Consider the following 57,671-nt stretch of genomic DNA (forward strand, 5'->3'; position numbering starts at 1 on the left):
AGAAGTTCACTTGAGAGTTGAGTATCAGAAGTCGAAGTGAGCCGTGATAATGTGGTGTTCACTTGAGAGTTGGGATTAACGTAACTCTTAAGTGAACTTGAAATGATGTTAAGTCACTGAAAAGTAGTATTAATTAATTTTCAACTGTTGATGGTATTTATCAGAAGTTCACTTGAGAGTTGAGTATCAGAAGTCGAAGTGAGCCGTGATAATGTGGTGTTCACTTGAGAGTTGGGATTAACGTAACTCTTAAGTGAACTTGAAATGATGTTAAGTCACTGAAAAGTAGCATTAATTAATTTTCAACTGTTGATGGTATTTATCAGAAGTTCACTTGAGAGTTGAGTATCAATACTTCACTTGAGAGTTAAGTATCAGAACACAAACTGAATCGTTGTCACGGCCTCCCCTATTATCTTTTCAATATTGTTTGTAATTCATCTTGCATGTAAGTAAACTATGATTATGCAAAATTCTTACATGCGCACTTCTTTCTTCCATTTATGATAAAATCTTACATGAAGTGCTTGTAGTTACATCTTATAGATAGAATCGGTTATAGGAATGGGTTGATGGACACAGTTACTCAAGCAAAGAAAACGTCTGCATTGGCTGCAACAATGCTCGCAACCATCACAGATGAAGTAGTGAGCAGAAAGAAAGAGTTTGAAGCCAAAGATTATTATAAACGTTACTCTAAAAATTCATTAAAAGACTTACCACAACTTACGCGTGCCGTTGTTGAAACAACTATTTCAGACATGGAAGCTGATGGTTACGTTTTTAATAAAGTGAGCAGCGGTAACACTAACCCTTATTCATTGACCATTCGTGATATTGCAAATATATACGAGCGTCGTGGTGTACCTAAATATCGTAGTAAATATGATCCTGGTTTTGTTATTTTCGTCGCCAACCTAAAAGGTGGCGTGAGTAAAACTGTTTCTTTAGTCAATTTAGCTCATGGTTTACGTGCTCATGACCTATTGCTAAAAGAAGACCTTCGAATTTTAATATTAGATCTTGACCCTCAAGCCTCTGCAACCATGTTCAACAATGAGCAATTAGCCATTGCTGATGTTGAATGCTCTTCAGCTCAGGCCATTTTGCAGAATCTGTCGCTGGAAGAACTAAAAGAAAGTTTCATTAAAAAAACGGGTATGGATGGCGTTGATATTATTCCTGCCTCTATTGATGACGCTTTTATTGCTAGTGACTGGTTAGAGATTTGCAAGGAATACTGGCCTGAAAAGAATCCATATTCATTGATGCAAGAGCACCTTATAAACAAGGTAAAAGGTGAATACGACTTTATTTTGGTTGATACTGGACCTCACCTTGATGCGTTACTGCTTTCTTCTCTAGCATCAGCTGATCTGCTAATGACACCAATTCCGCCTGCTCAAGTTGATTTCCACTCAACTCTAAAATATTTGCAGCGCTTGCCTACATTACTACAACAGCTTGTAGATTCAGGTGTTGAACCTAAATATGTTGCGAATATTGGCTATATGACAAAGATCACTCCTACTAAAGTTGATCACAAAGCAGCTAAGACGATGGCGAAGAAAATATTCACCTCTAATATGTTGGATGTCTCATTGCCACGACTTGATGGTTTTGAACGTGTCGGAGAATCATTTAATACTGCTATTAGTGCTGATCCAAAGACCTATGATGGGAGCAAATCAGCTTTAGCTTCTGCTCGATTGGCTAGTTTTGAATTTGCCTACAGTACATTTGAACAAATTGATACATACCGTTCGTTACTAAAAAGTGAAGGATAATAACGAATATGAATAACTCTTTTAAACCTATTGGCCGCCGTGGTGAAGATTCAATGCCGCCGAATGCATTAAAAATAACGGCAATTCCGGCGCCTTTAGTTATAGATGAAAAACATTCAATTACTTGGGCTTATAATGAGTCGTTATCTGCAGATAAGCTCAAAAATATCTGTATCAAACATCCAGCGAATACTCGTGCAACAGAGGATTTAAATGAACGCAATCTAGCGGATATCAGAGGTTTAGATGTAGCACAACGTGAAGTGTGTTATGCCCAACTTGTCGATGGAAAGTTGTTAGTTCTTGAAGGTTGGCGTCGAACGAATAAAGCCATCCAACAAGGCTGTGGTTTGACATTCTTGGTTACAACCGATGATCACCCGTATGAAGTTTTCCATAAAGCAGTTAAGGAATTAAGTACAAAACGACCACACTCTGCTCGTGATTTGGGTATTTTCTACCGTGATTATATGGAGACACATGCTGTCGATTACGAAAAGTGTGCTCTTGTACATGACGTTTCTGAAAGCTCGGTACGTCGTTATGTAACCTTAGCAAGCTTAAGTGGATTATGGTTAGAGGTGTTTGATGATTTCTCAGAGCTAACTCATCGAAACTGCCGCCCATTACGAAATGTAGAGAAACTATTTGAGAAGAACAGCAAAGAGACATCTAGCTTTTACAAAAAAGATAAGAGCGAGCAACAAGAGATAACTGAAAACGCGGTCAAGAACGGGTTATCTGAGTTTATTGAGATGATTGCTGACGACGAAACTTTTGGCAACATGACGTTTGATGAAAAGCTCAAATTCATTAATGAAAGCTTCTTCCCTATTCAAAAGGTCAAGAAACAAAAAGAGCGTTTACTTGATCTGGATGAAGGCCAATATGTTGAGAAAGAAACGAAAGGCGATGTTCTTACACTTAAATTCAATAAGTGCCCTGCTGACTTATTAGATCAAATTAACTTATTGATAAGCAATTATAAGAACTAATAGTTTATAAACAACATAGTTCTATCTAACTTTTCTTGTATTTCCCTCTTCGATAATAAGCTAAGCACTCAATTTACCAATGAGTGCCTAGCCATGCCCAAACCTGTTTTAATAATCAGTTGTAGTGATGCCAAATTAGTTGGGCGTCATAAAGCGTTTGATCTTTATCAAGGTGCCATGTTTCAGCTGATAAAAGCGAATATGGCCAATCCGCTAAAACATTTTGAAATCTTTATCGTCAGCGCAAAACACGGTTTATTAAGTGCAGAATCAATGATTCAAGATTACGACGACGAAATGCCAAGAGATATCAATGTGTGGTCAGCTCAACATTGCAAGCTGGTATCTAAAACACTCAAGTCCGTTTCAAGCAAAGACACCGATCTCTACGTAGTGCTACCGAATAATTATCGTGATGCGTTAGAAGCGGCATTGCCTCATAAGTATCTAAATTGGTTTAATAAGACATACGTAAGCCGAAATAACCAAGGCATTGGAGTGATGCGTGGTAGGCTAAACAAAGTTATCCAAACAACGCTGAACTCAGAGCAAAAAGTAGAGCCAATTATCTATCGTTCGGGGATATGCAATTTATCAGAGTTAGGCTATTTGTCTGCTGGGCAAGCAATTGGTAGTAATCTGGCCTATGCGAACGTTAACTCTAACCTTCTAAAATGCATTATCGATGCGGCAAAAACAGGTACAAAGGTGTTTCTGGATAACGGCATCATTAGTGGTAAAGGCCGATTAAATACCAAAGAAGTTATTGAAAAATATATGGCGATAGCAAAGGCAGTACCGCCACGTTTTTCGAAAAATATAGCAATTGTCATCCCAGATAGTTTTCACAGTGCTGAAGAAGCTAAGTCAATTTTACTCGAGCACAACCGAAATCTTAATTATTTATCCAAACGCTTTGATCTAATACTTCCAGTGCATCGCTGCTCAATTGATGGAATCAACGAGCTTTTAGCTGAAGCACCGAGAAATATTAGGTTGGGAATCCCCTGTTTAGAAACCAAAGAATTTGACCTTTGCTTATCTCTCATCGACATTGAGCGTCTATTTTCGCTAAAAAACCCGACTGGTATGGCAATATTTCATAAGTGCCATTTCTTTGGTTTAAGTGACGCATCATCACGCAGAAAGTTACAAGACCGCTTAATGCTGGCTCAAATATATAACCTAAACGTATCAATGGACGCCACGAGAACGTGTGCTCTATTTGGAGCCAACAGTAGCAATCGAAAAGGCACCGTTCGAGCTAGAGAAGTAGTAAGAAAGCACACATCAGAGACGGTGACTAAACTCGATAAAGAAAAAATATTAAATAGTAAATCTTATAAAGAGCACTCTTTAAGGTGTGAATATAGCTGTAGCAATATTAATGCAGAACCATTGCTGTCGGATATTTATGACTTGATTAACGAATACGATATTGATCGCTTTTGGTGCCAATTCAATACTCTGCTCGCGAAGACTCCTTTTGTAATCCCTGATATAGAAAACTACCAAATCGAGGACAAGCTCAATATAGCGTGGGATTTGACGAGCCAACCCGCGGTTGAACATGCTCTATTTGAGAAGTTAAAAATTAAAAACTACGAAAATTTTGCGTTTCTTGTCGCAAGTGAAACCGCTTTAGCACCTGATTATATAAGGTTCAAAGCAATCTCTGGTTTGTTTAGTGATACACCAGTACCGGTTCAAATGCCTTTGCAACTTACATAGCTATAGGAAAATAGGTTCAAAATAAGGAGCTAGACATGACACAGACTGAATTCAGCTTTAAAACGACAGAACTACAAGATCTGATTAGCGACGCTGAGCAATATGCATTAGCAAATTTCAGCGATCCTAACGTCCATACACTACTGATTAGTGTCACTGGCAATCAAGCATCACTAGCATCTAGAACTGGCAGATTTTTAATGTCATCGGTTTTAAGTACAGCAAATATAAATATAAAGAAGTTAGCGATACCGTTTAGCTTACTTAAGAACAAATTGAATGGTGCTTTAGAAGTAACATTTCTAATCAAAAACAACGTGATCAACCTAATTTAAATAAATAGAGAACCTATATGCTGATTAACGATTTCGGACACTTACTTTATCCTGGCAACGAAGAAGAGCTAACCGATGCGCAACAGTTTTTGACTTCACATGCTGGAGAGTCTAAGGCCGTGAAAGAGAGTAATTTAGATAAAACTGCCATATTTATTGGTAATGGTACTTATCTTTTTAATGATGGGTCGACAGTGCAATTAGTGATGTGATCTTTTTTTCGATGTCAGAAAAAAACTAAAAATAATTAATATCAGAGTCTGATAACATTGTTTATGCCGAGAATTACTAGATTAAGGCTAGATAAATAGTTGTATTTATAAGGAGCTAAATGCATGAAAAGTTTAATTGCAGCACTGATATTGCCTCTAATACTGATTGGTTTTCTGACCAACTCCGTGGCAATGCGTTTTCTTGGAAAGATAGATGGCTCTGTAAGTTACCCACTACTCGCATTGCTATGCAATGTAGTATTTGCTCTTATTCTCTTTCATCGAATCAGCAAGAAATTATAAGAAGTGGTTAAGTATCTGATTAAGTAGAATATTGATGAAATTATATAGCTATAAAGAAGCTCAGTCCGCTGTGAAAAAGATCGGTATCAAAAGCAGATATCAATACAGAACTAAATACAGATTTGATGAAAGGCTTCCCTTACACCCTGATAAAGTATATTTAGGATCTGGTTGGGTATCTTGGGACGAGTTTACTGGTGGTCGATACTATCGCACTTATAAAGAGGCAAAAGCTGCCGCGCTAAAATTAAAGGTCACTTCAAGAGTAGAATATCTCGCTATATATAAAAGTGACCCATTATTACCATCCGCACCGCAAAATATTTACCCAAACGAGTTTAGTTCTTGGAGCAATTTCCTCGATATAGAAATTCAGACGTACTATACATACCATGAAGCGAAAGCTGTTCTAAAAAATGCAAATGTGAAGACAAGCTCTCAGTACGTTGTATATGCTTCAACTGACCCTCGGCTTCATTCTAAACCCCAAAACTATTATAAGGATGAATGGGTGTCGTGGTCTCATTTTCTAACTGATAATAAATCGAAATTTTACACGAACTTTAGTAAAGCTAGAGTAGCTGCGCGAAAATTAGTATCTCGGAATGAGTTGACTGGTGGCCGATATTATCGCACTTATAAAGAGGCAAAAGCTGCCGCGCTAAAATTGAAGGTTACTTCAAGAGTAGAATATCTGGGTGTATATAAAAGTGACCCATTATTACCATCCGCACCGCAAAATATTTACCCTAACGAGTTTAGTTCCTGGAGCAATTTCCTCGATATAGAAATTCCGACGTTCTATACATACCATGAAGCGAGAGATGTACTAAGAAATGCCAATTTGACGACAAGCTCTCAGTACGTTGTATATGCTTCAACTGACCCTCGGCTTCATTCTAAACCCCAATACTATTATAAGGATGAATGGGTGTCGTGGTCTCATTTTCTAACTGATAATAAATCGAAATTTTACACGAACTTTAGTAAAGCTAGAGTAGCTGCGCGAAAATTAGGTTGTCAGAGTATCAGAGATTATAAACAGAAATATAAGAACGATCCTTTTCTTCATTCTAATCCAGCCAAGTACTACCGAGATCAATGGCAGGGATGGGAAGACTTTCTATTATTATCATTGAATAAGCTTAAACGTTACACAACTCTTTCAGAGGCTCGTGAGGCTGCAAGAAAATTACATTGTAAGTCTAGTGCTGACTACATAAAGAGGTACCAATATGATCCGTTATTACCCTCGAACCCAAAAGCTATTTTTAGTCAAGATTGGTTAGGTTGGAAAGATTACTTAGGTATTGAAGATAAATATTATCCAACTCTGGCACTGGCTAGTAAGGCTGCACGAACATTGCGTTGTGGTAGTAAGGCTGACTACAAGAGACGTTGTAAACTAGATCCTATGCTCCACTTTTATCCTGACAACTACTACAAAGAGCAATGGTCTAGTTGGTATGATTTTCTTGGAACAAAGGAAAAAGAGTTTTATCCAACTCTGGCAGAGGCTAGTGAAGCTGCACGAGAATTGCGTTGTATCAGTGTGGCTGACTACCAAAAACGCCGTAAGATAGATCCTTTACTCCCGTTTGATCCAAGCAAAATGTATAGTGAGGAATGGCTTAATTGGAAAGATTATTTAGGTCTCGAAAGCAAATTTTATCCAACTCTGGCAGAGGCTAGTAAGGCTGCACGTGCATTGCGTTTTACCAGTGTGATTGACTACCGAAAACGCCGTAAGACAGATCCTTTACTACCTAGTGATCCACAGAGATGTTACCGTGAGGATTGGCTTAATTGGAAAGATTTTCTAGGAAATTAGCAACATCCTGAAAAAATAACTCACCGTTTCGTTACCTTGCATAATAACCATTAGCGAGAAAATACCTTTACATTTTAATTCGTAAAGGTATTGGCAATGAATCAAGCATCACTATTCGATTATTTAGCCCCTGCGCCAGCAATAGAAACAAAAGTCAAAAACGCAGAATTAAGCCCTGTTGCTCACGCGATCGCCTGCTTACAACTTTTAAAGAAAAACGAAATTACTCAAGATGAAATTGAAATTTTAGAAAGTTTCAATGGCTTTGGCGAAATCAGCGAAGCTTTTAATCCAGATCATAAAGACTACGGTTTACTACAATCAGGTTTTGTCTCTGATAAAGCCTTTCAAGCCGCGAGAGCTTCAACGCCTACGTCTTTTTATACTCCACAATTTATCATCGACTCTATGTACCGTTGTTTAGTCCGCTTAGGTTTTAATGAGGGTAATATCATAGAACCTTCATGCGGCACGGGTCGCTTTATCAAATCACTACCCGACACCATTAATGCTAAAGTGACGGCTGTTGAACTTGATGAAACGAGCGGCCGCTTAGCGCGATTACTAAACCCAAAAGCAAAAATTTTAATTAATCAACGTTTTGAAAATGTTAAGCTCGATAAAAATTTCTCACTAGCTATTACAAACGTACCTTTTTCAAGTAATAAAGCGATGACTAAGGAGTTACTTGGTACATCCAACTTACACAGTTACTTCATCGCTAAAGCCTTACACAGTGTACACAATGGCGGTTTTGTAGCTGTTGTCGTGTCAACGTGGTTCCTTGATTCCATAAGTAATAAGAATCGAAAAGCGATTTTTAAAGCGGGTGGTGAATTGGTAGCAGGTGCACGATTACCTAACAACGTATTTAAAGGCACGAGCACGTCTGCCGATGTTCTGATTTTTCAGAAAGTTGAGAAACCGATTAATAGAGCGTGGTTAGATGTAGCTGATTACCCCGATATGACGATTAATCCATGGATAGCGACACGGGTACTTGGTGAGTTGCACCCTCAAAAATCTAAGTATGATCGTGCGTCCTGCAATGTCCATTTCGCTAAAGATGATAGTTTGCTACCCAAGCACCTAAATTCATTACTCGATAGTCAGTCTCAAGCCCCAATTTTCTTTAATAGAACTGCGGCTTCTTTTAAGAACGTAAACCGAGTTAATAGCTACTCGATATCTGAAACATGTTTATCGCGTAGTGAGCTTGGCGTGATTAACAATCAATTAGTACAACGGTTAGATGATGCGGTAGATGCAGATGGTAGTCACATTCACATTATTACGAACGTAGATTGCAAAGTTAAAAAGCACAAAGACCGTCTCATTGCTTACGTTGCCGTAAAAGATGCGTTAAAAAATCTCATCGCGGCTGAGCAGCAAGACGCTGATACAATTGATAGTTGGCGGCATGACCTTAACGCAACGTATGACGCATTTGTTTGTCAGTTTGGACGCTTAACCTCAACGGCCAATCGTCGCGCTCTGGCTATCTGCTCTCATTATTTCCGAATTAGAGGATTAGAAACGACGAAGAACGGTGAAATATCAAAAGCGACTATTTTTAATCGGCGTGTTTTTCAACAGAAAATGCAGACGATTACTACTAGTGACCTGCATTTGGCCGTTAAAGAGTCATTAAATCAAACGGGTTATGTATCAATTAATCTAGTGTCACAGCTAATGAAAAAGCCGAACGGTGAAATAAAGCAATCATTAATTACGTCAAAATTAGCTTTCCCTAACCCGGCAATAAATTCCGATAACTGGCTATTTGGACCGATTTATCTGAGTGGAGATATACGCCAAAAGTTGGCTGATTGCAGAATGTCACCTTATAACACCTCAGCAAACGAAAAAGCGTTGAATGCCGTTCTCCCTGAGCCTATTAAATGGTACGAAATCTCGGCACCAATTAGCGCGTCATGGTTAAACTTGAAATATAAAGAACAATTTTTAAAAGACCTTTTAGATTGTGATATTGAAATTATTTATACAGATCAGAAATATCACATAGATAAGAGTATCCACTATATCATGCGTAGCTTAGCGTGCGACTTGTTAGGCACTAAGCGTATGCCTTTTGGAAAGTTGATAGAGAAAGTGATGAATAGCGCCCCTGTTGTTGTTAAAGATGAAATTGACGGCAAGCGATATATCAATCACAAGGAAACGTTATTAGCGATTGAGAAAGCCGAATTAATTAAACAGAAATGGCATGAATGGTTATTTTCATCTGTCACGAGGCGTGCTGCAATTGAGGTTGAATACAATGCAAATTTTAACTCCCATGTAAGCCCTACTTTTCAAGAAACTGAACTCATCGACAACGAAGGAATTGACTGTTCTAAAGACTTATATCTATCCCAGCGTCGCGCTGTGACACGCGCTGTATTATCAAAATCGTTACTGCTCGATCATGCGGTTGGTGCTGGAAAAACGTTAACTTATGGTGCTATCGCTAGCAAGCTTAAACAATTTAATCACGCTGAACGTTCAATGCTTATCGCACCTAATGAATTAGTCGAACAGCTAGGCGAGGAAATATCAACCGATTTTCCATTAGCAAACTTGCTTATTATCACGCCAGCCATGCTCAATAGCGAAAACCGCGCAGAGACATTATACAAGATAGCAATATCTGATTTTACACTCTGTGTGATTCCGTTATCTGCAATAAAATCAATTCCGCTATCGCGAGAGGATAATTTAAAGCTGATCAACAGTAAGATCGATGCACTTGAACAATCGATAACAAAACTTACAGATAAACACAGTGTTAAATCATTAGAAAGGCGTTTGCAGGGATATAGAGTAAAGCTACACGCTATTACCAACGAGACGGATATTGGTTTTTCATGGGATGAACTGAACATCAGCACATTGATCATTGATGAAATACAAAGTCTCAAAAATTTAGAATATAACACTTCGATGCGAAACGTGGCGGGCTTAAATCCCCCCGCAGGCAGTAAAATTGCGTTTGATGTGTATAGTAAAGCTCGTCAAGTATTAAACAACGGAGGGCGGTTAATTGGCGGCACAGGTACGACCGTTTTAAATTCGATTGTCGAAATCAATACTTGGTTACGTCTGTTTTCACCGGAGCTAGAGCAAAAATTAGGCTTACAATCGCTCGATCAGTTTTGCGCACTTTTTGCGTCTCCTACCACTGATTTTGAGTATGCCGCGAGCGGAAATGGCTTAAAACCCGTTACACGGCTAAGAAATTACACCAACTTACCTGAGTTAAGTGCCCTTTATCGTAGCTTCGCTGATGTGGTGACAACAGAAGATCTAGAACGATTTATCCCAAAACTACCTGATGGACGTCCATCTAGGCCACCACTGCGAGATAATCAGCAAACTAACGTCATTATAGAGCCAAATATCTATCAAGAACTTGCGTTTGAAAATATTGTTGAGAGATCTAAAAACCTGACCAAAGAACAAAATATGCTTTATCTTATTAATTTAGGTAGAAATGCATCGTTAGATATTAGGACACTGAACGCCAATTTACCTGATGTTAGCAACAATAAGATCAACTTTAGCGTCCAAAACATTTTAGCTAAATATGCCGAGTACGATCATGTTAAAGGCACACAACTTGTCTTTATCGACCGCTCAATTCCAATACGTCACCGTAAAAGTGCAGCTACACGCTTGTCCTTACTTGAAGCTCAATCCACACTGACTGATGCAGAACTGGAAGAAAAAGAGACACTTGAAAATCAACTAAATGCGCAATTTTCTGTATACGATTGTTTGACTGAACAGCTAGTTTACGCAGGTATACCGAGTGATCAAATAGCGGTAGTACACGATTTTAAAACACCGAGCGAGCAACTAGACCTAAAGGAAAAAATAAACGCTGGTTTGATAAGGGTTTTACTTGGGTCAACAGCAAAAATGGGCGCTGGCAAAAATTATAATAAGCGTTTAACGGCATTACATCACTTAGATTTACCTCTAAGAAATGGCGATTTAGAGCAGCGCAACGGGCGTATTTTACGGGCTGGTAATGAGCTATGGGCTAATGACCCTGAATTTTCTGTCGAACTATTCACCTACTTAACGGCTCGTAGCCTTGATACGTGGCAGCTTGGTTTATTAGAGCAGAAAGGTAAATTCATCAGTGCTTTTAAAAATGGCAAGACGGGGCGTACATTTGACGACAAGGATACTTCTAGCCTTTCTTATGCGGAACTTGCCGCTTTGACCAGTGGTAATCACGAATTACTTGAAGTTATGAAGTTTGAAAAGCAATTAAGTGAATTGAGTGTGATAAGAAGTCAATTTTATAAAGATAAGCAACAGCGTGAGTCACGTTTGATAGAGTGTAAATCTAAGCTAAAAAGATTAGCTACAAAAATCAATCGTCACTCACAAGATATTAATAACATAGACCTTAAAAGTGGCTTAAAAGACTTGCAAGGGAATGAACTATCAATTGACGACTTAGATTATGTGCTAAGAGGTTTATATAACTCCGTAGCTTTTTACAATGGAGAAATGCACTCAGCATTTCGCTTTAATGGTTATGAAACTGCTGTTAGATACAATATGGGAGTGACAGAGTTTTACATAACTAGTAATAATGAATACTTTGTATGTAAGAATCTAAAACGTGCTGAAAAGGTTATTAATGCGGTATCTGACACTATCTCTAGATTCACTGAGTTAAATACTGTATGGCTTCATCAGCAATCGCAGCTAGAAAAAGAAATCGGATTTCTAGAAACGGCTTTAAAACAAACATTCTCTAAAGAGAAAGAGTTCAATAGCTTATCTATAAAAGTTAGTGAACTAAAAGTTAAGGTTTCAGAGGCGTTAGATAAAGCCGCTTAACGACACATCATCTAAGCCAGTAGGAATAAACTGTTTACCTACTGGCTTTTAACCAATCTCAACCTTTCTAAATTGGTGTTTTTTTCGATGACGATAAAAATTGTCAGGCTGACAGAAATTATCGCCTGACAGTGACGACCTTTCGATGACGATAAAAATTGTCAGGCTGACAGAAATTATCGCCTGACAGTGACCACCTTTCGATGATGATAAAAATTGTCAGGCTGACAGAAATTATCGCCTAATAGTGAACGCCTTATAATTGCCCTTGCATTATCCACTTTAATAGCAAAATGAACTCAACTTAAACGATTTCATTTAAAAGGTGAAAGTAGATGCTTAGTCCATTATTCAATTTAATTGCTAATTCCAATTTAAAACAAATTAATCTAACTCTAACAGTCGATCCTACCTCTAATAAGCCTGTTGTCCTCATTCAAAGTCAGCTAGAAGTCAACACCCAAAACAAGCTGTTACACCCTGCAAATACGGGGCAAGTAGCAGACGTTTATAGCAAACTATCTACACCATTAGTCGTGCAATCTGAAAATTTTGATGAAATCGACATTGTACTGTCGCAAGAAATTATCCAGTTTGCGGAATCGTCAGGTGTTGCACTGAGCGATTCAAATATTGAAAAAGTATTGGCACAACTAAAAGCAAGTCAAACGGTAGCTGCTAAACCAGCAACTAAACAAGCAGAGAAAAAAACAAAGACACCAAAGACACCTAAGAAAAATGCAGCACCAGTTAATGTAGGTGTATCAGCCTCACCAAAGGTTACACCTGAGCCAACATCGACCGAAGTTAATCCTATTGCCGCAGCAGAGAAAGCGTTAAGTGTCGATGAAGATAATACCGATACTAATGCCGAGAGCAGTATTAATAATGGTGATGCAAATGAGGTTGATAGCGTTGAAACAAACGCAAATGTTATTGCCACTCAAGAAAACGAAAGTGACGTTGATGCTGATGCTGATGCTGATGCTGATGCTGATGCTGATGATGAATTTGAGGAATTATTTTTTGGTCAAGGTAAATAGGAGCGATAAACATGGCTAATCAACTTCAAAGAACGTTCAAAGTCGGTGCATGTGTAGTGCCTGATCCTGCCCCGTCACTAAGCTTGGAGATTGTATTCCAATTACTTTGTAATCAATTTCCATCACTACGTCATACCAACGGAATCTATGAGTCAGATGGACAACTAGATGTGAATACAGGTGTTGTCACTTACGTCATTCCTCTGATCCCACCGAAAACAAACGGTTAATATCCAAAGCATCCAAAGCAATTGGCACTTGTCGTTATTCGTGCCAATTGCAAACCCTCAAAAGGCATCACAATGACGAATAAAACCAAAGAGCGTGTATTAGCGGAGTTAGAGCAATGGTCGCAATCGAAACAGTCAACCCAAGTAGTACAGCAAGCAAATGTAATCCTAAAGGCTGGCAAGCTATTCTCCAAACTGGAAAAAATACAACCTGTGAAACAAACGCACCGACTAAGATAGAGAAATCTTATTTAAGACCTGCACTTTTTTCGTGCGTAGTACCTGCCGAAACCGAGGCTTTATTTCTACATGATAAAGACGTAGCCACTCTTAATATCAACGCAATGCTACCCCCCTACGCTAAGTCATTTCTGACATTTTTAATTAACGAGGCTATTGTGCCGTTGTCAGATATTTCTAACGCTATTGCTGGTGATAATGAAGCCTTTGAAAAGTGTATTAGCGGTTATCAGACACGTTTAGAAAACGAGTTAATGACAGAAAAAAAGAAAGTGATTACTGAACTGACAACGCTATTAACTCCGTTTGGCTATGGTGATGAAATTCAGTATTTAGCAAAATCAAATAGCAATCTAAATATGAACGTAGCATTTTGTAATGATGATGAAGATCGCTTTGGTGAGAATAGCGAGTGGCTTGGACTGAGACTTTATATTGATAACATGCCGACAGTGCTTGAAATTGATAATGACACTTTCTCAGACACTGAACTCTTAGCCTTTCACCCCATAATCGAAAAGTTGTCGATTAATGCAGTTTGCCAGCCTCCATCATGTCAAACAGAATCATTAACTGAGCGATACTATGATGAATCTGTCATTCTTGATTTTTCCCTACGACTCTCTAATCACCAGTTAGATGATGTTCTAGTCACAATTAATCAGGTGTATGAAGATAACGATTACGAAGAATTACCAGCAGAATTATTGGCATCAAAACTTAGTTGCTACAAAATATCGAATGACGAAATAACAGCTATTTGTTCGTTTGTTGAAGAATACAGCTATTCACCTTTAGATGATTATGTAAGAGCAGTCCGAGTAGAAGAGTTTTATCAAAAGTCACTAAAACTCGAAGATGCCTTTATTGAATTAGAAAAGTCGCAAATTAAACTGCTTGAGTTTCTAGCTAACGCTATAAAATCACCAACTTTTTCGGACTGTTTCTCGGAATTTTATACAGAGGGTTTAGAGAACGATTTAGATGGTCACGATCCTGCCATTTACCGATCAGTCGTCCTATCGAAACACACTTACCAGTACGAGCATTTTACGCATGAGGCTGAAATGTTGTGGCAAGATGAACAAAACGAAGCACTTGGACTTGCGCCAAACAAACAAGGTATTGAGTTTTTGAAGCGTCAACAAAAGAGCGAACTTTTATTGTTAGCCTTAAACCTCTTTACCGCTTAACCTTGCTAAATTGATTAATCGCTTATCCTAAAGCCTCAATCAAACAATGAGGCTAAATGAAATGGAAACTGCATTAAATTTATCAATAGCAACATCGCCTGTTATTACCACAGCAACAAATAACAGCAAATCTTTTATTCCTAAATCAGCTATCGTTTTACATTATAACGCAGCTAAAGATTGTACTGTGCCGACACTACATAGTGTAAAAAATGGCGAACTTGATATTGGCAAAGAAGTTTCTTTTAACGACCTGCTAGACTGTTTTCAGTCACATCATATTGCTGCCACAGATAACACGTTTAATAATAACGTAGCCTTGCTATCAGAGCGTGTACTATTAGACACCTCGGAGCATTTAGTCTTCTACACCAAATCAGAAAAGCGTAGATTATGGCAGGGTATGGGCGAGAAACAAGCCTACGAATTTTACTATCCAGCCACGCTGTTTGCTATTAACAAGCACAGCCGTCAATTATCAGTGTTTGCGCTCGCCTATAACCGCAGACCCAAAATCACTGACCGACTTTATGCGCTGCCTATCCCTAATATCTACGAATCAGGCTCGGTTTGCCAAGGTACAGCACAACTACCTATGACACTAACCTCAGCGAATTTAGCTGAAATCGCTGATTCGTTCTTCAATGGCGTTAAAACCCACCTAAATTGCAATAACACGTTCCGCAAGAAATATAATGCCCGTAATCAGCAAGTAGGTTACGAAAAATGGTTAAAACAACATTGCGGGACAAAACCGAAAATGAGCGAGCTTGAGTGTCGTGGCACGTTGAATACCGTACTAAAACGCTTGCTTGCTTAATAACAGCCTTATTTAAAATATTATCAATCCATAAAATTAGGTAGTCGCTCATGTTAACGTATCACGCAAACGAATCACTCATAATTGGAAAACCGTCAATCGCCTTGGTTGGGGCAGGTGGCACTGGTTCATTTATCTTTCGTGAGTTAATCGCTCTCGACAACTTATTGCGTCGAGTTGGTGGTCAGGGGTTTACATTAACGGTGTTCGATCCGTCAGAAGTTCGAGAGGCAAATATTGGACGTCAAGCTTTCTTTGAAGATGAAGTGGGTCTTAATAAAGCAAAAGCGTTAGTAACAGGGCAGCACATGCAAGGTCTTAATTTAGACTGGAAATACAAGTCTACTACTTTTAATTATTACACCGCACAAGAGTACGAGATTGTTATCACAGCCGTTGACGTACCCAAGGTAAGATATGAGTTAGGTCAACGCTGGTCAGATTCAACGTTAAGTAAAGAAACACTGTGGCTCGATGTAGGCAATGATGAAAATAGCGGCAATGTAATCTTAGGACATTTAAGTAAAAGAGCCGATAAAGACGCTCTTAGGCTACCGAACTGTTATGACTTATATGGCGAAATGTATAATGTTGAACACGATGATAAGAAAAGCTGTTCTCTCCAAGATGCGATTCTAAAGCAAAATTTTGGCGTAAATCAAATGGCGGCACGATTGGCGGTGCAACTGTTAACCAATTTATTTACCAAAGGTTTTATTAACAATCACGGTGCAATGTTCAACACTGAGACTATGACTACCACACCTCTTAATATCGATCCGAATGTTTGGGCGACATACGGTTATGAGTCGATATAAGTTGCCGCTTTGGTCAATAAGTCGTATTCAAATTCATTGATTGAGTCAAACTGCTGCATTGAATAATTGTTATTAAAGAGTATCTTTCTGTTGAGAGTGGTACTCGATAACTTTTGTTGAAAATAATACTTACCATTCAATCCTACCAATTCATCGGCAATCAGATTGCTGACAATTTCATGTAACACATCACTCACTGCCGCCCCTTGGTTATTTTCATTATCACGAATGATTACATGCGGTACGACTCCCTGAACAATATAAACCTCGCACAAGGTAGGACATAGCGGATTGTGTGGGGTTGCCACATCGTATCTAAAAATGGATTTCTCTATCATTATCTTCTGCTTTAACAGTAACTAACTTTCTTATTCTATTCTAAGTCAACGTTAAAAAGCACTTTGTATTTTTTTTCTTTAACTCAAAAAAAAAACTGCCAATTTTCGCCTGTCGAATGTTTTAGCATATAGCTATTAAGTCATGATGGATTTGTACCTATGAAAAGGAACTTAAAACCAATTTTGATCGCTATGACATTTTTATTGCCTATTAGTGCTAATGGCGCAATACAACACGGCAGCTATTTAGAGTTAGAGGCACTTAAGCGATTACATCTACAAGTAAATAATCTAATTCCCAAAGTTAAGGTTGCTCACACAACCTCAAATCATGCGCAGTTACGCACTAACTACAACCAAATCTTGACGGATATAAAGGCGTGGGAAAGCAATTTAGGTGCGTATATCGAAGCTTCATTAGTGAAGTTTAATGACACGCATTATCAGGAATCCTACACAACATTTAAACGTGCGGGTAAAGCACCGTACAAAAAAACAAAAGGCACATCTGAATCTGAGCGTGTTCAGTTAGAACGCATCAGAAACTTGATCGTTCGTATGAAGCCTCTTATCCGTGAAGCGGAATCCACGGCAAATTCAAAATCAAAATTATTTTTTCAGTACAAAGTGCTATGGGCTGATCATGCTCGGTGGGTTGGTTTGTTTGATACCCACTTAGGTAAACCATTTCAGCCAAATGATTTTGATGTTACAGATTTTGTAAATAAATAGGTGATGTATGAGCTGTGCTAATAATCAATCGACCGAATGTTTAGAGTCAACATTAGCAGCCGCAGGACTTGCTGATTATAGAGCCATTGCGCTTTCCCTCACCGTTGCGGTGTCAGTGGTGTTTGCACTGTTTGTGTACAAATTCATACAAGATGGTATTGCCAAAGAAAAGATCAATATTGCGTTAGCGGCAAAACAAGGCACGTTTGCCGTTGCCTTTGTTTTGATGTTTTTAATTTTGTTACCAATGGTTATTTAAGGAAAAGGAAGAACGGATGAAAGTATTTAAAAAAGTAGCAGCGTGTTGGTTAGGTATTTGTATTTCTACCAGTGCATTGGCAAATAAAGGACTACCTAATATTCAGGTCGCTGGTTTAGATCAGACAAGTGCAGACCCATTTCAATTTGGAAAGCAGTTGGGCGGGATGATCTTTACCCTCGTTATTACCTTTATTCTGGCGATCATGGCGTTTTCAACGATGCGCAACGCATGGGCGAAATACCACGAGACAGGCGACGATGGTAGTCGTGCCAATATGGGTGCGGTAGCGCAACAAATCTTAGCAGGGGTTGTTCTCATCATTTGCGGGATTTTTGTAGCTCGTTGGGGTTATGAATCTTTCGGCATCAGCTAACACATAAGGAGAAGAATCATGGCCGATAATCGCCAACAAACATTATTTAGCTGGTCTTCATTATCGGCTTTGAACAATCAACCGACGGTTTTATATGGCTTAACGTTGAATGAGCTGTTTATTTGTATAGGTGCAGGGTTAATCACTTCAATTGTCGTATTTGTATTTGCCGTTACCTTAATAGGTAATACAGACGCCGCTTTAATTATAAGTGGAGTCATGATTTTCCTTAGCTCTTATATTTACGTTCAATTTTTGGGTAGATACAAAAAAAAGTACGGAGCTCAAATGTACCAAATCCATCTACTTAAAAAGTTACAAAAGTATGGTGTTTGGAACTCTGGACTTGAGATAACAAGAAAGGAGTGGATCGGAACAAGGAGTAAACGATTTTGAACATTTTTTCTCGGACTAAGGCTAGACATCAGGTAGATGAAGCGCAAATAAAAGTCACTAATTGGAAGCTTGCTTGTGGAGCACTGTTTCTATTATGTGTGTTACAAGCCGTTGGCTTTATTGTCTATCCCAAGCTTATAAAAATACACCATCCACCTGACACGTCTAAATCGATGTTGACTGCACTCAATGAAATACCTCCAGCACAAGTGCAAGGCTTTTCGTTCATGATTTTGCAGCAGCTTAATAACTTAAAAGATGACGGTAAGTATACGGCCGAGAATCAACTTACACGATTGCGCTGTTTTATGACTGAAGATTATTTCTATTTGAAGTTGCGTACAGCGAGAAATGCATCGTTATCATTCAATGATCGTAATCGTGCGATGTCAGTGTATACGGCTATTCCACCAAATCCTTATGAACAGGTAACGATACTGACACCGACTAGTTGGAATGTGAAGCTGTACACAACAATCACTGAAAGTGCTGGTGGCGAACTTATTAAAGACAACGTGCCATTTTTATATAACTTGCAGGTTGTTGCTGATAACTCAGATCCATCTTGTAATGAGTATGGATTAAAACTTGCGGGAGAAAATGATGTTCCTCGCCGAATTAGAACTGAAATAAATTGAAGGGAAGCTAACGATGCAAAGGCTCATTAAATTCGTTTGGCTATTGATTGTCATTCCATCAATGACGATGGCCACTGAATATATCAAAACTGATGGCAAGCCTGTTGCGGTTGATTTGCAAGTAGGCAAAGAGCGAGTAATAGATTTTGGTAATAATATTGTATTTAAAAAAGAGGAAGTGGGGCCTCATTTAAGTAATGTATTCTCTCACCAGGGCAAACTGTTCTTAACGGCGAAAGAAGCATTTCCGATCAAACGCATGAAAGTTCGATATGTTGACTCCGGTGAAACTATCATTTTGGATGTATCTGCGACTCAACGAAAGGTGCAACGCGGTGATGCAATTCTGGTAGGTAGTGGCAAATTTTCTGAAAAAAGTGAGTCACCACGACAGCAAGAACAAGCAACACAATCTTTCGTAACGCAAGCCAAGCCATTAGGTCCTATTGATTTACTTCGCTTTGCGGCACAGGACTCATACGCACCGTCGCGTTTGAAATCAACTGACCATCGATTTTCTATTACCAAAGTAAATACCAAACTTGACCTTTCAGAGTTATTCATTGGTCAAAGCTATGCACTTTATGACGCGCGAATGATTAAAGGTTGGTTTGTTAAAGGTAATTATTTAACAGTAATTGCGGTTCGTAATAGAAGCACTATCCCTCGACAGCTCAACTTATTCGATCTGAACGTCGATGCAATATCTGCTTCGGCGCAACACATAGCATTATCGCAGCGCGATGTTGCAGGTGATTCGACGCGAATTTATGTCATCACGAAACAGCCATTTGAAAAAGCGCTTGGTGCTGCTCCGTTGATTGTAGGAGGTTGAAGTGAGTCGATTAAAAACATCACGAGTTGTAAAAATAGCATTCACATCAGTAATCGTTTTAACGTTACTTTTTATTATCATTTTTATCAAAAAAACATTCTTTAGTGAGGCGCCAGTTACACCTGAAAAAATTGTCGAAACCCACACTAACGAGGGTACGAATAACGAAGTAGCGACGGTTGTAGTCGATAAAACAGCAGTGGAAATCGGTGAAGCATTAGATACGCCAGAAGAAAAACTGCGAAGTATGGCGGCACGTATAAATCTAATAACAGAAGATAATAAAAATATTAGAGAGACTCTCAATGCGACACATCAACAAAATGACCTGTTACGCGAGCAAATAAAATTACTAAAAGAAAACAAGCAAACCAGTGAACTCGAAACCCATGCGACCAAAGTAGCTGAAACGGCAAGCTCTGTTTTAACTAGTGCCATAGACACGGCTAAAAACATGCCAAATGAAATTCGTAAAGCGACACGTCAAGAACCTGTTTATGAAGATAGTTATTTAGATAACGGTGAACAATTACCCATAGGTACACCATCTCTACAACCGCAACTCGTCGATATTGATGATTACGTTAAACCTATTTATACCGCACCATCTGAAAGTAACGATGAATGGATTCAACCGATTGACGTAAGAATTGAAAAGGGTCGCGATGGAAAAAAACACTATGTCTATCCAAAGTTAACCAATGATGTCAGCAACGAACAAGAAAATGTGAATCCTAGCGATGTAAATGGCGAGGTTAAACCTAAACCAATACCTTTTGGCACAATCAATGACGGAGCAACATTACTGCGTACACGAACAATGACTGCCATGATTGGTCGGTTGCCCCGCAAAGGAAAAATTGTTGATGCGTATAAGTTCAAGCTTAAGGTGAGTCGCGAAAACCTTGCTTCGAATTATCAAACCATTCCGAATCTGGATGGTGTGATTGTTCAAGGAACAACATCAGGCGATCGTGTCCTGAAATGTGTACGAGGTACAGTTACTAAAATCACGTTTACGTTCACTGACGGTAGAACAACAACACACGGCGGCCAAGATACGCAAGAAGAAGGATTGGGTTACTTGTCAGATGCGCAAGGCGTGCCTTGTATCAGTGGTAAGTATATTTCAAACGATGAGCAGTATGTTGCTTCTAATGTGTTGCTTGATGGTTTTTCAGCAGCAGCCAAAGCGTTTGGTGATTCAGAAAAAACGCGAATCATTTCGGGTGACGAAGTCACAGAGGTTGTTACAGGTAGCAGTGAAAAAGTAGCGTTGAGTGAGATGTTTGGTGCTGGCTCCGAGTCAGGTGCCAATATTATGAAAGAGTTCATGTCCGATTCGTTTTCAGCAATTTATGTACCTAACAATACTGTCGTTGATGTCCACATAGAGCAAGATATTCCAATCGATTACCATCCTGATGGCCGTAAAATTTCATATGGAGATGAATTTAATGCACATTTTAACTCGACTATGCGTCTCTAGTACTTTGTTGATTGCTGCGTCAGGCTGTTCGACCAGCAAAGAAACGATCATTCCAAAAAATGGTGTTCCCGTTCAAGATGTGTATTTTGATACGGTCAATGCAGAGGGGGAAATCAAACCTGTCGGCACAGAAAGTTATGTGCTCAAACGTCGTGCGACGATGCCAGAGCTTGATAAAAACCCTTACGTCGTTAGAAATACATTGTCGCCTGTCTATAAAAAGTTGGATAACCCAACGTTGTATATTTTCTCGTTTCCTTACTTGAGTGATAACGGTCGAGTACCAGTACCGGCTTATATCTCTGAGTTTAAGATGTTTGAACGTGACGAATATGCAATGCCGGGAGAATTAAATCTTGATATGGGAGGCAAGTAATGGGCATGTTAGATTGGCTAGGTTTAAATACCACGAATAGCAAAAGAGAGCATGAATCACGCAATGAATGTCATGCTCCAGATCGCTGGCAAATCGTTACTGATGCGACCATGAGAAAGCATTATCGACGTAATCCCCATTCTTTCGCTGATTTATTGTCGATAGGCGAGTACTTGCCTGACTCCCAAACTTATGAAATGCGCGATTTGCGAAGTCATGCAGTTGTGTTGGAAATCACATCGATTCCGACTGAGGGGCGTTCTGATGATGAATTGGTTGAACTGCGTGAAGCAGTGATCAACGCATTTTCTAATACGTTCTCGATGCCAACATTAACCCCTTTTATCATGCAGACTTATGCGTATAAAGAAGACAACTTAACCGAGTTCTTTAAAGAGACTGAATCATTTATTAGTCCTGATATAAGAGATACTGTTTATACGCAGAAATATCTAACAATGATGAAAAAACATATGAAAGGTATCAGCAAACCTGGCGGTATCTTTTATGATGAAATGGTCACGAAATCGCAATACCGCGGTCAACAAAAAAAAGTCAAGATCATCCTTTATCGTCATGTTTTAGCATCTGAAAAAAATGTAGATTCGGCTGAGGAAATCAATAACTTAACGAATAACTTTATCAGTCAAATACAATCGACAGGTGTTGTTGTTAACCGTGTTAATGGGGAAGCATTTCAAAGTTGGTTGTTATCGTGGTTCAATCCCAAACCAGCCATTACTAACGGCGATATCAGTCAACTACATGAATTAGCACAATACCCACAAGAAGATAAGAAACCGCTAAACTATTCCATCGCAGAGAATGTCGTTTACAGCCAACCAATATCTGATCCCGATGAAAAGTGTTGGTATTTTGACGGTGTGCCTCATCAATATATTCGCGTTGCGACCTTACAAAAGCAACCTTATGTTGGCCAAATTACAGGTGAAATAAGTAAAGGTGTTGGTAAAGCTTTGCAATCAACCGCCTTAATTGATTCTTTGCCCGATGGGGCGATGTGGCACCAAACCATCATCCTTTGTGATCAACGTGATGTAGATAACAAAATTGTGGGCTTAAAAGGGGTGGGTAAAAGTGAAACAGAAGAATCAATTGCTGCCGAACAAGCCATTGATAGCCTTATTGATTCACGTACTGTTGGCACACAACATTATCTCGCCTCGATGGGGATGTTTGTAAGAGCTGACATTACCGCCGAACCGTCAGAATATAAGGCAAGCCTGAAACGTAACCGTGACAAGGTCACGCAATTACTGCTATCGAATGGTTTAAGACCAATGACGATTGAATCCGATGCCGTACAGGTTGAAAGTTATATTCCGCACCTACCAATGAATTATGCCGTAAAAGATGATCCTTACGGTATCTACATGGGGTTGTACTTTGATGCAGACATTATCAATTTGCTGCCTATTTGGGGGCGTGAAGTCGGTACGGGGAACGCGGGCATGATCAACGCTAATCGCGGTGGTGAGCCTCAAACTTTTGATATGTTTGGTAAAGATAAGGTACGTTCGAGCCATGGTGTATTAATTGGACCGCAGGGCTCTGGTAAGTCCGCGACGTTGGTATCAATAGCAGAAGCTGTCATGGCTGTCTATCGTCCACGTTTAACCATTTTAGAAAAGGGTAATTCGTTTCGACTACTGGGTGACTACTTTAAACGTTATGGTTTAACGGTACAGCGCATTGCGCTGGGCTCAAAACGTCAACGTGCTTACTTTTGTCCTTATCTCGAATCGCACTTAATTTTTGATGAACGTTACAATGAGCAAGAAGTTGATTGGGATGAGCTCGATGAGTTTGATGATATAGACGAAGAAGAAAATGCAGAAGACGATGATGATAGCGCGAAACGTGAGCCACTTACTGAAATGCTAACGGCTACCATCATCATGGTCACTGGTGGTAATCCTGAACAAGCGAAACAATTAACTGAAACACATAAAGCGATGTTTAGCTCAGCAATTACGCTTGCAGCGGAACGGTCACAGAAATTACAGCAGCAAACAATAACATCAGATGTGTGTGATGCGTTAAGTGAAGTTATTGAGAATTCGCAAGTGCAGGAAAGCGTTAAAGCTGAAATGCGAAATTATCTAGAAGCACTCAACGGTTGGACCAAAGGTGATCGTGGTCGTCTATTCAATCAGCGAGGCAAAACGTTTGATGATGATGTGGATGTCACGATTTTGGATATTGGCCAATATGATGCTGAAGCAAAAGCTGCAGAGCTCAGTGTTATCTATATCGCGCTTTCGACTCACCTATTTAATATTGGTGAAAAGTATCAGAATTCAGGTCGCGATACTGTGTATTTACAAGATGAAACCCATGTCTTTACTGATAAACCACTGCTTGCGCCATACATGGCCACAGCGGTAAAACTGATGCGTAAAATCGGTCTAAAAGCGCTCTATGCCACCCAAAACGTGAGTGACTTTAAAAATGGTGCTGAAAAGATCCTTAAACTTGTTGAGTGGTGGATTTTACTGAATCCGTCAGAGGTCGAAGTAGAAGAAGCAGGGGTTTATCGCACGTTAAGCAACGCTCAAAAGAGTATGATTTTAAGCACAACAAAACAAAAAGCGGCCTATACCGAAGGGATCGTGATGGGAAATAAAAAAGTGGTAGGCGAAATGCTGACACGCTTTGTACCACCTTCCGAGCAGTTAGCACGTGCAATGACAGAGCCCGAAGAAAAGGCTGAGCGTAAGCAACTACGTGATCAATACGGCTTTAACGACGACATAGAAGCGTCTGAATTCATTGCTTACAAACTCGACGTTGCGAGGAATATTGTCAATAGAGATGATGATTCAGCGATCCGAGAAATTAAAGATCGAAACGCAAAATTACTTGCTTCTTTGGCTGATAAAAAGGCGGCGTAATGAATTCAGCATTATTACGAACTTTACTCTTTTCAGTGTCGGCATTTTCAACATCAGTCTATTCAGCGTCAACGATAGAAATCTTTGCGGCCAATGAGCTTTTGTCTGAACAAGGGCAGCAATATTTTGATATTGACGAACTCAAGCAAGCGACGAAAGCTAAAGTTGAAGTGTATAACGTTCAGGCATTGGAAAACGCAGAGCGTCGCGTTAGTCACGATTTACCTTCGGATCCAAAGGATGCAGAAAAGCTGGCACGTAAGCGTATGGCGAGTAAAGAGTACCGTGAGGATTTTCTAGCGATCGAAAAAGCAATTCCAGGTGTACTTAAAGTTGCAACCTATCAAATCGAAAAGATACCGGCTTATGTCTTTGATCATGAGTTCATTGTTTATGGTACAACGCCAATTGATGCGTTAAACCAGTATAAGAAATATAAAAGGACAAAACGGTGAAAAAAATCAAACTATCATTAATAGCTCTTTTTATTTCTAATCTGGCATTTGCTGAATCACCACCGCCACTTGATTCTGGTGTTGATGATAACGGTGTTCCAACAGCGCCTTCTGATTCAACACTTTCAATCTTTGAGTTATATCAAGACAGCATGGCCAACAGTTTCGCCTGTACCAATTATTCAGTTGATGGCATTTGTTACTGGTTGAAATGTACGTGGCTTGGATGCTCTGTAAAAACTTCAATGATAGTCAGTCACTATAATCCTGATGTGACGATAGAAGTCATTCAAACGGAAAATGAGTTACCTTTAAGTCCAGTTTCTGAGTTTTTTCATGACTTAGGAAAAAATATCACAGAGGCGATTATACCTGAATCGTCTGTGTTTGGTTTAGGCCAAGGATTGCGAAGTGCTGGCGGTGGTACGCGTAATAAAGGTGTTCCAAAACAATTCCATGATGCAATTGCGATGGGCAATCCAGCATTGCCATTATATGAGAGTACGGTCGGTAGCATCATGGGGACCGTTGGTTGGTGTGACAGTGATGTATCACCTTATCAACCATATTTTGTGTCAACGGGATCACCTGAGTGGCGTACTGGTTATCTGGAAGGTGTATTAGCATTGGTTGAGATGGCCAGCTTAACTAATGCTATTGGCGGAGGGTTATCAGGTTATCCTAAGTGGGGTGACTTATACCCACGTATTGGTACAGCTTATCAAGTTGATAATAGTAAAAGTGCAGGGACGGTTGCTAGTCGAGTCGCTAACATAATCTCGTCACCAAAGCTGTCTCTTCATATCTCCAAAAAATTACCAATGACGTCTGGATCTAATAGAACATTCAATATGTTACCCGGTCGAGAAATTAGACATAATGATAAAGAGACAGCCTATTTTCAGCAAAATTTCCCCAAAGATGGCGACAAAAAATGCCGAGTTTTCCCACAACAACAACTAAAACGCATTCATAGCGACAGTCAAAGTTATGTAGAGACTTTATGGCGGAGGTATCAATGTTGTGAACCGAAAGGACAAACATATTTAGGTGCTACCCATTTTTGATTTTTATTTGACCTCAAAAAAAAACTGCAAAATTGGTATTTAAAAAACTGCGATTATAGAGCAAATAATACTTGAGAAAGGATTTACTCATGTTCTTTAATCGCTCATATCAAAAACTCTCAATAGCTATCCTCGCAGCACTCACATCTACCTACACTCACTCTGACAACTTAGCACGAGAAAAACTTGACTTAGTGATCGGTGGCGCAGAATTACGACCATTATCAACGCCTGCTGGCGAGCTGAATTTCGGACTATCTAATTCGTTTGATGATTTTCTGAGATGTGGTGATGTAGATTTAGAAGATGTTATTAAAGCGTCTTTTAGTGATGCTAAAGGGCAAGTAAACCGTTTGCAATCGACCGTTGTAAGCGCTATTGCAGCAAATGCGAGTCTTACTAATGCTGCTGGCACGATTTTAAGACGAACATATCCAGATGAATACGACGCTGTTATTAATGGTATAGCTAATGTAAAAGCCGACTGGGGTACAACACTGACTCAATGTGGAAAAGCGCAAGAGTTGATGTGGGATACCGTGGTTGGTGGTGAAGGCAAAAAAGAAGCGCAAGGCTATGGGTGGGTCAACTTCAATGCGAACGCGAAAGCGGGTAACGCTATTTGGACGGAAGACTACACAAAAACAGTCGGTACGAACAGCGGTATTCCCGTTGGCTTAGAAGATAAAGGTGGGGCTGGGCAAAATCCTGTAAAAGTACCTGGTGACATCATCGAAACGTCCTATGGCTTATTCAATGCCAAATCAAATGATCCAGACTCTCTTGGTATGAAATTCTACTTCGCCAATAAAACAGAAGCCACCAAATTTGTTGAAGAACTGGTCGGTAAATCAGAGCTGAGGTTTTGTGATGATTGCGAATCAGATTTTTCAGCGGGTAAAGGAATTCGACCGAGCTTAATGAAAGAGAAAAAAAGAGTCAAAGAAGAGCTTAAAGATGTGGTTAACAACGATGCTCAATACTTAATCGACATGACTTTAGAAGACTATTACAGAATAAGCTACAACTCGAAAGTACCTATTAACTCCACCATCCTCAATTCGCTAAAAGCCCTACCTACCAATAGAAAAGAACGTTACATGGATAGCCTAAGTGAAGAAATTGCTGTGGCAAATGTTATGGAAAAAACCATTGTTGCTCGTCGATTAATTCAAACAGGAATGCGCGAAAAAACACTTAAAAATAGTGAAACTATTCGTAGTGCCAGTCAGGAGCTTTTAGATGCGCTCGACTTTGAAATTGACAATATTGAGCGGGAAATGAGGACAAGCGGTTTACTGAAAAACGGCACAACAAAAGCCTTACTAGAACACGAGCAAATTAACCGCAATAGTGGTTATTAGGAGCGAACATTATGTTTAAAAAAATTATCTTTTCGCTCCTTGCTGTCTTGATACTCATGTTTGTGGCGTCAAATGATACGGTTTATCAATTTGTTAGTGCGAATACGGGAGTGTTACAAATATTCCGATATGCGATTTTTGCTATCGGTCTACTTTGCATATTTTTTATGAAATCTTTTACACGTAGCCAAAAACTCATTATTTCGGTTATCTGTTGTGCGGTATTTGTGCTGAGTGAAATGCAGATCCATAAGGGAGGTGTAATGTGATAGCAACGGATTATTACCAACTCTATAGCATTGTGGTTGGCGCTTACATGAACACTAAGATGTGGCATGTATTAAGCCTACTTGGTTTGCCATTTCTTCCTTTTGCCTTAATGCTACTGAAAAATATTGGTCGAGCAATGGAGCAAGGGGAAGACGAAGGTAGCAAATCAGATTTACTGCTCGCTTACTCAACCGTCGATTTCATAAAAATGTTTTTAGTGGTTTTGTTCTTTTTAATCCCAATGGGCGCACCAATTTCACTGTCATCTACGACGGTTAAAGAACCACAATGTAATGTTCAGCCGTTAAGTTACATCCCTGATATGAAGCGTGCTGAAGAGCAGACCATGAATAACACTGTAGATATTGATAAGGTAAAGATATCAGGTGATACAGGGCCTGAAAAATCGTTATCACAGATAAACACCGATAATGCGGCAATGATCGGGAATATTTCACCACAACTGCCCATCATTCCAAAGCTAATCGTTAAGATGACCATAGGAGCGTCAACTGCTTTAACGGCGGCATTACCCTGCCCAACCAGTTTGGAAGCAGTTTCATTAGCGACTAAAGGAACGCCCTTAGATGATGTCAGTAAAGACATTCAGGATGTGGCCAAAACATTTGCAGAGCAATGTTATTTACCGAGTGTGAGACAGGCAAGTAATGACTTTAAGCGGACACCGACATCAATATCTGAAAAGTTTGATCCAACTGATAGCTTGTTCACCGCAACTAATACTTATTATGATAGGCAAACCATTTCTATTGATACCAAAAAGATTAATGAGTTAAAACGTATAGAACAAGGAACGGCTACGCCAAATCTATCTGCATTAACTCTCGACTCTTCCAATCATAATAACTATCAAATGACCTGTAATGACCTCTATAAAACAATGTCCTCTTCTATTATTAAAGAGCAAAGAACATTACATTCCCAAAGTCCTTATTACAAAAAAGTGATGTTAGAAGCTAGGAAGAAATTTGGTTTAACAGAAGCTCAAATTGATCAAGAAAGATTAAGAAATGTATTAAAAAGATCTGCGTTATTTAATGTACAGAAAAATGACCTAAAAGGACTAAGCCCAAATAGCGGATATGCTGATAAAGCTGGTAGTGATAGCTATATTTACGTCGGTACCTTACCCGTAAGTATGGATGGGGTAATATCGGGAGTAGCCGCAATCGGATCTGGTATATCGAGTGCAATCGGAGCGCCAGAGTCGCGTGCAATGAGAATGGTTGTACCGATGTATTTCCATGTAATTTTATTTTCTGTATTGACGTTAATGCCTGCCATTATCGTTACATCTGGTTACAACAGTAAAGCCATTGCTGGAATGATAGGAGGACTTATTGTTGGGGCTACAGCAAGCTTAGTCTCTGCTGTGAACGGTTTTTTAATCGAGCTATATGTTCGTATGGTTGAAGGGCAAGGATCATTCAGTCTTGATAATGTTGTTAATCAGTTGATGATAATTAATTTTTCTCAAAACCTTTCGACTATATTCCCTGTGATTTGGGCTGTGCTGTTTGGCTACATCGGATTTCAAGGGGCGGCATCATCTGGTGTAGCAATTGGTAGTGCAGGTGGAGTGGCGCAAAAAGGTATTAGTATGATCAAGGATGCAGGATCGAAAGGTATTAAAGGTGGAAAGGGTAAATAAAAGTAAATTATCTTTTATCTGAATATTAAGGTGGCTCTTATGACCACCTTAGTTTTCATCAGAATTATCGGAATATTTGTAACCTCCATTCCAGCCAATATGCCCATCTGGGGAATCATCAATTGTTGGCTTATTATCTTCTGATTCTTGTACAGCAGCATCTGCCGCGATAACAAATATACCCACTAATGCAGCAGATGCCGCTCCTATAGCAGTGACAATATATTTACCTACTTTACTGTTGATTATATTTAGAGAACTGTATTTAAAACACATGAGAATGTAGAAAGGGATAATTACGAACGGCAATAAATTCGGCGTCTCTTGCCATTCTCTTCTGAACTCATTAAAGAGAAGCGTATAGGAAATACTGACAATAGATATAATAACAATAGAAGTCAGAACAGAATACGAAATATAACTGACGTTACTATTTGAGACTTTGAGTCGGTACAAGTAGAGCGGAAGCGTCATAGCGAGGGCTGTGAGTATAATAGACCAGTGAAACCATGGCCATGAAATTTCAAACGACAATATTAAGAATGACGGAATCACAACGAGTGATGTACAAACAAAAAGCATTACTGAGAAGGTAATCTGTTGAATTCGCTGATTTAACACTGTGAGCTCCTTGTACAATTATTTTTAATTCGACAGCTTTTACAGTGACTCTGATTCGTTTCTGTCACCATCTTTCCTTGGTAAACCGCTTGGCATATTTCGTGATACTGTTTTATCTCACTAAACAGTGTAGCGCTAGATGATTTCACATCAACGGGAAAATTACCTAATCCTGTTGAAATCACTGCACGTTTTAGTTTGGGATATTTATTCCTCGCGCAAATAACAGAGGCTTTAACCTGTACAATATCGGATAATGTAGGCTCTCTCTTAGCCATTTTCCGCTCGGTTAGTATAAACCCTTTTTCATCTTCATAAATAAAGTCAGGTTTGGCGCATAGTTTATATTCATGATCGAGGAGTACATCTGCATTTTTATCATCAATATAAACTAACTCGGCATCTTTCAGTCCGAACTGATTATATCTAGCGAGTTTATTATCAATATATCGATAAACTATTTTATATAAGACAATAATAAAAATCGCGAGTGCTAATAAATCCATAATAACCCTAAAATTAGAAGTAGAATAACGATATATAGCCAAGCGCTGCGATTGCTTTTATTCGTCTTAGCTTGTTCTTTACGAGCAATATAATTTATTCGTTGATGATCTTTTTCACCCGCCTCACGAACCCATTGCGTTGAACGGCTAGTAACGGATGATTTCTGTTTTTGAAGATACAGACTGTGAGGACATTTAGCTGCCTCTCCCAAATCAGAAGCTCTAGTGTATCTACGCGTCATGATTTCCTCCTTTTTAAATACAATACCACTAAAAAAATTTACGCAACCCTTTACTTATATTTAAAACTTGCATTATATTGTAATTAGTTAAAGAAAAGCGCGATGGCGAATGTAAACGTGCGAGATAGACTGCCAAAACATCACTACAGGTAAAGCACAAAGCTAACTGATCTACAGAGTTATCTTTGTGCTTTTTTATTGCCACTAGGCAATATTATCGATAGACGGCATGTAACTATCGTCATTAGCTGCCAATTCCTACCTAGAAATTTCTACTTGCACACCTGTGCAGTCATCTCAAACGACACCACACTCTTCATGCACAACGCATGAAACCCTGCAATTTAATCATTGCAAATCTATATGCACCTGCATAATTCACTACCATCTAAAAAGGAGAAACACTATGAACGATCAAAATTTTATGAATTTTTTGATCACTTTGACAATCGCGATGCCCGTAACTTGGTTATTTATTGGTTGGTTTTTATTTTTTGGTCTGCCCAAATTAAACCAACAACTACTTAAAACACGAAATAAGTTTTAGAACACCACTTACTAATAATTGAAGGAATATTCAATGAATGAGCTTGTTGTAATAAGCCTTGTGTTTGTATGTTACGTAGTACCATTTGTCTTGTCTCGCGGTTTCTATAACTTAAAAGATAAGACAACGGAATTAAGAACCCTGCAAATGCAAATTAAAGAGAATGATCGTGATATTAATGATTCTGTTAATGATACGAACAGAACATTAATTAAAGTTCATAAGCCATAACTATAGGAGTTTTAATCAATAACACTCTTAACCTAAAACCTTAACACCACCTAACAGTTAATTCTGTTCATTCAAGGACACTACCATGGAAATTATTTCAACATTATTCGCAATTGCGATTCATAGCATAGCTATTTCATTATTAGTTTTTGGTGTTCACCGTCTTTATAAGAAGATCTTACAACGCTTAGATACTGGTATTGAAGTCGCTAAAGAGCAACTTCATGAGCAAAAACGTACTACAAAGTACGTGCGTAAGGTTGAAAGTAAAGTTGATAAATATGCAACTGAAGTTCGTTTGAGCAAACAGCGTCAAACCAACCTTGAACAGCCATACAATGACAATGTTGTGCCAATGACTCAAAGACGAACTGGTACTGACAACACACCTATCGATTTTAGTCAGATCAATAGTCAACGCGATAACGCTAATCAACAATCTGTACCTGATTACAACCGCGATTAACCACTAAAAATAAACCCAACCATTCTGGTTGGGTTTATTCCCATTCAAATGACCTCTGAAAGTTCATTGCCAGTAAGCCTATTACTGGCAATGAGTTTTTGCCCTCTAGGGTGAATATCGGTATTGGTTTTATATACCGACACTATGTCAGTGAAACCATTCCACCACTCGTTAAATACAACACCGGCTATTCAAGCCATATTTAGTTTTTAACCGAAACGGTTATTTCAAGGAGCTACCATGCAAAATTCACTATCAATGGACGGTGATATTCTCACCTGTCGAGTTATGAAGACAAACCTTAAGCAAGGTCAAAAAGGACCTTACGGTTCAATTAATATTGTTACGCAAAAGCGTAAGAACAATCCTGAATGGAGCCAACAGAACCAAAACGTTCAGAAATTCATTTGGGTAGACGAGTTCTACTGGATCAATGTTTCTGGCGGTGTAGCCAAGAAATTGGTGAATTATCAGCATGGGTTAAACCAAGGCGATGAGTTGATTCTCCGTATTGAAACGGGTCAATTTATGAAACAGGGCGACCAGTTTCCAACCCTCTCACTAAATGCGAAATCGGTGCTAATGCATATTGCCAAAGTTGAATTGGATACTTTGAAATCAACGTATCCAAGGCAGCAACAGCAGAATTATGGACATAATTCGCAACCTCAGCATCGCAGTCATGTGGCGCAACAAAATAACGGTCTGCCACCTCAACAATATCAACACGGTACGCCAACACAACAACCGCAACAGAGTTATCCCAACAATTGGAATGACCAACCAGCGTAAGGCACAACTACAACCACACAGATAAGCGGCTTAGCCGCTTTTTTTAAGGAAATTCACCAATGAATGAGAAAGAGTACCTGAAATCTCTTGGTCTTAAATCAATTGACGATGCTTATGAAGCGGTTAAGCAGCATTGTTTTACCACCATTGAAAATCCTACTAAGGGCGATGTGCAATTGGTTCTCGCGGCTTGTGTCGTGAACAACCTAGATCCACGCTTTAACGAGATTTACGCGGGTTACGACTCGTTTAATCAAGTCATTCCTGTGCTTAAGATTCGAGGTTGGGAGCGTCTAGCAGATCAATCTAATCGAATTAAGGGCATTGAGTTCATCTACAGCGATAATACGGTAAATGTACATGACTCTTTAAAAGGGTGTGAATGGGTCGAATGTCACGTGTATGTTGACAGTAATGATCACCCAATCACATCGCGAGTCTGGTTATTAGAGCGCCTCGATTTAGGCCATAGCTGGTTAACAATGCCAAACATGCGCTTAGAACAGTCAGCCTATACTGCGGCGGTTCGTCGTGCACTCGGCGTTCGCGGACTACATGATATTGATGAGACAACCCTCGCGGATGTTATGCAAATGGGTAAACCATCGATTGAAGATACAAGTGAAGACAAAGGCTTGGTACATTTAGTCACTGAAGAACCTGAGCCTGAAACACCAACGGTTGATCAAGAAGCTATCGATCGACTTAATGCCAAACTCCAAATGATGGAGCTTGAGCTACAAGCGATTGAACCTGAGACGGTTGAGTACTTTAACGCACGGGCAGAAATTGCCAAAGTTAAAGTGTCACTGACCACTTTGACGTGTAATAACGCGCCAAGACAGACAGCGCCAGATTTTTCTGAGCCTGAACCCGCGCCTTATCCAGAAGATGATGAGTTAAGTAATAACGATGCGCTGGCGGTAGAAGAACAAGCACCACCAAAAGCAAAAGTTATTCCCTACAAACCATCACAAAAAGATAAAAATCTGCTCAATCAATATTGCATGTATTTGCAATCATCTGGGCTAACAGCGATCGTTGATCGTGTGAATGATAGCCCTGAGCTAACAAAGCCAGGTCAACGCGAATGGCTGATTTCTCAGTTAACTGAAAAAGCTGCGGAGTTAAACGCTGCTTAAACGAATCCGACAATAGATTGTCACTACCACCACAAAAGCAACTCTTTATGAGTTGCTTTTCTTTTTATAGGAAACATGTATGAGCAAGATAAGCAAACAGCAACTTAAACTGCACGAACAGGCAATGAGTTTGGTGAGTCTACCAAGAGCTTTAAAAGCGAGCGAAAAAGAATTCGTATTGAAGAATTTTCGTGAAGAGTGCGTTTTAGAAATAAATAAGTGGGGGTGCTACGTGACTTCTGAAAGCGTAGCGTGGGAATTTGGCATCGATGTTACTGAGTGTCCAGAATACCCTGATCAACGTGAGAAAATTGTTGACCTCTGCGCTGGTATCGGCACCTTATCTTATCATCTCGCTGAAAGATTCGATCACATCGATCTAGTTTGCGTGGAGCGAAACGAAACGTTAGCTATGGTAGGCAAAAAAATATTGCCACAAGCGACTTGGATCGTGGGTAGCGTAACAGATGACGATGTTATCTCTCAGCTCATAGATTTGAAGATTCAAACAGCGATATCGAACCCGCCATTTGGCAACATACCAATGGTAAAAAAAATGAAAGATGCGGAGTATCAAGGTGCCGAAGCAGCGTATAGAGTGCTTGAAGTTGCAAAACGTGTTGCTCGTCGTGCGACATTTATATTACCGCACAACCTGCTTCCTTTTCGTTATTCATTTTGTCGCCAATTTGAGTATGTTGAAAACCAAACGTTTGAGAAATTTTCAAGCTGTACAGAAATCAAATTGAAAGTTGGCGTTCTTGACCTTTCGTTAGTTGATCCGAAACCGTTTAGAAATACCACCATACCAGTTGATGTTGTACACGTAAGCTGGCCAAACAAACCCACTAAGACACAAATCACGCAGCTAGATTTATTTGATGCAGCCTAACCAACCACCTAAATATAAGGAAAACATCATGAAATTTGCAATCATCAAAGCAAACAAGCAAGAATGGACATCTGAAGCTTTTGAAGCCATGGATGGTCAACCCTGTATCATCACCGGGAAAAGTGAAAAGGGGCTTTACACCTATTTAAAACCTAGTGAAGAAGCATTAGCAAAATCACCGTTTCATGTGGGTTTAAGTCTTGAGTCGAGTCATTTTGAAGAACAAGAGGCTCATTACCTTGACGTTAAAAATGAGCGTTGTCCTGATAATGTCAGTATGGCTATGGCCAAATTACGAAGACTAAAAAAAGGTGAATACCTTTTAGTTGATGCTTCCGACAACAATACATTACGTGATTTTCCGAAGTTTTGTGACGCTTTGAACTATCGTTTACATGCAGTGCATAGCGTACCATCACAACATACTTTTCTAATCGAGAAGTAAAATAAAGAGGCCATCAAACAGTAATCATGACTGTTTGGTGGCCAAATCAACTTTTTTAAGTACATTGATCTTGATAACAATTTTTTGCGTGTTATATTAAATGAAGAGGTTATTTAGATATACGTTTTTGCCTTATATCTAAATGATTTCACTACCTCTGGTAGTACATTGATAATTGGTCTGAAATTATCAGAGCTTCTAGCTTGACCATTTTCCAACTAGGACATCGCTCCTATCTCAATACTTTAGCTTAGCTAATTTCCTATCTGTGATTTTCATAAACCACTTTCTGGTTACCACACCATCACCACAAGCGCCCTTAACCAAGGGTAAACCACCAAGGAAACGCCTTACTTAAGGCAACTATTACATGCTGAAACCCAACATTGAAGGGTAAGCACGCTTTTTTCGGTATATATCCATACCAGTACCACTATCTGTCGTTAAATCTAACTACCACCACTACTTAGGAAATGCCAACTTTGGCTGACTTATCACTAAACCAGCGATGCTGTTAACGCCTATTTAGGCTGCTTCTGGTTCAAAGACCAGTAAACCCACCTGCCACTTACGAATTTTCGTAAGTGGCATTTTTTTTAAGGAACGTCATCAATGATGAATATAAATGACCTCAAAAACGGGGATAATTTAATCGTAAGTATCCGGCCAAATAACGCCGAATCTGCTTTGCGAAACAGTGAATGGCTCAATTCGATTGACGCTTCTGTTTCACTCAAAGCAACTTACTGTGTGATTGGCGGTACCACGTTTACAGCAATAAAAACTGTGAAAATCGATGTTGATCATGTGCTCGACATTACAGGTATTAAACCAATTACTAAATCACCAAATGTTTATCTGTCTTTGACTTCTGTAATTATCACTTCAGTCAATGGAATAAATACCAAGATAGATCATCATAATTTCCTTTATGGAAAAACCACCCAAGTCGCCTAATTAAATAGGCAAATCACCACAGAAATAAGGAACTACCATTATGGTATTTACAACAACGCAAGAAAATTTATTTGATTTAATCGATAAGCAAGAAGAGCTACTTGAAATCACACCACAAAAAGCGGCGGCACTTTATTTAAAAGTGACAATGACGAATGATCAAGATGAATTATTTGAAATTTTTAATGATGTATATAAAGAGGACTGTCAGCAACAATATAAGTTAAGTTTGAAAGAAAAAATAGCCTTGTTTTTTCATAAGCTAAGCTTTAAAACAAACAATGCAACGACTTGTTAAAATTCTAATCATGAATATTTTTTATAAGTATTTCTGATTCATTCCAAATCTTTTAATTGCACACATCAATAAGTGCTGCAATATAAAAAACCCTATGATTTCATAGGGTTTTACTTCATTGGTAAATTTTATCCCAGAGTTATCCAAAGAGGTTGGGGATAAAGTTTTCTTTATAAAGCTATAGCAAAGGAGATTACTCTTGACAGTAATTAGCTTTCCACCTCGAACTGAGGTTAATTCTGAACTATTAAAAGTAGTTAAAAATAATAGCGGGTATCATATTATTGATGATAATGAAAACGTTATTTCATCGCTCATTTTCGATAATGATTGCCGAAAAGAAAGTGGCTTGTCATTGTACTTTTCTTTATATGGCGAATTTATTTGTGATGAGAATAAATTAGATATAGAGAATGAACCTCTGATAATACAGAGGCTGATACAACTAACAAATGTTCACTCTTCTATATCATTTCCATTTTAATTGAATAAATAATATAAAACACTTCAATATTATTATTTTGCAATAAAATAAATACCACACCACACCACACCACACCACACCACAACATCTTAATTGATGTTCTTTTCAGGAAATTACCAATATGTATAATGAGAACGCATCATTATTTGGTGCAGACTATGCATCTGAAATTGCATGTCACCTTGTCGATGAGTGGAGTACTTGGCGCAATTGCACTGACGACTTAATTATCGATACCCCATATAGCTGTGGTTACACATTAAGAGATTATGTAGCTAATGCTGTGAATCAATATAAGGCAATGTTGTTATCGGATAAACCGGCAAGAATCATGTTGAGTGGAGGTAAAGATTCGACTGCTTGCGTGATTTTACTGATCATCGCTTTAATGGAGCTTAAAAGGGCGGGTCTATTAGGCAATGTGATACGTGGCAACGTGATCGCTTCAGCTAATACTCGCACAGAAAATCCTAAAGCTGCAAAAATACTGTTAAACGTCCATCGAGATTTACAGAAATTTATCAGCGAAAATGAGTTACCACTCACGCTGATACTTGCAGAGCCCAACACAACGCAAACCTTAATTGGTCGAGTTGTGACAGGGCGAGGGCTACCTAGCTATCCATCAAAGCCTGCTCAGTGCAGTGTTGAACGCAAGCAAACTCCCGTTCAAAGCGCCGTGATGAAGTTTCATCAAGCCAATAACATCAACGGCAAAAAAACCATTCTTGTGCTGGGATCAAGAGAGCGAGAGTCAGCTTCAAGACAAGCAAGTACTCGTCGTTTTGGTGCGACAAACACAGTCAAGCGATCAAGCAAGGGAAAATATGAGTTTTATCCTGTACTGCATTGGGGCGTAGACCAGATTTGGGACCTACTGAACAACAGTGGTACTACAAAAAAACTACCAAGCTTTTGTGCTAATTTCTTCGAGCTGGCTGAGTTTTATCGTGATGCTACGGGTGAATGTAACTACGTCCAAAAAGAGCAAGAAAAAGTAGCAGAACAGTGCAGCGCACGTACTGGCTGTTTTGATTGCTTGCGCGTGAGTGCCGATAAAAGCGCTGAGCAATTAGCTACGCTTGAAGAGTATAGCTACCTCAAACCACTACTGCGTATTCGCCAATTTTTATCTGATATAGAAAAAGATTGGTCAAGGCGTAACTTACTTGGCAGGTCGCAATATTCTGGGTTTAGTCGGTTACGTCCAGACGTCTTTGACTTTGATACATGCAAAACACTCTATGCCGCATTAATCACTGCTGATGTGGATGAAGAAGAGCGTGCATACCAAGTCGCTCTAAAAATAGAAAATGGCGAACTGCCTGATTCTGAAACCAACCGCCATTTGGCAAAACCGCAATTTCGTCATGTCACACCCAAAGATGTAATAACAGTTGAATGGCTGTGGTCCCTTCACACATTTAACGCTTCTACGCTCTTAGCTGTTCATATATACGACAGTATCTGGAAGGGCGAAGAAACATATACTGAGCGATTATTAAATCACACACCTGGTCAAAGCGTGAAAGTACCATCCACTCCACAACCACAAGGTTTTTATTTGTACTGTGGGGAGCGAAGTGATGACCCTAACGTTTACTTAACCGAAAATTGGTTTCCAACACAAAATGAGGAATGGTCAAGCTGTAACGGTTTCAACATCCTTGGACTAAGGGATATCTGCGGTGAATTTGCAGAAGTATCACGCCCTCAACGCGTTTATAAAAAACGCAAGAATGGGGAAGATTTTGACGATCTCATGTGTGATTTTAACGTAAGTGATTCATTTGAAGTTGACGAAGAACTTGCTAACGAAATAATGGCAATGCCAGATTGTTATCTTAATCATCAAGCATCGAGAGAACTGTATCTACCACAAACTGCTGCGATGAAATTCCTTAAAATAGGAGTGATTTCAATCGGCAAAGGTAAAGAGCCAATCTATCAGGCCATGGCGAAACGTGCTCAATATTATCAAGCACGTAACCTAACAGGGGGATTATCGTGGTCTGACATTGAGTCGGTTAAACAACGTGATGATCTACAACTACTGACGCCTGAGCAGTTTAAATCGCACCAATGCCGACTCGTTGAGTTGTATCAGCAATTATGCTGCATCAGCGTTGTGGCACTGAGCGATGAGCTTGTAAATGCGGCAAATCTTGAGATTTTTGATGTTAGCTTAACTGATCTCATTTATGTTTTTTATCAATCTGATATACCAACTTTAGGCGTATTTGATGCTAAAAAAGTGTATGAAGACCAATTATCTAGGGTAAAAAGTGCGGCCTTGAAGGTTAAGCTGAGTAACCCAAATCGTTATGTTGAAGACAAGCTAAAATTGCTCTTCAGCACGATCAGTCCAACCAGTGATTTTATTCCAGAAAATAAAATTTTAGAGAAAGGAGAAGCAGAACTAATTAAAGTTGGCCATAAAATAGTTGAACAACTGACTTTTAAATCCAAAGAAGCACAACCTTCAGTTAAAGCAACCGTGTTTATTACAGATGCAAAAGGTAGGAAATACGAGCAAACAGAACTGTTTTAAATAATGGCACCATATGGTGCCATTTTTATTTTCAAGTACGTTACTATCTAAAGTATTTATTTAGACGACACAATTTAGGTGCAGAGAAATGGCAGATCTGGATTTTACTAAACATTGGACCTCAGAACGAACCCGTAAGAAGCAAACCGCTCTTACAAAGCTGTCGAATGGCCTTGTCAAAACCGTACTCGATGATCCATTTACAAAAGATTTGTTTGAGCCTGAAGAGATAGAAGCGATGAAAGTGGCAGCACAGGCATTGAGTAAGGCGAAGCATAAGTTTGCCCACATCAAAGAGAAGAAAGCTCGTATTGAAAAACGTAAGGCTCAGGAGCTGAAAAACATCGAAAGACAAGCGAGAAAATATGCGATTGAGTTTTTAGATTCGCTGAATGGTAATCGTGACATTTTCACTCGTGAACAGCTTTGCTTGTGGGTAACAGTAGCACAATTCATTAGCTCTGTTTTAGAGCCAGAAAGTTGGGAATTAGATATCAATGATAATATCGAGAATCACTACTTAGAGAGTGATAACGTTCTGAGACAGCGAAATGTATGGACTATGAGAGACAAGGCTCAGAATGCGCTTGAAGGTTACTTTAAAAGAGCATGGCAGTTTTCGTTTGAAGATGATGCGTGGGTACAGAGAATATCAATCACAGAAGCAGTATCACAGCTGAAAGATCTAGTAAATCAGGATGAATATATCAAAAATGAAAAGCGCTATACTCATTTGATTGAATCATTAGAAGCCTATAATCGTGAAGTCGAAGCTATAAACCGCCGTAGAAATTTTAAGTCAATTTAAACGAGAATTTAGGATGTACGGAAAGCAATTAAAGATATACGGACACAAAACTACGATTCAGTTTCAATATATCTCTGTTGAAAAATCGTCACTGGAAACAATTCGTATAGAAGTAGCAACTAAAAATGGCGATAGCTATAACTACGCCGACAAGGTGACTATCCAGTTGAAGCGTGGTGAGTTGTACGAGTTTGTCGAATTTATTCTAAATTTTAACCTGACTTTTAAAACAGCCTCGCATGATGGTGTTTGCTTGTATGGCAACACTAATGATAATGGTGTGAAAAATTTAATTATGAATAAAGGGGAAAAGAAGTTAAGCCACAACTTAACGGTGAGTGAGCGTAAAGAAGTGGCATTGTTCGTCTCTGCTCGAGCTGCCAGTGAAGCAAGAATGAGCGTTACGGATTTGTTAAATGTATTGAAATTAACTCAGCGCTAACGTAGACAAAGCAACACGTCGTTCTTTTGTAATAAAGCTAGAAAATTCATCATGCGAAATATTATCAAGCGCATACAAGTGTTCTATTGAAGAAAAACTGCCACGTTTATTTTTAATTGCTTGATAAATGGCAATAGCACCAAGAGCCTTAATATCATTTGTATTCTGAATATTTAATTCTTTTAGATAATAACGTAATTCATCATCGATGAATTGCAAATTGCGAACGTCTTGCGTTTTTGCATTTGCATTCTGCAATTGCAGAGATGAATTATAAGCAGCAACGATCATATCTTTAGCCTTAGCATCTTCAATGTCTACTGCATAGAGTAATGAGTTATCATTATTGAACAAACGCTGACTATCAGTAAACAAATCTGATTCATTGGAAGAATGATAGATAACAAAGAAAGTTTCATTTTTAACCAGACCAATCATTGTATCTTTAAGCCGTAATGAAAAACCTCCGACACAGCTCACAGCTTTAATTTCATTTTTATCAACATTTAAGGCGGCGATAACTAATTTCATCGCTTTAACTAAAATTATATTCATGCATCAATCTCATTGCTAACTACACCTGTAGTGTTACACACATAGTATCTAGAATTTTGCGGTTTTTTCTTAGGTACCAAAAAAAAGATGTATCTTAAACTTATAGTTGAAAAAGCAATTTTCTAGCCAAAGTTTCATTTTTGAGAATATAGATCTTGTTATACCACTATTTTATTAAGGAACCAGTAGAAAATATCAAATAAGAGATTTGCTACCAAATATTAAGTTGAGAAACTAGGTTGCTTGTTGTACGGCGTGAAAGATTAGGAGACAAATCTAATATAAGAAGTCCCAGTAGATTTGATGTGAACTTGCATTATTGATAACCACGCTAGTTTTATCTCACCATTCAGTAATGCGATAGTTAAAAATGTTAAATCAAGAAATAGTCATCAATAAAGAGCTTAAAAAACTGGGCTTGTTGGGTATGCAGCACCAACTTGGAGGCAAGAAAATTGGCGGTTATATATACGTACACAAGAGTATCGTTAACCGTCATTTTAGAGCACCTTGCCTTGATACTTTTGACTATGATATTTGTCGCTACTCAGCAAAACAAAAAGATTTTGGTTGCTGTGAAATATCATTATTCAAATGTATTGATTGGGGAGTGCCAGAGCCAGTTGCAGAACGTCAAACTATCCTCAAAGTTAAAAATTTTGAGGTGGTTGATATTGTCGAGAAACAATGTCGGCCGTTAATTTATCATCACAAGTGGTTATTTGAATGCCCTTCAAATTCGAACATAGAAAAGCGGATCGAATCTAAAATACGGTCTGTCATAACGAAACAAGCCATAGGTCAAAATAAAAAAGTAAGCAGCCAGATCGGTCACAGGCGATTTTGGGAGAAATGGCTTAAGCAAAACAACATTAAGCTACAACAGAACGAGCAAGATTTAAGAGAACGCATCAATAGTAGCAATAAATAAACGTCACTCTATCGTTACTAAAACCGTCATAAGGGCGGTTTTATTTTATCTGTACCAAAATGCGACATGTGTATTTATCAGCAATTATCGGCAAGGCATACTAACTGAGTTGATCTTTAATCACCGCACTCACTCTCGCTACCACTTCAATATTTTCAGACAAAATGCCTTTGTGGTACTCACTTTCTGCGTACCACTTGCCTTTTTGTTGATGCAACTTGGCAAGAACGGTTTCTCCGTCTTTTCTCAGTAGCACAATAGCCTTATCTACTAAACGTGACGTAGGCTCTACCATAATTACATCATTCGTATTGATACCGGCTATCACTAAATCGCCAGGGGCGGTGATAGCTTTAACGGTTGGTCGCGGCTGCAAATGCTCAATGACGGTTTCGCCAATGGGTGCCTCTACATAGCCGTCAGTCGGTGGTCGAAACATGCCAATTACTCTATCATTCAGAGATTAAGGAAATAGAGATAGATTATGCCTTTTTTTGTTGGAAGAAAACGTTGTTATACAGCGCAAGAGCAAGCGCAATATCGCCAACGAGAGCAAGAGCAATAAGAGATTGCGGTAAAAGAGCAGATGCAGCATTGGATCGAGCGCAATTGGACGGACGGGGCGATAAAGCAGTTCTTATCACGCCATAAACCTCGTGTCACCAAAACCCGTTACGGCAGTAAGTCAGAATATCGCATGAGGTCGATACTCGCCGTTGAAGCCAAACTTGAATTTGTCGTATGGATGGAAAAACGGGTAGAGAAACAGCATAAGAACAGGAAAAATACTTGCTTTTATGTTAGTGTAAGTTGTTGATATTGTTGTACTTATTCGCTTGACATTGCATTTTGATGGAATTATATTGCTATTGTTAAATAAAGGTAAATACCGCGACCACATGCTAATTACAATTTTTTTAATGGCGGATGATGACTGTTAATAGAGACAGCGACGCAAGCACATCATTGGAGTTTTGGCGAAACTAGAATTTGTTGCATTAATGGAAAAACTGGTCGTAACTAAAAGGAAGAAAGCAGAACTTAGGGGCACAAAAAAACCTCGATTGGTGGTCGAGGTTTTTAAGGTGTTACTAGTAATACTGTGATGCGCACAGCTACCCTACAACTTCAATATAAAATAATTGATAGAGTAGTGCAAACACTTGGTATTAAAAAGCGGCGTATTATACGCAAATTTCAGCGTGGTAAAAGTCGGAAATAAATATAATTTTTAAGTTTAATCAATAGATTGAGTGTTTTAATTTTTGCCGATATAATCTTAGTCACAGTAGGATTGTGCGAAAATCTAAACTTATTAAGCCCTTTGGCTCTTTATTTTAGCCGTTTGGCTTTTGGTAAGTGATGAAGAAGATGTCTGTGATGTGAAGTAATCGCACACCGAATTCTTTGAATAAATGCTAGTGCAGCGAGTGGTGTCGGCACTACGCCCTAATCTTGAAGTTTAGGCGCATAGCTACCCTACTGTAGCAGGTAACTATTTGGCGAAAAACATGGGCGCAAATAGCGAGCCTAGTCTTCCTCAACCGAGAGGAATTGTGAATGTCTCCGTATCCTAAGTGGCGCGAAGAAATTGGCAAATTACTGTGTGGTGTGCTTGCGAAGGCCATTATCAGTAAGTTGTTCATGATGTTCTAATTTAAAGACGATAAAAGCCTCTTTCGAGTTCTATTAGAAAGAGGCTTTTTTTCATTTGCTCGTATGATTCATGAGGAAAATCAGTTGCAAAAACAGGTTCACTTTCAATTACACCCTGTTTAAGCCTATCTCAAAGTAGGGATATAAGAGTAGTGGAGATTGCTATGTCAACAGATACAATTCAGAAAGTAGCCTCAACACCATTATCGAGATTCGTTAGGCAAGCATCGTCAGGTGAAAAAAAGAAAATTTATCGTAAGATAATAAATGCTGCGACTGAAAAACAAAATATAACTATAGCGAAAGCTAAAGGTTTTAAATAAAAAAGGCTGCTTCGGTGGCTTTTTTATTGGTTAAATAGACCAATACTTCCAAACAATATTATTTTACTACTATGTGAGCTAATCTATCAGTACTAAGGATTTAAATCTAATCTTTGGTTGTGAGTTGACGGTTAGTCCACCCCGCGATTTCATATATCAGTTTAGTCGGATCTAAACGTCGAGAGACTGTTTGCTTAATCCTACGGAGCAACGGAGCCCATATTAACGGTACGTCAGATTTTAATGTGTCTGTTTGCTTTAAAACCGTATTCGGGCAAGTTAAGAACGCTGAATGCTTTTGCAATTGCTCCGTGACTTTGCTGGGTAACAATAAGACACTGGCAGTCATGCCGAAATAGACAAATAGGTCATGGGTGCCATCGATACGAAAAATGAGTAGTTGATCTAATTCCCCTTCAGCGAGGTTATCACCATAGTTAGATAACTCATCTAACATTGAATCGGCGAACATTGTGGCATCCGCAATATCTACTTTGTTAGAAATAAAATAGACTTGAATAGGTAAAATGGGTTGTTCGTCAGATGATATGATATTTAGAAAGGAGATAGGGCTAACTATTAATTCTTCCGCATCACTAAATCGTTTACAGAAGTGAAGACCCCAAATAGGCGCCATCCTCATGGCGTGGTCTAGGTCAAAATCGTTATCCAACCAATTAAGATACTCCGCAGGTTTGAAACCCAATTTGTCAGCGTAGTACGGCAGCATGATATTGAACTGAGTATAGAAAAGGTAATCTTGCTTAATATCCACATCGTTACTGATATGCCAGTATTGTGTCATTTTAATTATCCCAAATAAGCCATGACTCAAGTATAGAAAACTCTCGATGCTGGTAAATAAAGTATACATCTAGCCCCAATTGGAAACCCCATAGCTACGCTGTTAGGCTCGCTCTTTACTGACCTATTGCGCTCGCTGTCCGTTAATGGTGTGCTTGCTTTTTTTTCTTTTTTTTCTTTTTTTTTCTACTTTTTCTGGCGGCGGCTGAGTAGACCAACTGTGCGTGGTTTGAGGGGGAAAGAATTAAAGACGAACAGCGAATGAGGGGGGGATTGTGACGGCGGCGGTGAAGCGTAGAATTAGTAACCCGTATGGGGCTAGATGTATACTTTTTGTGCTATATTGTTATTATATTTATAACAGGTCGCCTCAAAGAAGAAGTGCACTTTTTTTCGTGTGGCCAAAAAAAAATAGGTCTCTATAAGTTTATGACTGATATTGAATCCCTCCGTGACAATGTCACGCAACTCTATACCAAGTTAAATGCTCTCGCGCATTTGCTCCGTACCAGTGATTTGATACATGGTTACGTGGCAAAGCTGCCTGTGGCCGATCGGACTGACGATGACAACCATGAACCGGTCAAAGCAATGATGGCTGAGCAAGAATTTTACAGTGACCAGGCAATGCAGGAAGCCATTAAAGCGATCTCGCCTCAAGAACATGTGATGGGGAAAAGTGGGCGCGCCGGTCGTCGTTGGGTCGGTATCGTCCATATCGATGATAACCCTGAAGTGATAGACGCGATATTGGAAGTCAATGCGCTCAAGCAGCAATTAAGTGATGATGTGCTATATGTCGATGACACCATCAAACGGACACCAAAAGCGCGTCGTGTGCTGTGGCGTAAAATCTTACCGCAAGGCGTTATACCGCTGACCGTGACACGCCAAATCGTGCTGGCCACGGACATAAAATCATTCAGTCTGCACTGGATGGATAAAGGTATCGCCTCTGAAAGTGTGAATGAAGTACAAGCCAATGCGATCATTGCTCATTATGCTGATTTGCGGGCGTTTCTTTTTGAAGAAGAGCGTGAGCGGTACGTGAACCGTAAAAAAGCCTTAATTGCTGAAGCTGCCACCAAAAACACACTACGCATTGTGCGGCCAATCAAACTGTATCCCTGTTATAAATTTAATCAACGTGTGCATCACGCGCATACGCCATTGCTGGTGGTGCAATCATCATCACTGATACGTTATCCAACGTTGAAACCCTATCGACTCGATAATGAGGCTGATACGCTGTTGTCACGCCGTTATGACCCCATTGCGCCAGAAGTGCATTTATACAGAGAGCGTTAATATTGAGCATCACTTGCATAATATCTATCTATTGCAAACTCATTTGTGGTTTATTAAGTTGATTAGCCACAAATCAGAGGGAAGAGTCGTATGTTATGAACAAAATAGATGTTTATCTTACTGAGTGCCCGCATGATTGCACAATCTTAAGTAAAGAAGAAATTCATAAAACTAAAGCGGTTTGGAATAAGAAAGGCGAGTCAAGACTTATGGACGCCTTATTTACCCTTGAACTCTTAAAAACCTAACAAACTACATCTTTTTGACTAGAAAGAGCATGTTGGTGGATTTAAAAGGAATTGCAGTTATGCCAAAGAAAGAGCAAGCCACAATCAACCTTCAAGATACAAACGATGATTTTAGTGATCTTGTTTTGTTTTGTTTTACTTTTTACCCAAACGGCGCGGATCTAACTAACTATAATAACGTTGAAATTAAAACCCAAGAAATTAAAAGACTTGCAAAAAAAAAGGTAAACGATTTACTGGGTGAAATTAATTGCACTTTAACGAATAAACCCACAATGTTCTTATTAGCCGCCGAAGTAGAAGAAATACGGAAACTACTTCTCGATACGCTAAATAATCCTCATAAAAGAGTCGCCAAAATTCCCGATTATTTAGAAAGTTATCACCTCGTTTTTCCAAGTCGCTATTACTTGGCTATTAGATTGAGCTCACTATCAACGACACAGAAAATGATACTGTTTTGATAACTTTTAGTCATTAGGATTACAGGCATTCTCTCTACGAAGACGGGATTAATGGACAAAGATTTGGCGCGTTTGAGGACTTAAACAAATCGGAATTAGACAAATGGTCTACTGATATCAACGCAGAACTAAAATCCGTTAATTATTTTGTTGAAGTTTATAACTTTGAGTAAGACAAAATATACAACACTACCTAAATTGAAAGCCGACACATAAGCGTAAATAAAGTAATGGTCTACACTTTGGAAATTGAAAGACTGGGTTATATTGATTTATGTTATGAGATTACGAAGGAGAAAAAACGATGCTATTTATTAACATTTATGCGGGATTAACACTGCTCATCGGCTTATTGGCTCTCAATGCACCAGCTCTAATCAAATGGTGTGATCAGAAATTAAACGAATACTCGCCAACAAAGGAAAAATAAAGAATCAGGTTCTTTATAACATAAGGCGATAGTAACAACTTGAAAATAAGTAGTGATAATTTTTAGCTACCACTTCTTTACAAGTAACAGGAATTAACATAGATTAAAAAGAGCTAGAGGTCTGCAATAGCTTTAAAACGGCCATTCCCCCAAAATCAGATGACTTAGGATAGATATACTATCCTAAGTCATTTTTTTTTACTCCATCGGAGTATCGATCGGTTTGATGTCTTTTTACAAACCAGCGTTATGCGAGACAAACTACAACGATATTTACTATGTTAAACATCCCACTTTCAAAGAACAGACACGCTGTTCTTACACAAATATTAGCGTTACGGCCAAACCATAACTTTCAGTGTAAAGATGGTTACTGTGGTAGTTGCGCAATAAAACTAATCTCTGGCGAAGTGACGTACTTTCAGACGCCACTTGCACACATTCCAGATAATCACATTTTGCCTTGCATCTGCACTGCAATAACGCCAGTCACCTTAGAATAGGAGCTCAAATGAACACCATTGAACAATGGTGTGTTGTAAACCCAATCAACTGTAATATTCAAGATAACGTCCCTCCCAAAGTGATAGAACAGTTTTTAAGTGCTAGAGACACCGACGATCTCGAACGCTGTCTTAAACTGTTTAATCCATACGAAACTGATAGAGAGTCATTAGATCAACAGTATTACCAAATGATCAATGATTTGCATCTAAGACCCACTCACAATCATTATCTCGAATTCCTCAAATACAAGGTTTGCAACCACCAGCCGATAGAAACATTAAATGTCGATGTTGCTATATCATTGCCATTTGAAGTACCAAGCGACGACCACACAGACAGTGCGCTTAACCAACTCTACGAACGCAATAAACCGCTAAAAATCATATCTTGGCCTGAAATGGCAGATCATATTGATTGTCGCATGACATTCACTGGCTACATCGATCTGGCTTATTGGCTACAGCAAAAAATTGTTCCTGACAGTATCTGGTTACCACATCAAAAGCCGTATTGGTTTGATGGCGAAACTGGTAATGCGTTTCACGGCAATGTGCCATACAGCCGTGATTTAGTATTCAGTTCAGGCATACACATCCAACGCCGCAATACGCAAAATTATCTCGATATCTCAAATGTGTTTGAGCTTAGCGATAAACATTATGAGACAGAGCTTAATTTATCTGCATCTGTAAAAAGACAAGAATTGTTTTTTAAGGAGGTAATGTGAAGTATTTTGATATTTATAACAAAGCGATTATCGATTCAAAAGCGAACACTGTTTACCAATTTAAAGCCGACAATAAAACATTCCAACGCATCATGAAGGACTCAAAGAGCAGCCCTAGTGATATCTCACAGAAAATATTGAGAGCCGTTACAGATTTTGCCCGTTACAAAGGCATCATCGATGATAACGAATCTATATCTATCTACTGATACCAATCACCACCACTAACAGCCATCGGCTGTTCATTTAAGGAAATGCCATGAAAACTTCATCTTTGCAAACAGATATGTTTGCAGATGCTCTGCTGTGCACCGAAAGTAAGGCTTCGGGCTTTGTAGAGCTTAATGACCAAAACGCCTCTTCCGATTTTAACGCTTTTACCGACGACGAGTCATTGCAGTGGCTGCCCGAGGAAGTCGAGAAATTACGTTATAAATTAGCAAAACAGTCTATCGGCATACTTGTAGATTCACGAGCTTCTGATGAAGAACGTGATGATGTTTTTATGTGGTTAAGACAAGACAATTTTTCTGAACCGTTTAGCTATTACAACTGCCTGTGGTCTGAAGGGATCAATCCTGTGATATTTCGTAATGAAGTATTTGATGGCATGTATAGAAAGCTAAGTGAGTTACGAAAAGATGCTGGTGGAGTACCAGACGATCTATTGAAAGACTATTTAGCGACATTTGACCGCAAAAAACACAAAGTAAAAGACGATTCTATTGAGTCAAATGCACTCAATGAACGCATAAAGTTACTTCAGAAAAAACGCGCAGGTTTAAAAGCTTTTGGTCAACGACTAATAAAGCTTACACCTCAGAGCTATACGTTATTGAAGTGGCTAGAACAGCGCAGTGTTGTTCGTAATCAACCAAATTTAAATCAATTAGAAGAGTTCGTTTATCGTTTTAAAGAACAAAGCCAATTTCCGAAAGAGATTGGTTAACAATGGTCTCTCCACAAAGTGGAGGGGCTTCTAAATGGCCATTGATTTATGACTATTTAGAAGCTTGCAATTTTAGAGTCGATTGTAGAGTTGAGCTAGACAGTACAGAGGGACATGACATATGACAATAGTACATCCGACAAATGGTGAAACATCATTGATTACCGGGTTACCTCTTTCGAGTGGCCAAATAGGTATTCAATTGGTCGACAAACAGGATCGGTTGGTGTCATGGCAAATGATTGACAAGCAGCATCAAGAGCTTCTTGCGAGTATTAATGAAAATAAAAGTACGATGTATAAGTTCATTAGTAGCGAACACACGTTGCAGAAAGCATGGTTTCAAAAGAATGCAGAGCTATTGCGTTCCATTAGAAATATCGTCGTACCGCTTTTATGGCTTAATCGTCCGAATTCAAAGCGTCGAAAAATACTGATCGATGATGCTTATCAATTAGACGTTCAGCAAATGAAGATTAATTTAGGATTCGATACGTTTATTACTGACATGAACAACGCAAAACCGCTTCAAAAATTAGGACTAAGAACGATGATTTTAGATCAGCCATTTAATCAACTGACGATTGATAAGCAGCACGTGATTATTGCTCGCACCGACAAAATAATTACTAATGATCCTGAAAAATTTTCGTCTTGGCATCGGATCTATCGAGTTGGAGTAGCCGCCTGATGCTTACTGTCAATATTGCTCAAGAAAATGGCGTGTATCAGCTAGCGAATGGCGTGTTTAATATTATGACGCGAAACAGTGTGCTAGCCGAATTAGCTGCAAGTTATTTATTTAATAATCACGGTATTAAAAAATACAGTATCGTTGATAACAATATTGATAATTCACCAAGCTTCATCAATGAAATACATAAATATTTCATTGATAGTCTTAAGCATTATCTACATACGAAAAATTTTCGAATTGCGAATATAAAAACAATAGCGAGCATTCAACTTTTAAGTGACACGGCTTGCCATATTTTGAGACTTAACGGCAATGGCGACTTCATTGTGGTCAATCAGTCACTACAATTGGTTTGCTGCAGTATATCGATATCTGAGGCGCAAGAATTCATGCATAGCGTTGGTATTGTTATACCTAAAACCGAGCAAACGTACACTCTTTACGATATTTCTGAACATTATACAAACTATTGTAGTTTCGAGTTAAAATAAGATAAGGTTTAAAGAATTGCTCTGCAATATCGGATTACAGGCTTAATAATCCGCAGTTAACGCTGAAGCCATACCACCACCTGATAATCAGAGGTACGCCGCATGAACAAATCTCAATTGCGATACGCGATTACCTCACATCTACGTCAAAGTTCAATCGTTCAGGTCGATATAAAACATTATGTCGAACTCGCGAATGATTTAATCGATGCTTCTCATGCAAAAAACATTAAACACGTATCTAGTGATTTAATGGCATACGCATCAAAATTAACTACTTGTGAGGTTAAAAAACAGAAATACCAGTTGGTCGCTCAATTATTGTTGGATATTCGCTTTAGACGTCCTACAGCACCATTTGAGCATCTAACAATTCACTGTCCAGAGTGCGGTGAAGAAACACAATATTCATACGCGTATTTCCGCTATGAATGTAAAAACTGCAAAACCCACGTCAGAGCGCACAAAGGTGATCATTGGCCGATGGGTTCACTTGTCAACTCAAAAGTTTCTTATTGCCGACGTTATGCTCATCATTTATTTGATGAATACTGGGTCGAGCATTACGGTTCACAAACTGCTGCTTATGAGCAGTTAGCAAACATAACAGGTGTACCGTTAACAGAGATCCATTTTGGTACGTTGATTAACAGCACGTTAGACGCGTATCGAATCAACCAGATCTTATCATCTCTAAAACCTCTTAAAGCGGCTTAAAGCCGTTTTAAAATTAACCACTCATGGGTTATTACTAATTCCCATGAGGGGATTGGTATGCTCATCTTTTAAGGAAATACCAATCATGACTACTGAATTTGTACCTCAACGTTACAAAAAAGGCGAAGCTCAACCAAACAATGATGCTGCGGTTGAGAAAGATCAAACTCAACCAACAAATACTGCTGCCGTTGAGAAAAATCAAACTCAACCAAGTAATAATGCTGTGGTTGATAAGCAAAAGAAACAACCGCAATCAACTGCTGCTGTTGCAGCACCTGTAACCGCAACACAGACTCCTGAAGAGGGGGCTGATGAACAGGTACAACCTAAACCACCAGCAAAACGCAACACCGCCAGTAAGTCTTCTTCCTCAACCAGTAAGTCTTCTGGTGATACCGCGAAGAAAAAAGCGGTAACTGTCACAAAGAAAGTATTTACTGTCCAACAGGCCAGTATTGCTCCTATGGTGTCACGTGTTGCGCAGGGCGTTAACAGCAAGAAATCGAAAAAGGTCATCGAAAATTGTTTATTAATGACAATTACAAAAGGTGGCACGATGAACCTTGTTGGCGCCGCAGCTGATATTGAAATTATCAGTCGCACCAAGGTAAATGTCGTAACCGGTATTACCAAAACGCTAAAACTAGCAGTACAAGCAGATCGTTTAAACAATCTGTTACGCTCATTTAACTCGAGTGATGAGTTAGAGTTTACTGTTAAGAAAAATCCGAAAGCTGGAGATGGCGGTTATCACATGACGCTCATTTTGAAGTGTGGACGGAGTCAGTATTCGTTAGCATTATTCGATCCTGACGCATACCCGTCAATCTCAATGAGCAAAGATGTGACAACATTTCAGATCGCGAATAACGACCTGCTATGGGGACTTCAACGCACACTAATCACTGCTGCGCATCAAGATGTTCGTTATTACCTCAATGGTGTTTATATGGAATTTTCACCAGAAAAAGATAATGATTCTCATCTGCGCTTAGTTGGTACAGACGGACACCGCTTAGGTACGTGTACCGTTGCGGCATCTTACTCTGATGAAAAACGTCCAGTAACAAGCTGTATCTTGCCGCGTACCAGCGCGGTAAAAATCAATGGACTGATTGGAACCGACGGCGATTGCCAGGTTCAAGTATCAAGTTCGTTGTTGCGTGTTGCGACACCATTTGTAGTAATTACATCGCGACTGATTGATGGTCGTTATCCTGATTGGCGTCGTGTTTGTCCTCAGCCTGAACAGGTTGAAGGTTACGAAAAATGCAGTATTGTGCGAAGCGACGCTAAACAGTTGATATCTCGTTGTTCACTTATGGTGAATGAGAAAACGACTGCGTTAAGTGTTAAATCAACAAAAGATAAGCACTTAGAAGTATCGGCTTCGAATGCTACAGATGAGAATGGCGTAGAGTTGATCTCTTATTCGTCAGACAATGAGATTGACCTTGAAATAGGTTTAAATGCAACTTATGTACAAGATGCGTTAAATCAATTTGATGGTTACTCAGACACGATTGAATTCTTTTTGCACAAAAGTGGCCAATCGCCACTGGTGATCAAACATGATGACAATCCAACACTCTCTTATGTTGTGATGCCTTTGCGCGTCTAACAACATTATAAAAACGTCGATAGCTCAGTGAGCTATCGGCGTTTTTTTTTAACTCAAAAAAAAAATAAGCAAAAAAGTTTTATTCACTGATAGATAATAGTGCTTTGTTAACAAGGAGTGTTCTCAATGAGATTGATTAAAAAGAGCCTCGCTATTGCCGTCGTTATCTTCAGTCCACAGATACATGCTAATCAATTACTTGATGAAGCCTTTGATGTGTACAGCAAGGCTAATTTACGCTTTTACATGGGCTTTGGTGTTTTTGTTGAGGCTTATAAATATCACTTGCAATTGGCAGACAAACCTTATTTAACGATTATCGACTATTCCAAACCTTCTAATGAACGCCGCTTTTTCCTGATCGATACAGAGAATGCAAGGTTGCTATACCGAACTTATGTCTCTCATGGAATTAATAGTGGCACGCTATACGCAACAGACTTTAGTAATAATATTAATAGTCGTAAAACTTCATTGGGTGCATTTAAAGTCGCGAATGCCTATCACGGTAAACACGGACTATCGTTGCGATTGGATGGTTACAGTACAACAAATTCAAATGCGCGCGAGAGAGCTATCGTACTTCATGGTGCTGACTACGCTGCACCCTCTGTCATTTCGAAAATTGGAATGCTGGGTAGGTCGTGGGGCTGTCCAGCTATACCGCGCCACTTAACAGAAACCGTTGTTAACTTGCTAAAAAACGGTGGCACTATTTACGCGCATTCTACGAGTAGTTAAGTTAAGGAGAACTCTAATGCAGCAACTATTTGAAAGCTACAAAACGACAATACAGGAATCTATTAAGCAGCTTAAAGATGACGACAACACGTTAATTCTTAATCTATATTCAAAAGACGAATGCAGTCTTTCTGGCATAGCTAATTATCTATCTAATTCTCCGAATTATACTTTTTTATCTTATTTCGATCCCGTCTCTGAACTAATCCCGAATAACGCCACGTACCTTATCGATGGTCTAGAGTTCAGTAATGAAACTCTACAAGATCTCAAATTTATTTTTTCGGCACAAATAGCCGTTGGTGGCATGATCGTTATCTTTTCCTTAAATAAGCTGGCGCTTATTGAATCATGGGGTGGGGCTAGTCTGCAATTAGATGAATTAGATCCAAAACTGTTCACTTAGAGGTTACGCTGTCACTGAATGAGTTGGTGAATATGGTTGAATTTTCAACCTTATAACGCTACAGTAATTTAAAACGCACCCTGCGTTCTATTGAGAATAGGCTTTACTTCTCACAGCTTAATCGCTGAAGCCATCCCTCCACAAAAGCAAATCTAAACACCAATCTAGGAAATACTCATGCATATTATCCCTTATTCACAGGGATCTGCGGAGTGGTTAGAATGGAAGTCAACCGTTGTCGGTGCCAGTGAACTAGCTATTTGTTTAGGGCTCAGTCCCTATCAAACAGCTAAGCAACTGTTTTACCATAAAACGGGGTTGACCCCCCCACCTGACCTCTCTCGCAATCCTCATATAATCCGTGGTAAAAAATTAGAACCACACGCAAGACTCACTACTGAAAATTACTTTTCAAAAAAACTCAATCAACACTGCTTATTGATGCCTGTCGTCGCTATTAGTGATGAGAAATCACTGATTGGCGCTAGCTTTGACGGTATCAATTTGTTGCCCGACCATCCGATGTTCAACATTCCTGTCGAACTCAAATGTCCTGGTCTAACGGTATGGAATGATATCCAACGACGTGGACGCTTATCTACGCACTACATCATGTATGCAATCCAAGTTCAGCAACAAATCTACGTTGCTGGCGCAAAAGAAGGCTATCTTGTTTTTTATTACCAGAAAAACATCAAAGTCTTTCATATTAAACGAGATGATCAGTTCCTTGGATATGCTATTCCAATCGCTGAAAACTTCATGCGAAATGTTTTGAAAATCACACCGCCTGCGGATGATACCGAACGTGATATTTTTTCGCCGACGGAAGATTCAGAAATCACTGCGTGGCAACAGTTACGTGATGACTATGAACAAAATGTGCAACAACTAAATGCTGCACCCAACGACACCACATTGCTACAGAAACGTAATCAACTCCGTGATAAAGCGGTGGAATTGTTAGGCTTATATCGTTGCGGTCAAATAGGTTCTTTTAGGATCTCACGCACACGGCCAACAAGTAAACCGAACCATCAAGAGCAATTAACTCAATTGCTTGATTACATCCACCAGCACAACATCAACATTCCAGAGGCCATTCTTAACACTGACAACTTCGTTAATACGACCGAATCACAGTTAAGAGTAACAACGAAAGCTAAGCCTCTTACGCAACCACAAATCCCCTCTAACCCAAATGTGATAAAGGGTTTTGAGATTGAATTTACACCCACCACCTAACAGCACTCATGCTGTTCTTTTAAAATAGGAAATCACTATGCTTACCAAACAAGTTGCGAACCTTTACGGTATTGATACTAAATCTGAGAAATTCTTGGCAGCCACAACGACCATTGATTTTGATGAGTTCGGTGCAGCTACCGAATATATGTGGGGCAACAAACTGTTTATTCCTAAACGTCCAGCTGTACCAATCAATATGGTTGAAATTGAATATTATTCATTTGAGCGTGAATTTTTCTCGTTCTTCTTTAATTTTTTAATGACACCAAACAACAGTTTCGCATGGCTCTATGGCCCAAGTGGGACTGGTAAATCATCGGGTCCTGCACAAATGTGCGCGCGGCTAAATTGGCCATTCTTTGAGTTCAATGCTTCAAAACGTACTGAGCGCATTGATCTGGAAGGTAGTTATATCCCAACACCTGATGGAATGGAGTTTTTCGAAGGTCAACTAACCAAAGCGATTACGCAAGGCGGCGTCTTGCTAATTAACGAACCGTCACTAATGGAAGCAAGTGAATTGGCTGGTCTTAATGATATTAAACCGGGCAAACCATTTTTCCTCGCGTCTAAAAATGCTGAGGTCATGGTGCATAAAAACTTTCGTTTAGTGCTTGCTGATAATACCAACGGGGGTGGCGATGGCACCATGTTTGGTTATGTTGGCACCAATCGCATGAACAGTGCGTTTTTAGACCGCTGCCGTGGTTTTGCATCGAAGTATATGCATGAGGCCGAAGAACACGACATGGTCATCAATAAACTGATTCATAATTACAACAAAGGTGAGTACCTAATTAGTCAAGAGACATTTGATAAATTCCTTGATGAGCTAACGACCATACTGCTACCGTTGATTGAGTTTGCAGGTGCAATTCGCACTGAAGCAGAATCTAACCAACTGAGCTTTCCACTGACGCCACGTACTGTTATCGATATTGCTGCAACCATGCTCCAATATCGCAGTGCTGAGCCACAAGAAAAGCTGCAACGAGCAATAAAGGAATGTTATCTGTGGCAATTTAGCCAAGATGAAAAAAACAAAATCAGCACAATGTTCAAAGTTAAATTCGGTATTGCACTGAATTTAGCAAAGGCGGCTTAAATGCTATGCTTTCAGATCACCGGTATCATTAATAAAGACCTGAATTCAATTCTTACTCAATTGAAATTCTCTGAGGGCGTAACAGTTAGTCAAGCTGGCGACTGTTTAATACTTGCAACAGAAAACCAACGTTTTACGTTTGGACCACCACTTAGTAAAGACAACCTGACGTTTGGTAATGCAAACGAGTTAATCAATATCAATATTGATGATCTCCGATTACTGCTCAGCCTGTTTTTACTCTCCAATGCTGCAGAAGTGAGTGATGATAATCGACACTTCTCTGCATCGACCTCCGACTACATTCGTTATTGTTCTTTATATTCACTACCAGTGTTTACTAATGAAGAACAGGACTTTTGTATTTACTAACTAAACCAGAAACCTACATCCCTTTGGGGGTGTGGGTTTTTACTACCACATCAACAGCCATGTGCTGTTCTTTTAAGGAAAACCAATGAATAAAACACTTAACAGTGCGCGTGAAAAATACGCCCAAAAACTTAAACAAAAAATGAGGAAATCAATTATTCATGCTATTGAAAAGCAGAAAATATTTGATGATGTTAACCAAGATCCTCACTTTAAAATTCAACTTGCGATCATCATGGATCGCATTGATGAATACCTAGAACACTACGATGCGGGTACTGAGTTCATTCTGGCAGCTAACAGCACTGAGATAGTGATCTATCCATTACGTGTTTGCGCTAATGTCTCTTTATTCGATAGACAA

65 protein-coding genes (1 of these 65 running past the window's edge) are annotated in these 57,671 nt (G+C 39.1%); 58 read left to right on the forward strand and 7 right to left on the reverse strand.

Annotated features, from left to right (window positions below; all coding sequences use genetic code 11):
- Window positions 1–572 precede the first annotated feature (572 nt).
- The 13 genes from C9J40_RS19410 to C9J40_RS19470 all read left to right on the forward strand — a co-directional run bounded on the left by C9J40_RS19410 (window position 573) and on the right by C9J40_RS19470 (window position 16,398).
- Window positions 573–1,787 carry an AAA family ATPase gene (locus tag C9J40_RS19410; protein WP_199188132.1) on the forward strand — a complete coding sequence of 405 codons (1,215 nt, stop codon included), beginning with the start codon at window positions 573–575 and terminating at the stop codon, window positions 1,785–1,787.
- An 8-nt stretch (window positions 1,788–1,795) separates the two neighbouring features.
- The gene (locus tag C9J40_RS19415; RefSeq protein ID WP_107247701.1) at window positions 1,796–2,782 is read left to right on the forward strand and encodes a hypothetical protein; all 987 of its coding nucleotides are present in this window, start codon (window positions 1,796–1,798) and stop codon (window positions 2,780–2,782) included.
- Window positions 2,783–2,875: 93 nt separating this feature from the next.
- Window positions 2,876–4,513 (forward strand): DUF6884 domain-containing protein, encoded by a 1,638-nt coding sequence (locus tag C9J40_RS19420; RefSeq protein ID WP_107247702.1) that lies wholly within the window; start codon window positions 2,876–2,878, stop codon window positions 4,511–4,513.
- Window positions 4,514–4,548: 35 nt separating this feature from the next.
- On the forward strand, window positions 4,549–4,848 hold the full coding sequence (locus C9J40_RS19425) for a hypothetical protein (protein WP_107247703.1): 300 nt from the start codon (window positions 4,549–4,551) through the stop codon (window positions 4,846–4,848).
- Window positions 4,849–4,865: 17 nt separating this feature from the next.
- Window positions 4,866–5,060 carry a hypothetical protein gene (locus C9J40_RS19430; RefSeq protein ID WP_107247704.1) on the forward strand — a complete coding sequence of 65 codons (195 nt, stop codon included), beginning with the start codon at window positions 4,866–4,868 and terminating at the stop codon, window positions 5,058–5,060.
- A gap of 123 nt (window positions 5,061–5,183) precedes the next feature.
- Window positions 5,184–5,363: a hypothetical protein gene (locus C9J40_RS19435; RefSeq protein ID WP_107247705.1), complete on the forward strand. Its 180-nt coding sequence runs from the start codon at window positions 5,184–5,186 to the stop codon at window positions 5,361–5,363.
- Between the two features lie 34 nt (window positions 5,364–5,397).
- Window positions 5,398–7,194, forward strand: a complete 1,797-nt coding sequence (locus tag C9J40_RS19440; protein WP_107247706.1) for an integrase repeat-containing protein — start codon at window positions 5,398–5,400, stop codon at window positions 7,192–7,194.
- A 96-nt stretch (window positions 7,195–7,290) separates the two neighbouring features.
- The gene (locus C9J40_RS19445) at window positions 7,291–12,054 is read left to right on the forward strand and encodes an N-6 DNA methylase (protein WP_107247707.1); all 4,764 of its coding nucleotides are present in this window, start codon (window positions 7,291–7,293) and stop codon (window positions 12,052–12,054) included.
- 335 nt (window positions 12,055–12,389) lie between these two features.
- Window positions 12,390–13,097, forward strand: coding sequence for a hypothetical protein (locus C9J40_RS19450; RefSeq protein WP_107247708.1), 708 nt, complete (start codon window positions 12,390–12,392; stop codon window positions 13,095–13,097).
- 11 nt (window positions 13,098–13,108) lie between these two features.
- The gene (locus C9J40_RS19455; RefSeq protein WP_107247709.1) at window positions 13,109–13,327 is read left to right on the forward strand and encodes a hypothetical protein; all 219 of its coding nucleotides are present in this window, start codon (window positions 13,109–13,111) and stop codon (window positions 13,325–13,327) included.
- 116 nt (window positions 13,328–13,443) lie between these two features.
- Window positions 13,444–14,760 (forward strand): hypothetical protein, encoded by a 1,317-nt coding sequence (locus C9J40_RS19460; RefSeq protein WP_107247710.1) that lies wholly within the window; start codon window positions 13,444–13,446, stop codon window positions 14,758–14,760.
- A gap of 61 nt (window positions 14,761–14,821) precedes the next feature.
- The gene (locus C9J40_RS19465; protein ID WP_158259562.1) at window positions 14,822–15,580 is read left to right on the forward strand and encodes a hypothetical protein; all 759 of its coding nucleotides are present in this window, start codon (window positions 14,822–14,824) and stop codon (window positions 15,578–15,580) included.
- 50 nt (window positions 15,581–15,630) lie between these two features.
- A complete protein-coding gene (locus C9J40_RS19470) occupies window positions 15,631–16,398 on the forward strand; it encodes a PRTRC system ThiF family protein (RefSeq protein ID WP_107247712.1) in 768 nt (255 codons plus the stop codon).
- Here the strand turns inward: C9J40_RS19470 and C9J40_RS19475 are convergent.
- On the reverse strand, window positions 16,383–16,706 hold the full coding sequence (locus tag C9J40_RS19475) for a hypothetical protein (protein ID WP_146144965.1): 324 nt from the start codon (window positions 16,704–16,706) through the stop codon (window positions 16,383–16,385). The two genes, C9J40_RS19470 and C9J40_RS19475, sit on opposite strands and share 16 nt — an antisense overlap.
- A gap of 189 nt (window positions 16,707–16,895) precedes the next feature.
- On the opposite strand from C9J40_RS19475, the gene C9J40_RS19480 reads away from it, so the two are divergent.
- The 13 genes from C9J40_RS19480 (at window position 16,896) to C9J40_RS19545 (ending at window position 29,580) form a co-directional block, all read left to right on the forward strand.
- Entirely contained in the window at window positions 16,896–17,468 is a 573-nt protein-coding gene (locus C9J40_RS19480) for an RAQPRD family integrative conjugative element protein (protein WP_107247714.1), read from the forward strand.
- Between the two features lie 7 nt (window positions 17,469–17,475).
- Window positions 17,476–17,727 carry a hypothetical protein gene (locus C9J40_RS19485; protein WP_107247715.1) on the forward strand — a complete coding sequence of 84 codons (252 nt, stop codon included), beginning with the start codon at window positions 17,476–17,478 and terminating at the stop codon, window positions 17,725–17,727.
- 16 nt (window positions 17,728–17,743) lie between these two features.
- Window positions 17,744–18,103: a hypothetical protein gene (locus tag C9J40_RS19490; RefSeq protein WP_107247716.1), complete on the forward strand. Its 360-nt coding sequence runs from the start codon at window positions 17,744–17,746 to the stop codon at window positions 18,101–18,103.
- Window positions 18,104–18,121: 18 nt separating this feature from the next.
- Window positions 18,122–18,499 carry a DUF3487 family protein gene (locus tag C9J40_RS19495; protein WP_107247717.1) on the forward strand — a complete coding sequence of 126 codons (378 nt, stop codon included), beginning with the start codon at window positions 18,122–18,124 and terminating at the stop codon, window positions 18,497–18,499.
- Window positions 18,496–19,137, forward strand: a complete 642-nt coding sequence (locus C9J40_RS19500) for a DUF2895 family protein (protein ID WP_158259563.1) — start codon at window positions 18,496–18,498, stop codon at window positions 19,135–19,137. Before C9J40_RS19495 ends, C9J40_RS19500 begins: the two co-directional genes overlap by 4 nt.
- A 13-nt stretch (window positions 19,138–19,150) precedes the next feature.
- The gene (locus C9J40_RS19505; protein WP_107247719.1) at window positions 19,151–19,972 is read left to right on the forward strand and encodes a TIGR03749 family integrating conjugative element protein; all 822 of its coding nucleotides are present in this window, start codon (window positions 19,151–19,153) and stop codon (window positions 19,970–19,972) included.
- A gap of 1 nt (window position 19,973) precedes the next feature.
- Window positions 19,974–21,461, forward strand: coding sequence for a TIGR03752 family integrating conjugative element protein (locus C9J40_RS19510; RefSeq protein WP_107247720.1), 1,488 nt, complete (start codon window positions 19,974–19,976; stop codon window positions 21,459–21,461).
- The gene (locus C9J40_RS19515; RefSeq protein ID WP_107247721.1) at window positions 21,430–21,837 is read left to right on the forward strand and encodes a hypothetical protein; all 408 of its coding nucleotides are present in this window, start codon (window positions 21,430–21,432) and stop codon (window positions 21,835–21,837) included. The genes C9J40_RS19510 and C9J40_RS19515 overlap by 32 nt, the downstream gene beginning before the upstream one ends.
- Window positions 21,837–24,752, forward strand: a complete 2,916-nt coding sequence (locus C9J40_RS19520; RefSeq protein WP_107247722.1) for a conjugative transfer ATPase — start codon at window positions 21,837–21,839, stop codon at window positions 24,750–24,752. The genes C9J40_RS19515 and C9J40_RS19520 overlap by 1 nt, the downstream gene beginning before the upstream one ends.
- Window positions 24,752–25,207 carry a DUF1525 domain-containing protein gene (locus C9J40_RS19525; protein WP_107247723.1) on the forward strand — a complete coding sequence of 152 codons (456 nt, stop codon included), beginning with the start codon at window positions 24,752–24,754 and terminating at the stop codon, window positions 25,205–25,207. Before C9J40_RS19520 ends, C9J40_RS19525 begins: the two co-directional genes overlap by 1 nt.
- The gene (locus tag C9J40_RS19530) at window positions 25,204–26,274 is read left to right on the forward strand and encodes a TraU family protein (RefSeq protein WP_107247724.1); all 1,071 of its coding nucleotides are present in this window, start codon (window positions 25,204–25,206) and stop codon (window positions 26,272–26,274) included. Before C9J40_RS19525 ends, C9J40_RS19530 begins: the two co-directional genes overlap by 4 nt.
- 89 nt (window positions 26,275–26,363) lie before the next feature.
- Complete coding sequence (locus C9J40_RS19535; RefSeq protein ID WP_107247725.1) at window positions 26,364–27,638, forward strand: hypothetical protein; 1,275 nt, start codon at window positions 26,364–26,366, stop codon at window positions 27,636–27,638.
- A gap of 265 nt (window positions 27,639–27,903) precedes the next feature.
- Entirely contained in the window at window positions 27,904–29,580 is a 1,677-nt protein-coding gene (locus tag C9J40_RS19545; protein WP_107247727.1) for a conjugal transfer protein TraG N-terminal domain-containing protein, read from the forward strand.
- 48 nt (window positions 29,581–29,628) lie between these two features.
- On the opposite strand, the gene C9J40_RS19550 is transcribed toward C9J40_RS19545, so the two are convergent.
- From C9J40_RS19550 to C9J40_RS19560, 3 genes are read right to left on the reverse strand one after another with little or no spacing between them, the layout of a single operon-like run.
- Window positions 29,629–30,201 (reverse strand): hypothetical protein, encoded by a 573-nt coding sequence (locus C9J40_RS19550; protein WP_107247728.1) that lies wholly within the window; start codon window positions 30,199–30,201, stop codon window positions 29,629–29,631.
- The gene (locus C9J40_RS19555) at window positions 30,195–30,707 is read right to left on the reverse strand and encodes a hypothetical protein (protein WP_107247729.1); all 513 of its coding nucleotides are present in this window, start codon (window positions 30,705–30,707) and stop codon (window positions 30,195–30,197) included. Before C9J40_RS19555 ends, C9J40_RS19550 begins: the two co-directional genes overlap by 7 nt.
- Window positions 30,695–30,949: a hypothetical protein gene (locus tag C9J40_RS19560; RefSeq protein WP_107247730.1), complete on the reverse strand. Its 255-nt coding sequence runs from the start codon at window positions 30,947–30,949 to the stop codon at window positions 30,695–30,697. The genes C9J40_RS19555 and C9J40_RS19560 overlap by 13 nt, the downstream gene beginning before the upstream one ends.
- 406 nt (window positions 30,950–31,355) lie before the next feature.
- On the opposite strand from C9J40_RS19560, the gene C9J40_RS22030 reads away from it, so the two are divergent.
- The 13 genes from C9J40_RS22030 to C9J40_RS19620 all read left to right on the forward strand — a co-directional run bounded on the left by C9J40_RS22030 (window position 31,356) and on the right by C9J40_RS19620 (window position 41,004).
- The gene (locus C9J40_RS22030) at window positions 31,356–31,496 is read left to right on the forward strand and encodes a hypothetical protein (protein ID WP_158259564.1); all 141 of its coding nucleotides are present in this window, start codon (window positions 31,356–31,358) and stop codon (window positions 31,494–31,496) included.
- A gap of 33 nt (window positions 31,497–31,529) precedes the next feature.
- The gene (locus C9J40_RS19565; protein ID WP_107247731.1) at window positions 31,530–31,727 is read left to right on the forward strand and encodes a hypothetical protein; all 198 of its coding nucleotides are present in this window, start codon (window positions 31,530–31,532) and stop codon (window positions 31,725–31,727) included.
- A gap of 85 nt (window positions 31,728–31,812) precedes the next feature.
- Complete coding sequence (locus C9J40_RS19570; RefSeq protein ID WP_107247732.1) at window positions 31,813–32,193, forward strand: hypothetical protein; 381 nt, start codon at window positions 31,813–31,815, stop codon at window positions 32,191–32,193.
- Window positions 32,194–32,433: 240 nt separating this feature from the next.
- Window positions 32,434–32,985, forward strand: a complete 552-nt coding sequence (locus C9J40_RS19575; RefSeq protein WP_107247733.1) for a hypothetical protein — start codon at window positions 32,434–32,436, stop codon at window positions 32,983–32,985.
- 59 nt (window positions 32,986–33,044) lie between these two features.
- Entirely contained in the window at window positions 33,045–34,127 is a 1,083-nt protein-coding gene (locus tag C9J40_RS19580; RefSeq protein WP_107247734.1) for a hypothetical protein, read from the forward strand.
- Between the two features lie 79 nt (window positions 34,128–34,206).
- The gene (locus C9J40_RS19585) at window positions 34,207–35,019 is read left to right on the forward strand and encodes a methyltransferase (RefSeq protein WP_107247735.1); all 813 of its coding nucleotides are present in this window, start codon (window positions 34,207–34,209) and stop codon (window positions 35,017–35,019) included.
- 28 nt (window positions 35,020–35,047) lie between these two features.
- Window positions 35,048–35,464, forward strand: coding sequence for a sulfurtransferase TusA family protein (locus C9J40_RS19590; RefSeq protein ID WP_158259565.1), 417 nt, complete (start codon window positions 35,048–35,050; stop codon window positions 35,462–35,464).
- Between the two features lie 612 nt (window positions 35,465–36,076).
- Complete coding sequence (locus tag C9J40_RS19595) at window positions 36,077–36,421, forward strand: hypothetical protein (protein WP_107247737.1); 345 nt, start codon at window positions 36,077–36,079, stop codon at window positions 36,419–36,421.
- Window positions 36,422–36,461: 40 nt separating this feature from the next.
- Window positions 36,462–36,719: a hypothetical protein gene (locus C9J40_RS19600; RefSeq protein WP_107247738.1), complete on the forward strand. Its 258-nt coding sequence runs from the start codon at window positions 36,462–36,464 to the stop codon at window positions 36,717–36,719.
- Between the two features lie 199 nt (window positions 36,720–36,918).
- Window positions 36,919–37,203 (forward strand): hypothetical protein, encoded by a 285-nt coding sequence (locus tag C9J40_RS22035; RefSeq protein ID WP_107247739.1) that lies wholly within the window; start codon window positions 36,919–36,921, stop codon window positions 37,201–37,203.
- A 121-nt stretch (window positions 37,204–37,324) separates the two neighbouring features.
- Window positions 37,325–39,754 carry a hypothetical protein gene (locus C9J40_RS19610; RefSeq protein ID WP_107247740.1) on the forward strand — a complete coding sequence of 810 codons (2,430 nt, stop codon included), beginning with the start codon at window positions 37,325–37,327 and terminating at the stop codon, window positions 39,752–39,754.
- An 88-nt stretch (window positions 39,755–39,842) separates the two neighbouring features.
- Window positions 39,843–40,562: a hypothetical protein gene (locus C9J40_RS19615; protein ID WP_107247741.1), complete on the forward strand. Its 720-nt coding sequence runs from the start codon at window positions 39,843–39,845 to the stop codon at window positions 40,560–40,562.
- Between the two features lie 13 nt (window positions 40,563–40,575).
- Window positions 40,576–41,004: a hypothetical protein gene (locus C9J40_RS19620; protein WP_107247742.1), complete on the forward strand. Its 429-nt coding sequence runs from the start codon at window positions 40,576–40,578 to the stop codon at window positions 41,002–41,004.
- Here the strand turns inward: C9J40_RS19620 and C9J40_RS19625 are convergent.
- On the reverse strand, window positions 40,990–41,559 hold the full coding sequence (locus tag C9J40_RS19625; protein ID WP_107247743.1) for a TfoX/Sxy family DNA transformation protein: 570 nt from the start codon (window positions 41,557–41,559) through the stop codon (window positions 40,990–40,992). The two genes, C9J40_RS19620 and C9J40_RS19625, sit on opposite strands and share 15 nt — an antisense overlap.
- Window positions 41,560–41,929: 370 nt before the next feature.
- On the opposite strand from C9J40_RS19625, the gene C9J40_RS19630 reads away from it, so the two are divergent.
- Window positions 41,930–42,490: a hypothetical protein gene (locus C9J40_RS19630; protein ID WP_107247744.1), complete on the forward strand. Its 561-nt coding sequence runs from the start codon at window positions 41,930–41,932 to the stop codon at window positions 42,488–42,490.
- Between the two features lie 100 nt (window positions 42,491–42,590).
- On the opposite strand, the gene C9J40_RS19635 is transcribed toward C9J40_RS19630, so the two are convergent.
- A complete protein-coding gene (locus C9J40_RS19635; protein ID WP_107247745.1) occupies window positions 42,591–42,929 on the reverse strand; it encodes a S24 family peptidase in 339 nt (112 codons plus the stop codon).
- Between the two features lie 147 nt (window positions 42,930–43,076).
- Between C9J40_RS19635 and C9J40_RS19640 the strand changes: the two genes are divergently transcribed.
- On the forward strand, window positions 43,077–43,307 hold the full coding sequence (locus C9J40_RS19640; RefSeq protein ID WP_107247746.1) for a hypothetical protein: 231 nt from the start codon (window positions 43,077–43,079) through the stop codon (window positions 43,305–43,307).
- 1,003 nt (window positions 43,308–44,310) lie between these two features.
- A complete protein-coding gene (locus tag C9J40_RS22180; protein WP_199188134.1) occupies window positions 44,311–44,469 on the forward strand; it encodes a hypothetical protein in 159 nt (52 codons plus the stop codon).
- 106 nt (window positions 44,470–44,575) lie between these two features.
- Here C9J40_RS22180 and C9J40_RS19645 read toward each other — a convergent pair whose 3' ends face one another.
- Window positions 44,576–45,274 carry a hypothetical protein gene (locus tag C9J40_RS19645; protein ID WP_107247747.1) on the reverse strand — a complete coding sequence of 233 codons (699 nt, stop codon included), beginning with the start codon at window positions 45,272–45,274 and terminating at the stop codon, window positions 44,576–44,578.
- Between the two features lie 428 nt (window positions 45,275–45,702).
- Between C9J40_RS19645 and C9J40_RS19650 the strand changes: the two genes are divergently transcribed.
- The 16 genes from C9J40_RS19650 to C9J40_RS19725 form a co-directional block, all read left to right on the forward strand.
- The gene (locus tag C9J40_RS19650; protein WP_158259566.1) at window positions 45,703–46,581 is read left to right on the forward strand and encodes a DNA replication terminus site-binding protein; all 879 of its coding nucleotides are present in this window, start codon (window positions 45,703–45,705) and stop codon (window positions 46,579–46,581) included.
- A 283-nt stretch (window positions 46,582–46,864) separates the two neighbouring features.
- Window positions 46,865–47,293: a hypothetical protein gene (locus C9J40_RS19655; RefSeq protein WP_107247749.1), complete on the forward strand. Its 429-nt coding sequence runs from the start codon at window positions 46,865–46,867 to the stop codon at window positions 47,291–47,293.
- Between the two features lie 708 nt (window positions 47,294–48,001).
- Window positions 48,002–48,226, forward strand: coding sequence for a 2Fe-2S iron-sulfur cluster-binding protein (locus C9J40_RS22405; protein WP_107247750.1), 225 nt, complete (start codon window positions 48,002–48,004; stop codon window positions 48,224–48,226).
- A gap of 8 nt (window positions 48,227–48,234) precedes the next feature.
- Window positions 48,235–48,957, forward strand: coding sequence for a hypothetical protein (locus C9J40_RS19665; RefSeq protein ID WP_107247751.1), 723 nt, complete (start codon window positions 48,235–48,237; stop codon window positions 48,955–48,957).
- Window positions 48,954–49,166 carry a hypothetical protein gene (locus tag C9J40_RS19670; protein ID WP_107247752.1) on the forward strand — a complete coding sequence of 71 codons (213 nt, stop codon included), beginning with the start codon at window positions 48,954–48,956 and terminating at the stop codon, window positions 49,164–49,166. The genes C9J40_RS19665 and C9J40_RS19670 overlap by 4 nt, the downstream gene beginning before the upstream one ends.
- Before the next feature lie 50 nt (window positions 49,167–49,216).
- Window positions 49,217–49,906 carry a hypothetical protein gene (locus C9J40_RS19675; RefSeq protein ID WP_107247753.1) on the forward strand — a complete coding sequence of 230 codons (690 nt, stop codon included), beginning with the start codon at window positions 49,217–49,219 and terminating at the stop codon, window positions 49,904–49,906.
- A 121-nt stretch (window positions 49,907–50,027) separates the two neighbouring features.
- Entirely contained in the window at window positions 50,028–50,597 is a 570-nt protein-coding gene (locus tag C9J40_RS19680; protein WP_107247754.1) for a hypothetical protein, read from the forward strand.
- Window positions 50,597–51,094: a hypothetical protein gene (locus tag C9J40_RS19685; RefSeq protein WP_107247755.1), complete on the forward strand. Its 498-nt coding sequence runs from the start codon at window positions 50,597–50,599 to the stop codon at window positions 51,092–51,094. The genes C9J40_RS19680 and C9J40_RS19685 overlap by 1 nt, the downstream gene beginning before the upstream one ends.
- Before the next feature lie 102 nt (window positions 51,095–51,196).
- Window positions 51,197–51,811 carry a zinc-finger-containing protein gene (locus C9J40_RS19690; RefSeq protein ID WP_107247756.1) on the forward strand — a complete coding sequence of 205 codons (615 nt, stop codon included), beginning with the start codon at window positions 51,197–51,199 and terminating at the stop codon, window positions 51,809–51,811.
- A gap of 85 nt (window positions 51,812–51,896) precedes the next feature.
- Complete coding sequence (gene dnaN, locus C9J40_RS19695) at window positions 51,897–53,435, forward strand: DNA polymerase III subunit beta (RefSeq protein WP_158259567.1); 1,539 nt, start codon at window positions 51,897–51,899, stop codon at window positions 53,433–53,435.
- Window positions 53,436–53,561: 126 nt separating this feature from the next.
- Window positions 53,562–54,176 (forward strand): murein L,D-transpeptidase catalytic domain family protein, encoded by a 615-nt coding sequence (locus C9J40_RS19700; protein ID WP_107247758.1) that lies wholly within the window; start codon window positions 53,562–53,564, stop codon window positions 54,174–54,176.
- Between the two features lie 16 nt (window positions 54,177–54,192).
- Window positions 54,193–54,582, forward strand: coding sequence for a hypothetical protein (locus tag C9J40_RS19705; RefSeq protein WP_107247759.1), 390 nt, complete (start codon window positions 54,193–54,195; stop codon window positions 54,580–54,582).
- A gap of 177 nt (window positions 54,583–54,759) precedes the next feature.
- A complete protein-coding gene (locus C9J40_RS19710) occupies window positions 54,760–55,827 on the forward strand; it encodes a lambda-exonuclease family protein (protein ID WP_107247760.1) in 1,068 nt (355 codons plus the stop codon).
- 37 nt (window positions 55,828–55,864) lie between these two features.
- Window positions 55,865–56,935 (forward strand): AAA family ATPase, encoded by a 1,071-nt coding sequence (locus C9J40_RS19715; RefSeq protein WP_107247761.1) that lies wholly within the window; start codon window positions 55,865–55,867, stop codon window positions 56,933–56,935.
- Window positions 56,936–57,307: a hypothetical protein gene (locus C9J40_RS19720; protein ID WP_107247762.1), complete on the forward strand. Its 372-nt coding sequence runs from the start codon at window positions 56,936–56,938 to the stop codon at window positions 57,305–57,307.
- An 85-nt stretch (window positions 57,308–57,392) separates the two neighbouring features.
- Window positions 57,393–57,671, forward strand: the beginning of a protein-coding gene (locus tag C9J40_RS19725; protein WP_107247763.1) for a hypothetical protein. The gene runs 384 nt beyond the window's last position; 279 of the gene's 663 nt are visible here — the first part of the coding sequence; it begins with the start codon at window positions 57,393–57,395; its stop codon lies beyond the right edge, outside the window.

The sequence above is a fragment of the Photobacterium sp. GB-72 genome (assembly GCF_003026095.1).
Classification (GTDB): Bacteria; Pseudomonadota; Gammaproteobacteria; order Enterobacterales; family Vibrionaceae; genus Photobacterium.

Excerpts from the sequence above, each read along its gene's own strand:
- C9J40_RS19680 (WP_107247754.1), top strand. The coding sequence starts at position 50,028 with ATGACAATAGTACATCCGACAAATGGTGAAACATCATTGATTACCGGG.
- C9J40_RS19480 (WP_107247714.1), top strand. The coding sequence starts at position 16,896 with ATGAAAAGGAACTTAAAACCAATTTTGATCGCTATGACATTTTTATTG.
- C9J40_RS19465 (WP_158259562.1), top strand. The coding sequence starts at position 14,822 with ATGGAAACTGCATTAAATTTATCAATAGCAACATCGCCTGTTATTACC.
- C9J40_RS19435 (WP_107247705.1), top strand. The coding sequence starts at position 5,184 with ATGAAAAGTTTAATTGCAGCACTGATATTGCCTCTAATACTGATTGGT.
- C9J40_RS19590 (WP_158259565.1), top strand. The coding sequence starts at position 35,048 with ATGAAATTTGCAATCATCAAAGCAAACAAGCAAGAATGGACATCTGAA.
- C9J40_RS22405 (WP_107247750.1), top strand. The coding sequence starts at position 48,002 with ATGTTAAACATCCCACTTTCAAAGAACAGACACGCTGTTCTTACACAA.
- C9J40_RS19645 (WP_107247747.1), bottom strand. The coding sequence starts at position 45,274 with ATGACACAATACTGGCATATCAGTAACGATGTGGATATTAAGCAAGAT.
- C9J40_RS19635 (WP_107247745.1), bottom strand. The coding sequence starts at position 42,929 with ATGTTTCGACCACCGACTGACGGCTATGTAGAGGCACCCATTGGCGAA.
- C9J40_RS19455 (WP_107247709.1), top strand. The coding sequence starts at position 13,109 with ATGGCTAATCAACTTCAAAGAACGTTCAAAGTCGGTGCATGTGTAGTG.
- C9J40_RS19505 (WP_107247719.1), top strand. The coding sequence starts at position 19,151 with ATGCAAAGGCTCATTAAATTCGTTTGGCTATTGATTGTCATTCCATCA.
- C9J40_RS19460 (WP_107247710.1), top strand. The coding sequence starts at position 13,444 with ATGGTCGCAATCGAAACAGTCAACCCAAGTAGTACAGCAAGCAAATGT.
- C9J40_RS19715 (WP_107247761.1), top strand. The coding sequence starts at position 55,865 with ATGCTTACCAAACAAGTTGCGAACCTTTACGGTATTGATACTAAATCT.
- C9J40_RS19615 (WP_107247741.1), top strand. The coding sequence starts at position 39,843 with ATGGCAGATCTGGATTTTACTAAACATTGGACCTCAGAACGAACCCGT.
- C9J40_RS19490 (WP_107247716.1), top strand. The coding sequence starts at position 17,744 with ATGAAAGTATTTAAAAAAGTAGCAGCGTGTTGGTTAGGTATTTGTATT.
- C9J40_RS19630 (WP_107247744.1), top strand. The coding sequence starts at position 41,930 with ATGTTAAATCAAGAAATAGTCATCAATAAAGAGCTTAAAAAACTGGGC.
- C9J40_RS19485 (WP_107247715.1), top strand. The coding sequence starts at position 17,476 with ATGAGCTGTGCTAATAATCAATCGACCGAATGTTTAGAGTCAACATTA.
- C9J40_RS19685 (WP_107247755.1), top strand. The coding sequence starts at position 50,597 with ATGCTTACTGTCAATATTGCTCAAGAAAATGGCGTGTATCAGCTAGCG.
- C9J40_RS19580 (WP_107247734.1), top strand. The coding sequence starts at position 33,045 with ATGAATGAGAAAGAGTACCTGAAATCTCTTGGTCTTAAATCAATTGAC.
- C9J40_RS19410 (WP_199188132.1), top strand. The coding sequence starts at position 573 with ATGGACACAGTTACTCAAGCAAAGAAAACGTCTGCATTGGCTGCAACA.
- C9J40_RS19555 (WP_107247729.1), bottom strand. The coding sequence starts at position 30,707 with ATGGATTTATTAGCACTCGCGATTTTTATTATTGTCTTATATAAAATA.
- C9J40_RS19610 (WP_107247740.1), top strand. The coding sequence starts at position 37,325 with ATGTATAATGAGAACGCATCATTATTTGGTGCAGACTATGCATCTGAA.
- C9J40_RS19565 (WP_107247731.1), top strand. The coding sequence starts at position 31,530 with ATGAATGAGCTTGTTGTAATAAGCCTTGTGTTTGTATGTTACGTAGTA.
- C9J40_RS19515 (WP_107247721.1), top strand. The coding sequence starts at position 21,430 with ATGCACATTTTAACTCGACTATGCGTCTCTAGTACTTTGTTGATTGCT.
- C9J40_RS19415 (WP_107247701.1), top strand. The coding sequence starts at position 1,796 with ATGAATAACTCTTTTAAACCTATTGGCCGCCGTGGTGAAGATTCAATG.
- C9J40_RS19425 (WP_107247703.1), top strand. The coding sequence starts at position 4,549 with ATGACACAGACTGAATTCAGCTTTAAAACGACAGAACTACAAGATCTG.
- C9J40_RS19620 (WP_107247742.1), top strand. The coding sequence starts at position 40,576 with ATGTACGGAAAGCAATTAAAGATATACGGACACAAAACTACGATTCAG.
- C9J40_RS19495 (WP_107247717.1), top strand. The coding sequence starts at position 18,122 with ATGGCCGATAATCGCCAACAAACATTATTTAGCTGGTCTTCATTATCG.
- C9J40_RS19650 (WP_158259566.1), top strand. The coding sequence starts at position 45,703 with ATGACTGATATTGAATCCCTCCGTGACAATGTCACGCAACTCTATACC.
- C9J40_RS19450 (WP_107247708.1), top strand. The coding sequence starts at position 12,390 with ATGCTTAGTCCATTATTCAATTTAATTGCTAATTCCAATTTAAAACAA.
- C9J40_RS19445 (WP_107247707.1), top strand. The coding sequence starts at position 7,291 with ATGAATCAAGCATCACTATTCGATTATTTAGCCCCTGCGCCAGCAATA.
- C9J40_RS19430 (WP_107247704.1), top strand. The coding sequence starts at position 4,866 with ATGCTGATTAACGATTTCGGACACTTACTTTATCCTGGCAACGAAGAA.
- C9J40_RS19570 (WP_107247732.1), top strand. The coding sequence starts at position 31,813 with ATGGAAATTATTTCAACATTATTCGCAATTGCGATTCATAGCATAGCT.
- C9J40_RS19470 (WP_107247712.1), top strand. The coding sequence starts at position 15,631 with ATGTTAACGTATCACGCAAACGAATCACTCATAATTGGAAAACCGTCA.
- C9J40_RS19665 (WP_107247751.1), top strand. The coding sequence starts at position 48,235 with ATGAACACCATTGAACAATGGTGTGTTGTAAACCCAATCAACTGTAAT.
- C9J40_RS19600 (WP_107247738.1), top strand. The coding sequence starts at position 36,462 with ATGGTATTTACAACAACGCAAGAAAATTTATTTGATTTAATCGATAAG.
- C9J40_RS19640 (WP_107247746.1), top strand. The coding sequence starts at position 43,077 with ATGCAGCATTGGATCGAGCGCAATTGGACGGACGGGGCGATAAAGCAG.
- C9J40_RS19705 (WP_107247759.1), top strand. The coding sequence starts at position 54,193 with ATGCAGCAACTATTTGAAAGCTACAAAACGACAATACAGGAATCTATT.
- C9J40_RS19675 (WP_107247753.1), top strand. The coding sequence starts at position 49,217 with ATGAAAACTTCATCTTTGCAAACAGATATGTTTGCAGATGCTCTGCTG.
- C9J40_RS22030 (WP_158259564.1), top strand. The coding sequence starts at position 31,356 with ATGAACGATCAAAATTTTATGAATTTTTTGATCACTTTGACAATCGCG.
- C9J40_RS19535 (WP_107247725.1), top strand. The coding sequence starts at position 26,364 with ATGTTCTTTAATCGCTCATATCAAAAACTCTCAATAGCTATCCTCGCA.
- C9J40_RS19585 (WP_107247735.1), top strand. The coding sequence starts at position 34,207 with ATGAGCAAGATAAGCAAACAGCAACTTAAACTGCACGAACAGGCAATG.
- C9J40_RS19560 (WP_107247730.1), bottom strand. The coding sequence starts at position 30,949 with ATGACGCGTAGATACACTAGAGCTTCTGATTTGGGAGAGGCAGCTAAA.
- C9J40_RS19525 (WP_107247723.1), top strand. The coding sequence starts at position 24,752 with ATGAATTCAGCATTATTACGAACTTTACTCTTTTCAGTGTCGGCATTT.
- C9J40_RS19720 (WP_107247762.1), top strand. The coding sequence starts at position 56,936 with ATGCTATGCTTTCAGATCACCGGTATCATTAATAAAGACCTGAATTCA.
- C9J40_RS19710 (WP_107247760.1), top strand. The coding sequence starts at position 54,760 with ATGCATATTATCCCTTATTCACAGGGATCTGCGGAGTGGTTAGAATGG.
- C9J40_RS19440 (WP_107247706.1), top strand. The coding sequence starts at position 5,398 with ATGAAATTATATAGCTATAAAGAAGCTCAGTCCGCTGTGAAAAAGATC.
- C9J40_RS19625 (WP_107247743.1), bottom strand. The coding sequence starts at position 41,559 with ATGAATATAATTTTAGTTAAAGCGATGAAATTAGTTATCGCCGCCTTA.
- C9J40_RS22180 (WP_199188134.1), top strand. The coding sequence starts at position 44,311 with ATGTCAACAGATACAATTCAGAAAGTAGCCTCAACACCATTATCGAGA.
- C9J40_RS19690 (WP_107247756.1), top strand. The coding sequence starts at position 51,197 with ATGAACAAATCTCAATTGCGATACGCGATTACCTCACATCTACGTCAA.
- C9J40_RS19420 (WP_107247702.1), top strand. The coding sequence starts at position 2,876 with ATGCCCAAACCTGTTTTAATAATCAGTTGTAGTGATGCCAAATTAGTT.
- C9J40_RS19595 (WP_107247737.1), top strand. The coding sequence starts at position 36,077 with ATGATGAATATAAATGACCTCAAAAACGGGGATAATTTAATCGTAAGT.
- C9J40_RS19575 (WP_107247733.1), top strand. The coding sequence starts at position 32,434 with ATGCAAAATTCACTATCAATGGACGGTGATATTCTCACCTGTCGAGTT.
- dnaN (WP_158259567.1), top strand. The coding sequence starts at position 51,897 with ATGACTACTGAATTTGTACCTCAACGTTACAAAAAAGGCGAAGCTCAA.
- C9J40_RS19520 (WP_107247722.1), top strand. The coding sequence starts at position 21,837 with ATGGGCATGTTAGATTGGCTAGGTTTAAATACCACGAATAGCAAAAGA.
- C9J40_RS19700 (WP_107247758.1), top strand. The coding sequence starts at position 53,562 with ATGAGATTGATTAAAAAGAGCCTCGCTATTGCCGTCGTTATCTTCAGT.